Genomic DNA, 57,671 nt, shown 5'->3' with positions numbered 1-57,671 from the left:
TGGCTATTCATTCACACGATAAGTGATGAACCGAATAACCTTACGGAAGAATTTACGATGTAAATTCATGTTTGGTGGCGATAGCGGAGGGGTTCCACACGTACCCATCCCGAACACGACCGTTAAGCCCTCCAGCGCCGATGGTACTTGGACCGCAGGGTCCTGGGAGAGTAGGACGTCGCCAAGCAACAAACAAAAGAGACCATGATCTTCTGAAGATCATGGTCTCTTTTTTGCGTTAAAAGGCAGAGGGATTTTATTTAAAGTGAGTTTGTTATAAGTTCAACTGGATAAGTGGATATTAACTAGTAAATAAGAAGACGTTTTTAAAATAATTTAGTACCAGGTATTAGTATCTGGTGTTATAATGTGAATAAGGATTACAAAGGAGAGTGATCAGATTGTTGAATTCAAAAGCTAAGCTTACGGCCTTTGGCACTTATGTGCCTGAACGCATTTTGACAAACACCGATTTGGAGAAGCTTGTGGACACTAGTGACGAGTGGATTGTACAAAGAACGGGTATGCGTGAAAGACGAATTGCGGCTGAAGATCAATATGTATCTGATTTATGTATACAAGCTATTACACGTATGATTAACCTATACGACGTAAATATAAACGATGTTGAGATGATCATTGTAGCGACTAGTACACCTGATTACTACTTTCCAAGCACGGCTTCACGTATTCAGGCTCATTTTGATATTCCGAACACGGGGTCAATGGATATTAGTGCAGCATGTGCAGGTTTTTCCTATGGACTTCATTTGGCAAATGGCCTTATTACGAGTGGTCTGCATCGTAAGGTGCTAGTAGTGGGAGCCGAAACGTTGTCCAAAATTACAGATTATACGGATCGGACGACGTGTATACTTTTTGGAGATGGTGCAGGAGTTGCCCTTGTTGAATATGACGAGGATGAAGGATCATTTTTAACTTCTGATATAGGTACTTATGGGCAAGGAGGAGCACATCTTTACCGTGTGGGATTATCTGATCATTTGGATGGAGAGAAGCTGCAAGACCATGGATTTATTGCTCAAAATGGACGTGAGGTTTATAAATGGGCTGTTCGCTCTGTTCCAACGGGAATCGAACGATTATTGGATAAGGCAAATATGAAGAAGGAGGATCTTGACTGGTTTGTCCCTCATAGCGCTAATTTGAGAATGATCGAGTCCATATGTGAAAGAAGTACAGTACCTTTGGAAAAAACGCTGACCAGCGTAGAGTTGTATGGTAATACATCGGCGGCATCCATCCCGTTGGCTTTGCAGTGTGGTTTGGATGATGGACGTTTACGGTATGGACAACATGTGTTGTTATATGGATTTGGGGGAGGCCTCACCTATGCGGGTCTGCTATTAAAATGGAGTGTGCCTGATTTGTAAGTTATCCTAACCGATGTAGAAGCAATAGCAATAGTATGTACGATCATGTTAATAAGAGCCGTTGGCATTAGAATTTATCGTAAGATGGCAGGATGGTATAATTAACACTATGAGAGAAAGGAGCGTAACATGAAGGTATTGGTATTGGCAGAAAAACCGTCCGTGGCCAGAGAGATTGCACGTGTGATGGGTAGCCGCGAGAAGCATAAAAGCTATATAGAAGGACCCCAGTACGTGGTGACGTGGGCACTGGGACATTTGGTCGGCTTAGCAGAGCCGGAGGATTACGATTCTAAGTATGCGACCTGGAATTTGGAGGACCTGCCTATTCTTCCGAAGAGTTCAAAGTTAAAGGTGCTGCGCGAAAGTAATCATCAGTTCAAAGCTGTGCAGCAGCTCATGAAGCGGCAGGACATTGGAGAGCTTATCGTGGCAACAGATGCTGCTCGTGAAGGAGAATTGTTGGCACGCTGGATCATCCAAATGGCAAACTGGAAAAAGCCCTTCCGGCGCTTATGGATCTCCTCGCAGACGGACAAGGCGATTAAGGCAGGTTTTGCAAAGCTATTGCCTGGTCAGCAGTTTGATCGTTTATATGAATCGGCTCGCTGTAGAGCTGAAGCAGACTGGATGATTGGTCTCAATGTAACTCGCGCGTTGACTTGTCGTTATAACGCCCAACTTTCGGCTGGAAGAGTGCAGACGCCAACGCTGGGGATGATTATGGAGCGTGAGAAAGAAATTACCGAATTCCGTTCTCAGGAATATGATACTTTGACGGCGGATTTCGGCGATTTTCAGGCAACTTGGCGGGCAGAGAGCGGGGATTCACGCATGTTTGACCGCACTCAAGCAGAGGCTTTGCGCCGCAGGCTTGAGGGGGCCAAAGGCACAGTTGCGAGTGTTAAAAAGAGCGAAAAGAACGAGCCTCACCCGCTAGCGTATGATTTAACGGAGCTGCAAAGAGATGCTAATCAGCGCTATGGCTTTTCGGCTAAACAGACGTCTAATCTGCTTCAGCGTCTGTATGAACAGCATAAGCTGGTGACCTATCCACGTACGGACAGCCGTTATCTGACATCCGATATGGTGGACACACTTAAGGAAAGGCTCAGTAGTGTAGCAGTAGGTCCATATGCTTCCTTGGCACGTCCGCTATTGCGTAACAACCTACCAATCACAAAGCGAATTGTGGATGACAGTAAAGTCACGGATCATCATGCGATTATTCCTACTGAGCAGACATTATTGCTTAATCAGTTGAGCCCAGAGGAACGTAAACTGTATGATCTGATTGCACGACGTTTTATCAGTCTATTCTATCCACCTGCACGTTATGATGCTGTAGCCGTATCAGTAACGGTGGAGCAGGAGACGTTTCAGGTAAAAGGCACAACGGTAAAAGATAGCGGATGGCGTGCTGTATATGACGCGAACCATTATGATATGGATGATGAAGAAGCAGAGGATCGGGAAAACAATGGACAAGGCGTTATTTTACCTGAGCTGCAAAAAGGAGATTCAGTCCGGTTACAACGTTGTCTTGTACGAGCTGGGCGAACGATGCCGCCGAAGCGGTATACAGAAGCAGCCCTGCTCGCTCAGATGGAAAAGCATGGACTGGGTACTCCTGCTACCCGTGCCGATCTGATTGAGAAGCTTGTCAGCTCGGATACGATTGAGCGTCAGGGGAACGTGATGCATCCCACAGGGAAAGGTAAGCAACTGATTGAACTGGCGGCTCCACAGCTAAGAACGCCCGAACTGACGGCACGTTGGGAAGCGGAGCTGGAACGGATTGCTCGTGGTCAAGGACAACCGGAACCGTTTTTGAATTCTATTCGTGCTATGGCGAAAGAGTTGGTTTCCACTGTAAAAAATAGCAGTGCGGAGTACAAGCCCCACAACGTGACGAATAGTCATTGTCCTGATTGTGGTACAAAGCTGTTGGAGAAGAAGGGGAAGAAAGGAAAGTTCCTTGTATGTCCAAGTGCGGATTGCGGTTACCGTCGTTCAGGGGAAAAACGTTTGTCCAATCGACGTTGTCCGCAGTGTCATAAGAAAATGGAAATGAAAGAGGGCAAGGCAGGGCTATATGTAAGATGCCTGCCCTGCGGCATTACTGAGACGTTGGATAATGACAAGCAGCGGGTAAACAAACGGGAACAGCAAAAGCTAGTAAGACAATTTGAAAAGCAGGAATCTTTTGGCTCCAGTTTGGGTGATTTGCTAAAAGCAGCGATGGAACAAAAGCAGGGCAAATAACGGATGACCAAAAGTGCTGTAGTCAACATAATCAGCAGGTATACGTCGGTATAAAAACGATCACTCCTTGGCATGGTAATCCGAGGAGGTGAGTATTTATGCCCAAGCATAAGTCGCTTAAAATCAATAATCAGCAAAATAAATCAAGTATTCTGGAGGAAGAAATCGCTCCTCATCCAGAGAAGCAAGCGAAATATCCTCCAAGCTTGAATGGGATTCCCAAACAGCAGTCTTGATGCTACATGGGAGGAACAACGAATTACTGTTTAAGACCAAGACGATTGGATATCAGATGAAATAGTTACTAATGCTAGAATTGTCTCGCAAAAAAAAGAAGCAGCAGTTACGGTGGTCAACCGTAATCGCTGCTTCTTTTTCATAATAAAGATGATCTATTTATTTGATTTGGGATGACTGCTTTTAGTATTCATTAAAAAAGGATTGAATTTGGTTAACATCGTGTGTTTGGGTCAAAGCAAGCATGAGCAAAATCCGTGCTTTTTGCGGATTAAGCGAATCGGTCGACACAAAGTTCGATGCCGCGTCTTTTGTTGACGGGGACACAACTCCACTTCCCACGCGGCTGGAGCGGGCAATAATCACTCCTTTTTTACCTGCGGCCTCTGCGCCTTCTGAGGAGGTCTTGGACAAGGAACCATTACCGGAACCAGCTACGACAATACCCTTGGCACCAGCTGCTACGGCTGCATCATACAGATAGCGACCATTGTTTTGATACTCGTATAAAATATCTACTTGCGGCAGTTGAGTCAGGTTAGAGATGTCGAATACAGAAGAAGTCGTATGCTTGTGTGTGGATTTGTTGTAGTAGTACACTTGATCACCCACAACAGCTCCAAGGTATCCCTGCTCCACAGACTTGAACGTATCGACTGCTGTTGTGTTTGTTTTAGTAATATATCTTGCTGCACCGATACGGTCGTTCAGCAGGACGAGTACACCCTGACCTTTAGAGGCCGAAGCCCCGGCGACTTTCACTGCATTATACAGGTTGAAGGGACCATCGGCACTGATGGCAGTAGCTGGACGCATAGAGCCAACGACAACTACTGGCTTATCGCTTTTGATAACAAGATTGAGGAAATAAGCGGTTTCTTCTAATGTATCTGTGCCATGTGTAATGACAATGCCGTCTACATCGTCTCTGGCAAGCAGTTCATTGGTACGTTTGGCAAGTTTTAAGAGGATTTCATTATTAACGTCGGGGCTACCTACATTAACAACTTGCTCACCACTGACATTTGCAATACTTTTCATCTCAGGGACGGCATTGATCAGAGTTTCCACACCTAACGCTCCTGCTTTGTAGCCGGTCGTATCAGTATTGACGGAAGATGATCCTGCAATGGTTCCTCCCGTGGCAAGTATTTTAATATTGGGTAAATGATTGGTTTGAGGATTTTCGGATTTGTCCGACGTTGTAGTGGCAGAAGTAGGTGCAGTTGTGCTGGTTGTAGCTGCTGCCGCAGCGTTGGCGGTAAATCCACTACTCCACAAGGTACTACCGAGAATAAAGCTAGCCAACAGGGGAATCATCGTCATTTTTTTCATGTTAGTCATATAAAGCTCCTCTCCAATCTTAAACCTCAAATATTAATGATAGATTAACTGACAAAAATTTTGTCGAATTACGTTAATATCACGAATTATAGGGTGTAAAATTGTTTTTAGTCAACACTTATGTTAGAAAATATGACTTTAGAACTTGTTTATTATAAATGTAATCGATTTCAAAAAAATATTTGCAAAAACAACAAGCAGAAATCTTATAAGAAGTCTGCTTGCTGTTATTGTGGAAGCTAAACAACGGAGTTTACCTTGTACTCAATTCTCAGGAAAAGCTGCAAGGTTAAGTTGATACTATACGTTAATAACGTGGCTATACAGCTTAACACAGATTCCTTGATCAAGGATTGTTGGTATGCTGTTTTGTCGGTAAGCTGGCGCTGGGAGTTCCTTTTCCTCGTTTACGGTTGCGTTCTGCCTTTTTTGCATTTTCTCGCAGCTTTTCAACGTATTCATGGGTGCTTTCCATCGCAGTTCCTCCTTTAAGACGAAATAGATGCACTCGGGGATCGCCCTTATGCCACCTTACTATTTCCGCAAAAGCACTATCCAAGTCAGGGGAGGCGTTGTTTCTGTAAAAGGGGTGGGGTTATAATGAGGGAGGAGCGCTATATAAGGCCTAATCCTGAACTTGGTAGGTGTGCAAAAGGAGGAGAGACATTGCAGACAGGCTTGTTGGTATGGCTGCTGTTTATCAATGCAGTAGGCTATCTGGTAATGTCGGAAGATAAAAAGAGAGCACGTAAACATCGCGATCGTGTACCTGAACGGACGTTGTTTTTCCTGGCCCTGATCGGGGGAGCATTAGGCGTGCTAATTGCCATGTACCGCAAACGCCATAAAACACGGCATATGAGCTTCAGACTAGGTATTCCTGCGTTGCTATTCATGAACGCATTGCTGTATGGGTATTTTTTACGGTAAAGGGGAGGAGTTTAGGTTCTCATAGGGAAGTTTAATGATGAGTGAGAAGACTACTCCAGCCATCCAGTGATGACATGGCATGAACAACAGGACTACATATTTCAGGCTTTGGAATCAACAAACTGAATGAGGAAGAGGTGCGTATTATGCTATTTTCAAAAATATTGCTTGCTTATGACGGTTCGGATGCATCCAACAAGGCTTTGTTGAAGGCGACTGAATTGGTCAAGGCATCACCGTCCTCGCAGCTTGAGGTGGTAACAGCATTTGATTTTCCACGGATTTTTATGGGCGAAGGTTTGGCTCCAATTCCAGCTTCGGTGAATAAAGAATATTACGATTTGGCCGAACAAACTACGGATGAAGTTAAAAAGCGGCTTGCTGAGCAAGGCGTAGATGCCAAGGTGGAGCTCATTCAAGGTTCGCCAGCCGAAGTCATTTTGGATTATGCCAATGAGAATGACTTCGATGTGATTGTGATCGGTAGCCGCGGTTTAGGTGGTATCCGTGAATTCGTATTGGGTAGCGTAAGCCACAATGTGGTACAGCATGCGCGTATTCCTGTGCTGGTCGTAAAATAACTGAATAAAAAAGTAAAAGTCGGTTTACTGCCTGTATAGGGAGTGCCGACTTTTATTTTTGTCAGTGAAATGCGGTGCGCCCGCCGTTATCAGGATAGGTGAGAGATAGCTAAATGTAATACAATAGTCCTGACCTATGGGTATATAAGGGTGTTGATTTTGTTAAACACGAACATTCTATTGTATGATTATTCTAATGTTCGTTTTCAAGTTGACATAAGGTGTAGGGAATTGTTAAACTAGGAAGTGTATTGTCGATAAAAAATGAACTTAAGGTGCAATTTAATAAGGTACACATGTTTGAGCCGAAACTGACCACGATCATACTTGTAAAGAATATCGTTGGGTATGGAATAGGCACAATGCTAACTCGTATAATGCCGGGGATATGGCCCGGAAGTTTCTACCTGGAAACCTTAAATTTCCGGACTACGGGAGACATACGGCTGAAGCCGCATTGGATGCGGTGGAAGAGGCTTGCTTTTGGCATGCCTTTAAGAGGCTCTGTCGTTTGTTTTTTCGTAGTCCGGTGTCTTGAAAATAACGTTATTTTCGAGTGCCGGATTTTTGGCGCTTATTGATAAACAGGGAGTGAAGGACATGTCAGTGCAGGTCGCTGTCATTATGGGCAGCACATCAGACTGGGACACCATGCAGCATGCATGTGCTGTGCTGGACGAGCTTGAAATCGGATATGAGAAAAAAGTAGTTTCAGCCCATCGTACACCGGATTTAATGTTTCGTTTTGCAGAAGAGGCCGCCGGGCGTGGACTAAAGGTCATTATTGCTGGAGCGGGTGGGGCTGCGCATCTGCCAGGGATGGTGGCTGCGAAGACATCCTTGCCGGTCATTGGTGTGCCTGTTCAGTCGAAGGCTCTGAACGGTCTGGACTCCCTGCTCTCCATTGTGCAGATGCCGGGTGGTATTCCGGTTGCCACTGTGGCAATCGGTAAGGCAGGTGCTACGAATGCAGGGCTGCTGGCAGCACAAATATTAGGCGCTTTTGACGAAAAGATAAGCCAGCGGGTTTTGGCGAGACGCGACCGTATCCGTGATGAGGTGCTGGAAGGCAGTGACTCGCTATGAATGGGGCATGTGAACCCACAGGCCGTATCCGACCTCCTGGTACAACGATTGGACTTTTGGGAGGCGGGCAATTAGGAAGAATGCTTGTACTGGCGGGAACCAATCTAGGATATCGCTTTGTGACACTGGACCCTACACCGGATAGCCCATGTGGACAGGTGTCAGAACAAATCCGCGCTGCCTATGATGATGAGCATGCAGCCAGAGAGCTGGCTGAGCGGTGCGATGTGATCACGTATGAGTTTGAAAATGTGGACGCGGGTGTGGCTGCACTTTTGGAACAGGAATCCAGCGTTCCGCAAGGCAGCAGTCTTTTGTACACAACCCAGCATCGTCTGAGAGAAAAGCGTTCTATTGAAGCTGCTGGTGTCCCTGTCGCTCCGTATCGTGAAATCAGCAGTCTTGCGGATATGGTTCAAGCGGTAGCTGAACTGGGTGTACCGTGTGTGCTCAAGACAGCAGTCGGTGGTTATGATGGCAAGGGACAAGTGGTCATTCGCCAACCGGAGGAAGCCACGGCTGCCTACGAACAACTGGCAGGAGGCGGTGCGGAACTGGTATTGGAACAGTTCATCCGTTTTCGCTGCGAAATCTCGGTGATTGTAGCTCGCAGCACGAACGGTGAAGCCAAAGCCTTTCCACCTGCCGAAAACATTCACGTGAACAATATTTTGCACACGTCGATTGTGCCTGCGCGTGTGCCAGAACCTGTCCGGGAGGAAGCACGCAAGTTGGCGCTGGCTGTGGCAGAGTCGCTGGGTGCGGTGGGACTGCTCGCTGTGGAGATGTTTGTCACCGAAGATGGACAATTGTACGTTAATGAGTTGGCACCACGACCGCATAACTCCGGCCATTACACGATGGAGGGATGCGCGACGTCGCAATTCGAGCAGCACATACGTGCGATTTGCGGTTTACCCTTGGGCAGCACGAAGCTGCTGACTTCCGTCGTGATGGTCAATGTGTTAGGTGAGCATTTGGAGGACGTGGTTCGGCGGTTTGCGCAATCGGATGTTGAAGCTGAAAGATTGGATGTTGTACCCAAGCTGCATTTGTATGGAAAAAGTGAAGCCAAGCCAGGCCGAAAGATGGGACATATTAATCTATTGTGCCAGGATGCGGAACAAGCGCTGGAATGGATTGAACAAACCAATATTTGGGGGAATAAATAGTCATGATCGAACGCTATAGCAGACCGGAAATGAGAGCGATTTGGACGGAAGAAAATAAATTTAAAGCGTGGCTGGAAGTAGAGCTGTGTGCCTGTGAAGCTTGGGCGGAATTAGGGGTTATTCCAAAAGAGGATACTGTGGCTCTGCGTAAGAATGCAAGTTTTGATATTGAACGGATCTATGAAATTGAGCAGGAGACAAGACATGATGTCATTGCTTTTACCCGCACGGTGTCCGAAAGTCTTGGAGACGAGCGCAAATGGGTACATTATGGTTTGACTTCCACAGACGTAGTTGATACGGCACTGGGCTACCTGTTAAAGCAGGCGAATGAAATCCTGGAACGTGATATCTTGAATTTTATTGAAATTTTGAAGGAAAAGGCATTGGCTTACAAGCATACACCGATGATGGGACGTACACACGGAGTACATGCTGAGCCAACAACGTTTGGACTGAAGATGGGATTGTGGTACGAGGAAATGAAGCGCAATCTGGAACGCTTTCGTTTTGCGGCTGACCAAGTACAATACGGTAAAATGTCCGGTGCAGTGGGAACATATGCCAACATTGACCCGGCTGTAGAAGAATTTGTATGCCGCAAGCTGGGCACTAAGCCTGCACCGATTTCTACACAGACGCTACAGCGCGACCGTCATGCCGAATACATGGCAACATTGGCGTTGATCGCCACATCGTTGGACAAATTTGCTACAGAAGTCCGTGCTCTGCAAAAGAGTGAGTTCCGTGAGGTGGAAGAAGCCTTTGCCAAGGGTCAAAAAGGATCTTCCGCGATGCCGCATAAACGCAATCCGATCGGAAGTGAAAACATCTCCGGTCTGGCACGCGTGATTCGTGGGCATATGGTATCGGCGTATGAGAACGTAACCCTGTGGCATGAACGCGACATTTCGCATTCTTCCGTAGAACGCATCATTCTGCCGGATGCAACGATGCTGTTGAACTACATGCTGAACCGTTTTGGTAATATCGTAAAAAATCTGACGGTCTTCCCTGAAAATATGAAGCGCAATATGGCCCGTACGTACGGCGTACCGTTCTCCGGTCGTATTATGACCAAGCTGATCGACAAAGGCTTTAGTCGTGAAAAAGCTTACGATACTGTGCAGCCGCGTGCTATGCAGGCGTGGGAAGAGCAACGCCAATTCCGCGAAATCGTCGAGGCGACCCCGGAAATTACTGCCGTGCTCAGCGCAGACGAAATCGAGGACGCGTTCAACCCAGCCTGGCATCTGAAGAACGTGGATACGATCTTCAAAAAGCTGGGATTAGGGGAGTAGGAGGGAATGTTGGTGCGTGGTGAGGCCGCTGCGCGAACGGATCATTCTTCCGATTGCTGTTGCCACTGGATTCCTGTGATTGTATAAGACCAGATATTGGTTGGAATCCAGAGGCAAAGGCAAGCGCTACGCTTCTCCAGAACGATTCCGTCCGCTCCGCTGCACCCAGCACCAACCTTCGTGTGGAAGCAGAACTAGGAGAGGGTGCGGCACATAAGATGCCGCACCACCCCGAAGAACGATAGAAAAGCGTGTTCCACTGCTTTTCTATCGCAAAGCAACGTGCTCGTGAGGGCTGCCGAATTTGCGTAGCAAACAGCCCGCGGCCCTCACGAGCACGCGCAGGCTCAAGAAGCGAAGCCTTGAGCCACCGTATCCGTGCGCAGCGTAGCACATGCCGCACAATAGGCGAAGCCCAATGCTCGCTGCACGGCTTGCCGTGCTACGGCCACGGGCCGAATGGTTTGGCGGTATGTAGACGCTGAACCACGGTTGAGCTGTAAGCGGCATAAAACTTGTCGCTTAGAGTCGGAAGCGTTAATACATTGTTAATACGTAAAAACGTCGATCTGTACTAACGTAAAAGCGTTGCTGGATGAGGGCTTGTGCCGACAAGCCTTCATCCAGCGGAACGCGCTCACTCCACCGTAGCTCCAGTAACCCGCCATCCCCTGCTCACTAGCCAACCCTTGCGGGAGTCCCGAGGGCAGCAGCCCTGGGGGTCCTCCCTGAGGGGAGGATTTAGGAGGGGCAAGGTTGATTTAGGAGGGGGAATACTCTTTTGAAAGAGGTGTAATGAAATGTCATTGTCTACTGCCGAAGGTCTGATCCATGCGCCGCTCTTGTACAAAGGCAAGGTGCGTGAACTGTATGATCTCGGAGAGCATTTTCTGATTGTCGTGACGGACCGAATTTCGGCTTTTGATTATGTGTTAGAGCCGCCCGTGCCCGAAAAGGGGAACGTGCTGAATAAGCTCAGCGCTTTCTGGTTTGAGCAGACGAAAGACTTGTTGGAAAACCATGTCGTGCACACCGATGTGAACAAGCTCGGGCATGTGATCGACGAACAGAATAAAGAGTTGCTGAAGGACCGTATCATGGTCACGCTGAAGGCTGAACGCATCGACATTGAGTGTGTGGTGCGCGGATATATTACCGGAGGCGGCTGGCGTCAGTATGAGCAGAACGGTGAGGTGAACGGCATTCCATTGCCAGAGGGACTGCGTAAAAATGAGCGCTTTCCCAAGCCTTTATTTACACCGGCTGCAAAAAATGATGTTGGACACGACGAGGACATTTCTCTCCATCAGATGAAAGAGCTGGTCGGGGTTGAATTGACAGGCGAGCTTGAAGAAAAAAGCCTGGCGTTGTACGAATTTGCACGTGCTTTCTGTGAGAAGCGGGGGATTATTTTAGCCGATTGCAAGTTTGAGTTTGGTCTTGTTAACGGTAAGGTGATTTTGATTGACGAAATTTTCACTCCAGATTCATCCCGTTTTTGGGCGCAGGAAAAGTATGAGCTGGATGTTGAGATTGACAGCATGGACAAGGAGCCGGTACGAAGCTATTTGGCATCATCCGGTTGGGACAAGAATAGCAAGCCCGATCCGTTGCCTGCTGAGGTCGTAGAAGAAACAACTGCAAGATATACGGATATTTGGCGGCGTCTGACGGCACAGTAAATAGTAATCATAATTCAACCAAAAGGATTCACTCATTCGGAGGAGGAACTGAAGGAACATGATGAAAGCAACAGTCTATGTCACGATTAAGCAAAGCGTTTTGGACCCGCAGGGGGTTGCGGTGCAAGGCGCACTGCATTCTATGGGTTTCGGAGAAGTGGACAGCGTCAGAATTGGTAAGTATATGGAATTGAATCTGGATACAACAGACCGCGAGAGTGCTGAAAAGCGCATCATTGAGATGTGCGAAAAGCTGTTGGCCAACACGGTCATTGAAGACTACCGCTACGAACTGGAGGGCTGATTCCATGAAATTTGCAGTTCTGGTTTTTCCGGGCTCCAACTGTGATATTGACTGCTATAAGGCGGTAGAGGACACGGTCGGTGAACCTGTCGATTATGTTTGGCATACTGCGACGGATCTGTCGCCTTATGATTGTATTCTTGTTCCAGGAGGCTTCTCCTACGGGGATTACCTGCGTTGCGGCGCGATTTCCCGGTTTGCTCCGGTGATGAAGGAAGTAGCCAAAGCGGCTGCTGAGGGGAAATACATTTTAGGTATCTGTAACGGTTTTCAAATTCTGACTGAAGCTGGGTTGTTGCCAGGCGCTTTGCGCCGTAATCTGTCGATGAAGTTCCGTTGCCATGATACGGTGTTGAAGATTGCGAATAACCAAACACCTTTTACAAAAGATTACGCTGCTGGTGAAGAGATCGTCATTCCGATCGCCCACGGCGAAGGCAACTATTACTGTGATGATGAGACGCTGGCTCGCTTGCAGGCGAATAACCAGATCGTATTTACGTATAAAGATAATCCTAATGGTTCCGTGACGGATATTGCAGGGATTTGTAATGAGCAAGGTAATGTGTTGGGCATGATGCCCCACCCGGAACGCGCGGTGGATGCATTGCTCGGAACGGATGACGGCAAACGTATGTTTACATCTATTTTGAATGCTTGGAGGGATCGACATGGCGCAGCAAGTGTCCGCTAAGGAACCGACGGCAGAGCAGGTTGCCGAACATAAACTGTATCAGCAGATGGGTGTATCGGACAGTGAATATGCGTTGATCTGTGAATTCATGGGACGTCAGCCGAATTATACGGAGATTGGCGTATTCAGTGTCATGTGGTCAGAGCATTGTGCTTACAAAAACTCTAAGCCGTTGCTGCGTCGTTTTCCAACGAGCGGTCCGCGAGTTCTGATGGGACCCGGCGAGGGCGCAGGCATTGTAGATATCGGTGACAATCAAGCGGTTGTATTTAAAATCGAAAGTCATAACCATCCGTCGGCTGTGGAGCCTTTTCAAGGGGCAGCGACTGGGGTAGGCGGTATCATCCGTGATATTTTCTCCATGGGTGCAAGACCTGTCGCGGTGTTGAACTCTCTGCGTTTTGGGAAGCTGGAGAGCGACCGTGTGAAATATTTGTTCGAGCATGTGGTATCTGGTATTGCGGGATATGGGAACTGTATCGGTATTCCGACTGTAGGTGGCGAGGTTGTATTTGATGAAAGCTACGAAGGCAATCCGCTCGTTAATGCAATGTGTGTCGGACTGATTGACCATGATAAAATCCAGCGTGGTGTTGCTAAAGGGGTCGGTAACCCGGTGTTCTATGTGGGCCCGCCGACAGGTCGTGATGGGATTCACGGAGCGACATTCGCATCGGTTGAGCTGACAGAGGAATCTGAAGCGAACCGGACTGCGGTTCAAGTAGGCGATCCTTTTATGGAGAAGCTGGTTATGGAATCATGTCTGGAACTGATCGACAGCGGTATTGTGCTGGGTATTCAGGATATGGGTGCCGCAGGACTTACCTGCTCCAGCGCGGAGATGGCGAGCAAGGCTGGCAACGGCCTGGAGCTGTATCTGGATCAGGTACCGCAGCGTGAAGAGGGCATGACACCTTATGAAATGATGCTGTCCGAATCACAGGAACGGATGCTGTTCGTAGTAGAGCCTAAGGATGAAGCACAGGCACTGGAAATTTTCGAGCGTTGGGGTGTTATTTGTGCCAAGGTCGGTAAAGTGACGGATGACGGTCGTTTGCGTTTGTTCCATCACAATGAAGTGGTCGGAGATATGCCAGTGACGGCGCTGGTTGACGAGTGTCCGATTTATGACAAGCCTTCCGAAGTCCCTGCTTATTATGAGCAAAATGCTGCTATTGACACACTGCGTTACGCTGAAGTGACGGATTTGAACGGTGCGTTGAAAAAGGTGCTGTCTTCACCAAGTGTAGCCAGTAAGAAATGGGTATACGAGCAGTATGACTACATGGTTCGCACGAGTACAGCCGTTCGTCCGGGATCGGATGCAGCTGTAGTGACTGTGCGCGGAACTCGTAAGGGACTCGCCATGACGACAGATTGTAACGGACGTTATGTATACCTTGATCCAGAGGTAGGTGGACGGATTGCAGTCAGCGAAGCAGCGCGTAACATTGTATGCTCCGGCGGCGAGCCATTGGCGATTACGGATAACCTGAACTTCGGTAACCCTGAAAAGCCGGATATTTTCTGGCAAATGGAAAAAGCCGTGGACGGTATGGCAGAGGCTTGCCGTGTACTGGATACACCTGTTATCGGGGGCAATGTCAGCTTGTACAATGAAAATGCTAAAGGCTCCATCTATCCGACGCCTGTTGTCGGTATGGTAGGTCTGGTACATGATACAGATCACATTACGACACAAGGCTTCAAAGCCGAAGGTGATGTAATTTTCCTAGTGGGGGAAACGAAGGCCGAGCTGGGAGGCAGTGAGTTCCAAGCTGTCGTACACGGTGTATCCGAGGGACGCCCACCTGAGCTGGATTTGAACGTAGAGAAAAAACTGCTGACTGCGGTACTGGGAGCGATTCAGACCGGATTGGTACAATCTGCGCATGATTTGGCAGAGGGCGGATTGGCTGTAGCGCTTGCAGAATCCGGGATTAGCGGCGGATTGGGAGCACAGGTCAACGTAGAAACGAGCTTGCGTCCTGACCATGCGTTGTTTAGCGAAACTCAATCCCGTATTTTGTTATCTGCATCGCCGGATAAAGCGTCTGCTCTGGAAGCACATCTGCATGGTTTGGAAGTGCCAGTTACCGTATTAGGAAAAGTTGAAGGATCACAATTGACAGTTGAGGTGAACGGACAACCCGCTTTGAACGAGGCAGTCGCCAGTTTGAAGCAAATCTGGGAGGATGTCATTCCATGTCTGATGAAATAACAGCACGGACGTTGTGGACTGGAGATTATTATAATGAAGGCTCTGGTAAAGAGGGGCTGTTTGATAAATTAAAAGAGGAATGCGGCGTGTTTGGAGTATATAGACACTCCGATGCCGCTTCCCTAGCATATTACGGATTGCATGCACTCCAGCATCGCGGGGAGGAAAGTGCGGGCATCTGTGTGAGCAGTGGCGACGAGTTCCATTATCATCGTGGAATGGGGCTTGTAAAAGAAGTATTCAATAAAGATTTGATGGCTTCGCTGACAGGCGATATTGCCATAGGACATGTGCGCTACTCGACAAGTGGAGACAGTAAGCTAACGAATGCACAGCCTTTGGTGTTTAAGTATCGTGATGGGGATCTAGCGGTAGCTACGAACGGGAATATCGTGAATGCTTTGCAAATCCGGCATGAGCTGGAGCAGGGCGGGTCTATTTTTCAAACGACCAGCGATACAGAAGTAGTGGCGCATTTGATCGCACGATCGTCCAAGGATTTGGTGGAGGCTGCCAAAGATGCATTGAAGCGTATTGTCGGCGGATTTGCTTTTCTTATTATGACCAACGATAAACTGCTGGTCGCTTCTGATCCCAATGGCTTGCGTCCGTTGACGATGGGCAGATTAGGTGATGCATATTTGTTTGCCTCCGAAACCTGTGCTTTGGAAACGATTGGAGCAGAGCTGTTGCGCGATATCGAGCCGGGTGAACTGTTGGTGTTGGACAAAAATGGTCTGCACGAAGACCGTTACAGTGAAGGCAAGCATCGTAAAGCACTGTGCGCGATGGAATATATTTATTTTGCCCGTCCTGACAGTGATTTGAATGGTTCTAATCTTCATGCTGCACGCAAAAGAATGGGAAGCCAGATGGCGCTGGAAGCTTTTGTCGATGCGGATCTGGTGACAGGAGTGCCGGATTCCAGTATTTCGGCTGCGATTGGTTATGCAGAGCAGACAGGTATTCCTTATGAGCTGGGTATGATTAAAAATAAATACACTGGACGTACCTTCATTCAGCCGAGCCAGGAGCTGCGCGAGCAGGGTGTGAAAATGAAGCTGAGCGCTGTACGCCGTGTTGTTGAAGGTAAACGGGTCATTATGATCGACGATTCTATCGTCCGGGGTACTACGTCCCGTCGAATCGTAAATATGCTGCGGGATGCGGGGGCGTTGGAGGTACATGTTCGTATTACCTCACCGCCTTTCAAAAACCCGTGCTTCTATGGCATCGACACGCCGGATCGCCGGGAACTGATCGCTTCGTCCAAAACCGTCGAGGAAATTCGTGAGGAAATTAACGCCGATTCGCTCTACTTTATGAGCGCTGAGGGTTTGATTGCCGCTGTAGGCGGATATAACGAACAGGATTACAAAGGCGGCTTGTGCCTAGCCTGTTTCGATAATGATTACCCGACTCAGGTAGATTTCAAAGGTGAAGAAAAGTTCGGATGTAGTTGTTGAGAAAAGGGAACAAAAGAGATACAGAATGGTGTATGGTACTAGTACGAATTGAAGGCGGTTCTGAGGGGGCCACTCCGCGTGTGGAAGGTTCTTCCGATCGCTGTTGCCGCTGGATTCTTGGATTGGAATAACCCTTAGAGGGTTAGAATCCAGCGGCAAAGGCGAACGCTTCGCTTCTCCAGAATCCTTCCACCCGCTCCGTTCCTCAGGTGTGCAGCATTTTGCAGCAGTGACTGTACCTCTTCTGTTCTCACGGGGAAGAGGATAGGTAAGGCAGTTAAAAACTCATGGCATAACTATTTCATGCCATGAGTTTTTAAAGGGGCAGGTGGCTCAAGAAAGTCACCTGTTCACTTAGCAGTTTAGCAGCCAGTGCGCGCTAAGCGACAAGCCGTACAGCAGGCTGGGCGAAGCTGCCTGCCTCAAACCTGAGGGCTAGAAAGTAAGCGAGCCTCTGGCGCTGCTTACTTCCCAGCCCTGGCACGTCCCCGCCTTTGCGAAGCAAACAGGCCGGGACGTGCCCCGCCGCCACTGCATAGGCGGCCTTGCACTAAAGCGTGTCCTTTGTATTCGCGGGTATAGCCCACGAATACAAAGGACAACACGCGACTCACAGCACGAACCAACCACCAAGCAGCACCCAACCTTACACATCTGACCGACTCTTGAGGGGTCCAGGGGGAGCAGCCCCATGGAATCCTCCCTGCTAGGGAGGACTTAGGAGGGTCAATCATTTGAAGGAGTGTTCATGAATGTCCGAAGCATACAAAAACGCAGGGGTAGATATCGCTGCCGGTAATGAAGCAGTAGAACGGATGAAAAAGCACGTTAAACGTACCTTCCGTCCCGAAGTGCTGACGGACTTGGGCGGATTCGGTGCGTTGTTCGGCCTGAATAAGGATAAGTACGATGAGCCTGTACTCGTTTCCGGTACCGATGGTGTCGGCACGAAGCTGAAGCTTGCTTTCGCAATGGATCGTCATGACACCATTGGTATTGACGCGGTTGCGATGTGTGTAAACGACATTATCGTCGGGGGCGCGGAGCCACTCTTTTTTCTGGATTACCTCGCTTGTGACAAGGTTGTACCCGAGAAAATTGAAGCTATAGTCGCTGGAATCGCAGAGGGTTGCCATCAATCGGGCTGTGCGCTGGTCGGCGGTGAAACCGCAGAAATGCCAGGGATGTACAGCGAGGGTGAATATGATATTGCCGGATTCACGGTAGGGATTGTAGATAAAAGCAAAATCATCAACGGTAGCTCCATTGCTTCCGGAGATACAGTGATCGGACTGGCCTCCAGCGGAGTACACAGCAATGGCTTCTCACTGGTTCGCAAGCTGTTATTGGAACAGCAGGGGTATGATTTGCATGATGAAATCGAAGGCTTGAACGGCAAACTGGGCGATGTACTGCTGGAGCCGACGAAAATTTACGTGAAATCCGTTTTGGCATTGCTGGACAAGGTAAAAGTAAAAGGCATGGCGCATATCACAGGTGGCGGTTTTATTGAAAATATCCCTAGAGTGTTACCGGATCACGTCAATGTGGATATAGAATACGGCACTTGGCCGATTTTGCCAATCTTCCAGCTCATGCAGGAAAAAGGCGCAATCTCCAACAGAGACATGTTCACAACCTTTAATATGGGAATTGGAATGGTAATCGTTGTAGGCGAAGAGCATGCACAGACTGCACTGGAAGTTCTGAAGGAACAGGGCGAAGCTGCGTATGTGATCGGAAAAGTAACGGAAGGCAGTTCTATCGTGACCTTTACGGGAGCCGAGGTGTAATGAACGAGTACCGGATTGCTGTTTTTGCATCAGGCGAGGGGACGAATTTTCAGTCATTGGTGGATGCGGCTGCACGAGGAGAACTGGGCGGCGCCTCGGTAGAACTGCTCATCTGTGACAAGCCTGCGGCTCCTGCCGTAGCTAGAGCACAGAAAGCTGGAATTGCGTGCCATACTTTTCGACCCAAGGAATATCCTTCTCGAGAAGACTATGAGCGTGAACTGGTGACTTTACTGGATCAGAAATCAATTGATCTCATCGTGTTAGCTGGCTATATGCGTTTGCTATCCAGTGTCATGGTTGATGCCTACGCAGGAAAAATCATTAATATTCATCCGTCACTACTCCCGGCATTTCCAGGGAAAGATGCTGTTGGACAGGCATTGACCTATGGGGTCAAGGTAAGTGGCGTCACCGTTCATTTTGTGGACGGGGGCATGGATACGGGTGCCATTATTGCCCAGCGTGTCGTGGAAGTTGACGACCATGATACAGCGGAATCCTTATCCGCAGCCATCCAATCCGTGGAACGTCAGCTATATCCAGAAGTAGTTGGCAAATTGGCCCAAGGTAAAATCCAATTAAATGGTCGCAAAGTGATTTCACTTCTCTAAGAATGATTGTAATTTGTCATATCATTGTCATATCAAGGATGCTGTACAGGCATTTTCCGATATTTCTCGGGAAATAAAATGATAAAAGAGAATTTTGCAAAATTCTGAAAGAGCTAAAGGAGGAGACAGGGTGAGTATTAAAAGAGCGCTCGTCAGCGTATCGGATAAGCGGGGGATCGTGGAATTTTGCCGCGAGTTGTCCAAATTGGGTGTGGAGATCGTTTCGACAGGGGGAACGAGCAGCTTGTTGTCGAAGGAGGGCATTCCCGTCATCGGCATTTCCGAGGTAACGGGTTTTCCTGAAATTATGGATGGACGTGTTAAAACACTCCACCCTGCGGTACACAGCGGCTTGCTGGCTGTTCGGGATAATGAAGAGCATCAGCGTCAGATGAAAGAACTTGAATTGGGTTATATAGATCTGGTCGTTGTGAATCTGTATCCTTTTGCGGAAACGATTGCCAAACCCGGTGTAACTTATGAGGACGCGATTGAAAATATCGACATCGGCGGTCCAACGATGCTGCGTTCTGCGGCAAAAAATCATGCTTTTGTCAGTGTGGTGGTCGATGCTGATGACTATAGCACAGTGTTGGAGGAAATCCGTAAGGATGGCGATACGGAACTGAATACCCGTAAGCGTCTGGCCGCAAAAGTTTTCCGTCATACGGCGTCATACGACGCTTTGATATCCGATTATTTGTCGAATGTGACAGGCGAGCCGTTGCCTGAGCGATACACCGTAACCTATGAAAAAATTCAGGATTTGCGTTATGGCGAAAATCCGCATCAGCAGGCGGCATTTTACCGTGAGCCATTGGCGGCAAAGGGTACACTGACAACAGCGAAACAACTTCACGGCAAAGAGCTGTCTTACAATAACATCAATGATGCTAATGCTGCTTTGCAAATCGTTAAAGAATTCAGCGAACCTACAGTAGTAGCAGTTAAGCATATGAATCCTTGCGGTGTGGGAATCGGCGGCAGTATTTATGAAGCGTACAGCAAGGCGTATGCAGCTGATCCAACCTCGATTTTTGGTGGCATCGTAGCGGCTAACCGGATTATTGATGGTGATACAGCGAATAAGCTGAGTGAGATCTTTTTGGAAATTGTACTGGCACCGGGATTTACGAAAGAAGCATTGGAGATTTTAACGAAAAAGAAAAATATTCGTTTGCTTGATCTGGGTGAGCTTTCCCGGTCTGAACAGGCAGAGAGCCGTTTCGTCGTGACTTCCATTGAAGGCGGCATGGTAGTTCAGCAAAATGACATTCACGCTGTAGACTCGGATGCACTTACAGTTGTAACGGAGCGGGCACCATCCGAGGAAGAACTGAAACAGCTTTTGTTTAGCTGGAAAGTGGTTAAGCATGTGAAATCCAACGCCATCGTACTGGCGGCAGATAATATGACCATTGGCGTAGGCGCAGGACAAATGAACCGTGTCGGTGCGGCCAAGATTGCTATCGAGCAGGCCGGTGACAAAGCAAAAGGTGCCGTACTGGCATCCGATGCATTTTTCCCGATGGGCGATACGTTGGAGCTGGCAGCTAAAGTAGGCATCACAGCAGTTATTCAGCCGGGCGGCTCCATCAAAGACGAAGAGTCCATCAAGGTTGCTAACGAATACGGCATTGCCATGGTCTTTACAGGCGTACGTCATTTCAAGCACTAACTTGTATGAGTTGAGGATGCAGCAGCATTTTCACCTGAACAATCTAATGGGAGCGGGAGGAAACACCTGAATGGATATTTTGGTTATCGGAGGGGGCGGCCGCGAACATGCAATTGTGTGGGCGCTGAAGAAAAGCCCCAAGGCCGGGCAAATCTATTGCGCACCAGGCAATGCTGGTATCGGACAGTTAGCGGAGTGCGTGCCGATTCCGGTGAGTGACTTTGACGCGCTGACAGAGCTGGCGGAATCCAAAAAGGTAGGACTTGTCGTGGTTGGTCCCGATGATCCGCTGGCAGATGGCATTGTGGATGCATTTGAAGCGAAAGGCATTCCAGTATTCGGACCGCGTAAAAATGCAGCGGAAATTGAAGGTAGCAAAATCTTCATGAAGGATTTGCTGCACAAATATCATATTCCGACAGCAACCTATCGTAAGTTTTATACTTACGAGGAAGCACATGCATACTTGAAGGAGCAACCGATCCCAGTCGTCATCAAGGCAGACGGACTGGCGGCAGGCAAAGGGGTAACGGTCGCGTACTCGATGGAGGAAGCGGAAAAGGCTCTCTCTGACATTATGGTGACCAAGGTGTTTGGTGAAGCCGGGGCACAAGTCGTGATCGAGGAGTTTCTGGCTGGTCAGGAAATGTCGATTCTCTCCTTTGTCGACGGTGAAACGGTTCGTCCGATGGCTGCGGCGCAAGACCACAAGCCAATTTTTGATGGTGACAAAGGGCCGAATACAGGTGGCATGGGTACGTATTCTCCGTTGCCTCACATAGCCAATTCCATTATTGAGGAAGCTATTGAGACGATTATTAAGCCGACGGCCAAGGCCATGGTTGCTGAAGGGCGTCCGTTCCGAGGTGTATTATTTGCTGGATTGATGATTTCGCCGGACGGCAAGCCAAAGACCATTGAGTTTAATGCACGTTTCGGTGATCCGGAAACTCAAGTGGTTCTGCCTCGTTTAAAATCCGATCTGCTCGATATATTTCTTGCTGCTGTAAATGGCACGCTGGATCAGGTGGAGATTGAGTGGAAGGATGAAGCGGCGGTGTGCGTGGTGCTGGCATCCGGAGGTTATCCTGCAGCTTACGCCAAAGGCGTACCTATCCACGGATTGGAACAGGTAGACGAAGCCATTGTGTTCCATGCTGGAACAGGCATCAACGAACAGGGTGAGTGGGTAACGAACGGCGGACGTGTATTAGGTGTGGTCGGCTTGGGACGTGATATTGCCGGAGCACGGAACAAAGCTTACGAACAGGCGGATCGTATTACCTTTGAAGGTAAACAAAACCGTACGGATATTGCGGCAAAAGCATTGCTGTAGCAGTAATATATAGGATAAAGAGGACCTCTGTGGAGGTTCTCTTTTTTCGTTTGACAAAAGTATACTTATCCTATAGGATTAAAAATACAAAACTGACTGACTGATCAATCGGGAGGAGGAAACCCATGCAGCCACGGAAGGCGAAGCAGTCCAAGACCGTCTCAAATGACCAACCTGCTGAGCACGCGGGAGAAGAAACAGACCGCAGAACACAGCTTCTTCACATTGCATTGAAGCGGTTCGCCGAGCAGGGTTACCATCAAACGAAGATTTCAGATATCGTGGTAGAGGCGGGAGTAGCCCAAGGCACGTTTTATTGGCATTTTAAAAGTAAAGAGGCACTGGCGCTGGAGATTATCGCTACTGGTCGTGAACAACTACTGTCAGCGATCGGACAGGGATATCGCCGTGACGCGGGAACGCTGGCTGATATGGTTAAGGCATCAGAGGCGCTGTTTGTTCGGTTATTTGATTTTGCATTGGAGAACCGCTATCTGATGGGTTTGCTGCTGATCGGCAGCGGTGTCGATGAACCGGTGCGCCAGAGTATCCGAGAGACAAGGGCCGCGATGGAGCAGGCATTCCGGCGCAATATGGAAAGAGCGATCGAGCTGAACATGTTGCCTGCTGAATTGGATGTCGAATTAAGGGCGGCACTACTCATGAGTATGATCGAAGGTGTCATTACACGCTGGCTATTCGGTTCAGAGGGAACACATGACCACATCACGCGGATAACTGCTAAAAGATTGGCAGCAGAGGCGGCTAATTTTGAGTTTTATGGACTATTAGGTCAAAGCTAGATGTGCAACATCGCATGAATGGGGCGTTGGCAACAAATAATATAGCCAAATCACATAGAAGAACTCAATCATTTACATCCAGACAGGAGAGAACGATACATGAAAACACGTAAAAAAGGGTTCTTGGTAACTACACTCATGGCTCTGGCATTGTTCAGCCTTGTGCTGAGCGCTTGCGGTACTAAGCCAGAAGCTTCTAATACTAGCAATGGAGCGGGTAGCAGTAATGTGGCAGCGAGTAACCAGCTCGAAGCAATCAAGAAGGCTGGTGTAATTAAGGTAGGCATGATGGGCACCTATCCGCCGTACAATTTTTTGAACGACAACAAGGAATTGGACGGATTTGATGTGGATATCGCCAAAGAATTGGCGAAGCGGATTGGAGTGAAACCGGAGTTCACGGCACAAGAATTCTCGGGACTGGTTCCAAGTTTGCAAAAGAAAAAATTCGATGCAGTGATTAGCCAGGTTACGATCACAGAGGATCGTAAGAAGGCCATTGACTTCACTGAGCCTTATATCACAAACAATGTAAACATTATCGTAAACAGCAAAACAAATGATATTACCAAGCTGGAGGACTTTAAAGGCAAAACTATTGGTGTCGGCTTGGGAACGAATGATGAATCTTATCTGCGGAATGAAGTACTGCCGAAGGTAGGCGATTTTGAGATTAAAACGTATGATGATGTCATTACTTCCTTAAAGGATTTAAACTCTGGCCGTATTGACGCAACCATTAACAATCTGTATGCTCTCAAGCCCATTATTGATAAAAACGGGTTCCAAATTAAAGCCGTAGGCGAGCCGATTAAATCGGACCAAGCGGGTGTAGCTATTAACCAGAAAACTCCTGAGCTCAAAGAAGCCTTGAACAAGGCTTTGAAGGAAATGAAGGAAGACGGCACTTACAAAACAATTTTCAAAAAATGGTTTGGCGAGGAGCCAAAAGAATAACGTAAGCCTGTTAGAGGCGTCTGGCTCCAGTCTTGGCTTTTATGCTGACATGGGGCCACTCGTCTGAAAGAAGGGAATATAACCGATGCTTGAATTAATGTGGGAGAACGTCCCTTTTTTATTAAAGGGTGCTTATTATACGCTTTATATCACGATTGTCTCTATGTTTTTTGGCCTAATCATTGGTTTGGTTGTTGCTGTGGCCCGGTTGAAGGGGAATCGACCCGTTCGATGGCTGGCGCGCATGTATGTATCGATCATTCGGGGGACGCCGGTTTTGGTGCAGATTGCGGTCATTTATTATGGACTGGATGATTATGGAATATCATTCGGATCGCTGACGGCTGCCTGTCTGGCACTCAGTATTAATACAGGGGCGTACTTATCGGAGACGTTCCGTGGAGCTATTTTAGCCGTACCCCAGGGACAGACCGAGGCAGCTTATGCGACGGGAATGTCGCCCGGTCAAACGATGTGGCGCATTATTCTTCCTCAGGCGGTACGCATTGCAATTGCACCGATGGGGAATACATTTGTAGGTATGCTTAAAGAAACGTCGCTGGTGTCGGTTATCGGGGTCAGTGAATTGATGCGACAGGCACAGCTTTTACAGGCACAGTATTTGCTCTACATGCCGTTTCTGCTCGAAATTGGCCTGATGTACTGGATTATGAGCATTGGATTCTCCGCTATACTGGAGCGGGTGGAAAAGCGTCTGGCTCGAGCTTATTAAGGTGGAGATGATAGATGATGATAACAACAAACGGATTAGGTAAACGATTCGGACAGGTAGAGGTTCTGAAAAGCATTGATTTTCAGGTTGCCGCTCGTGAAATCGTCGTATTACTCGGCCCGAGCGGCTCAGGTAAAAGTACCTTGCTGCGCTGCCTGAACGGTCTGGAAGAGCTGTCTTCCGGCAAGTTTGAGGTGAATGGGATTGAGGTAGATGCTACGGCTCCCGTTCGTGTCCGCCAAGCAGCCATTCGTGATATTCGCAAACAGACGGGGATGGTGTTTCAGCAATTCAATCTGTATCCGCACAAAACCGCAATCGGCAATGTCATTGAAGGACTGCTGACAGTAAAAAAAATGCCGCGCGACAAGGCTATGTCCATCGGACAACGGTTGTTGGAGCGGGTGGGGTTATCGGATAAGCAGGATGTACATCCTTCACGTCTGTCCGGTGGACAGCAGCAGCGGGTAGCCATTGCACGTGCGCTGGCGATGGACCCGGCGATTATGCTGTTCGACGAGCCGACATCGGCGCTTGATCCCGAGCTGGTAGGGGAAGTGCTGGGTGTTATGCGAGAGTTGGCTCAAGACGGAATGACGATGGTCGTCGTTACTCATGAGATGAAATTTGCTCGCGAGGTGGCAGACAAGGTTATATTTATGGCAGATGGTATCATTTTGGAGGAGGCAGCGCCACAGGCGTTTTTTGACACTCCCCAGCATGAGAGAACACAGAAATTTTTACGCCAAATCAGCGAATTTTAAAGTAAGATCGAGGATAAATCATAGATTATTAAGATGGAAAGAAGGCCTTTGAACATGAAAGTATCTACAACTTGGCACGGCAAACGCGCGTTTACTTCGGAGGGACCATCCGGTTATTCTGTAGGGATGGATGCTACGTCGGCTTATGGCGGTGATGGTAAAGGGATGACACCCATGGAACTGCTGTTGGCAGGTCTGGCAGGATGTATGGGGATCGATATCACAATGATTTTGGATCGTTTCTTGTCGGACATTACTCGTATTGATATTGACGCAGAAGGTACGCGCAAGGAAGAAATGCCGACAGGCTTTACAGCGATTGATCTGACATTCCATGTAGATGGAGATATTCCAGATTACCGCGTATGGAAAGCGATTCAGATGGGTAAGGAAAAATATTGTGCAGTATCCGACTCCTTAAAAGCGGAAATTCGGATGCACCTCATATTGAATGGAACCGAAGTACCCTATCCAGCATAAGTGTCGAAGGGTAATGAAAGAGAGTCAGCCTGTGTTATGTACAGGAGGCTCTCTTTTTTATGTTATTTGAAAATATGACACGTAATGAAACTTTTTGTACTGTGTTTTCGTTTAAAATAGAAATTGAAATATAAAAATGGGAAAATAAACCTGTGTATGAAATGTATACAGGGGGAGGTTATAGTGAAACGAAAGCGCCTTATGATAGTAGCAACTATTTTGGCTACAGTGCTCATCGTTATGGGTGTAGCGGCAGGCTTACTATCTTTCATGCAGAATCAAGTGGCTAATCCCCCGAATACCGTCCGGCCCACAACTGCGATTGCAGCTGACGTTAAGGAAGAAACGAAGGAACAGGATGCTGCCACGCGTTTACTTCATTTTGTGGAGGCGAATGCAGAAAAAGTTTCGATTACGATTCTGAGAGATGGAAAAAAGCTGGCAGGCCAAGAGGAAAACCGGATGATGCCTTTGGCGAGCACCGTCAAAACAACCATTGCGATCGAATATGCCAAGCAAGCGGCGGTGGATCAGATCAACCCGGATGACAGAGTGAAGCTGATTTCGCTGGAAAGGTTTTATTTGCCGGGTTTGGATGGTGGTGCTCATACGGCGTGGCTACAGAATATGGAGGCTAAAGGGCGGATACAGAATGAAACTGTATCTGTACGAGACGTCGCCAAGGGGATGATTCAATTTAGTTCCAACGCCAATGCGGAGTATTTAATGGACAAACTGGGGGTGGATGCGATCAATCGGACGAGAGCCAAAATGGGGCTGCAAAATCATGATCCCATTTATCCGTTTGTATCCTCCATTTTGATTCCCTACGAATGGATGAAGGAGAGACAAGGTGAGAATTGGAATAATACAAAGAATAAAATTTCTGCCAAAGAAGCCATTCAGGCGATGTCGGACACGGAGTTTCGCCGATATGCCCGAGTGATTCATAACAAGCTGCGCCGTGATGTGAGTGGTTCTTACAAGAAAAACGCAGATATTGAGACCTGGTATGATCAGGATTATGACCGTATTAATACGGATCGTTTTATAGCTTCAACGACAGCCGATTATGCCTCTTTAATGAGTAAGCTGAACCGCCGTCAAGGGTTCACAAAAGCTGAGCAAAAGTTATTGTCCGAGGTCATGGAGGAACCATTTATGGTTCTTCCTGAAAACCAGCAATTCCTGAAACATACTGGGCAAAAAGGAGGCTCCACGGCTTACGTTTTGACACTGGCAATGTATGCGACAGATAAGGAAGGGCATTCGACAGAGCTAGCTGTCTTTTTTAACGATTTGGACCCTAGCACAAATGCCAGCTTTCCTGAAATGATAAATGTTTTTAAAAAGAGGTTACTGCATGATGAATCGTTTAGAGAAGAAGTTAATCGGCGTATCGGTGTACAGGTAGCGCTGCTAAACGCTAGAGTATAGTACTGCGTTTAGCAGCGCTGCGCAACTTCTTATCCTAATCCTATCCGCTGCCTTTTTGTTTGCGTTCCCGCAGCAATAGATACAGAAAATATGGCGCGCCAATGACGGCTGTCACGATGCCAGCGGGAATTTCGAGCGGCGGCTTCAGACCTCGTCCCAGCGCGTCAGCAAGGACGAGAATCAGGGCGCCGATCATCGCCGAGCCGGGCAATAGATAGCGGTGGCGATTCCCAAATAACCGCCGTGCCAGATGCGGTGCCAGCAGTCCGATAAAGCCGATGGAGCCGATGGCAGCAACACAGGAGGCAGCCAAGGCGACTGACACGGCTAGCAGTCCTGTACGCACGCGTTTCACGCTAAGTCCCAGCCCAGCAGAGCTTTCTTCATCTAGGCTCATAATGTCGAGCTTACGCTGTAGGGTATAGGCGAGAGGCAGCAACACGATTAACCACGGCAGTAGCCCATACACTTCGTCCCAGCCTTTTCCCCACAGACTTCCAGCTAGCCAAGTGAGCGTGTCGCTGGCTTCGAGTGGATACTTGACCAGTATATAATCGGTCGCAGCCTGAAAAATAGCGCCCACCGCCAGTCCGGTCAAGGCTAGCATATTGGGACGCATGCCTCCCTTCATCGAAAGCTGTACGAGCAACAGTGCAGCTAGTCCGGCACCGACAAAGGCCGCTACAGGCAACAGCGCCACTGGGGATGAGGGTAGCAGTACGATGACGAGAACCGCCGCAAAGCCGGCCCCCTTGGATACACCTACCACATCTGGCGAGGCTAGCGGGTTGCGGATCATGCCTTGTAGCAGAACACCGGCTACTGCCAGCCCAGCTCCGGCCATGATGGCCAGCAGACCACGTGGCAGCCGATAGTGGTGAACGATGAACCAGGAAGAGGCATTCTGGTCAGTCAGAGCTGTGATCAGCTCAGAGGGCGTAATGTAGGTGCTGCCCACGCCTATAGCTATAAAAGCAACACCCAGCATGAGTGCGAGTAAAATCCACAGTTTTTTCATCGTGAAGTCCTCCCGTTCTTATGCGCCAGATATAAAAAGAAGGGCGCACCCACCAGCGCCGTTACAATACCAACGGGCGACTCATAAGGAAATGCAATAAATCGTCCAAGCACGTCTGCATATGTCAGCAGCAGAGCTCCGCAGATTGCAGACAGGGGAATGACCCGCTTGTAATTGTCGCCTGTAAACATCTTGATGATATTCGGCACCATCAGGCCTACAAAGCCGATGGACCCGGCTACCGCTATGGCAGAGCCTGCCAGCATAATCACTGAGGCCGAGGCCAGTAGACGGACAAGACGTACGTTTTGTCCCAATCCCTGTGCGACTTCCGTCCCGAGGCTCAGCACAGAGAGCGAGGGGGCCAACGCCAGCGCGAGGATCATACCCACGGCGAACCATGGCAGCACCAGACGCGTGTCGGCCCAAGTGGAACCATCGATGGCTCCGGCGAGCCAATACAGCACATCGGATATTTGCTCGTTGAACACGAGCAGTCCCTGGGTGATGGAGGCCAGCAACAGATGCACGGCCATCCCGGCAAGGGCCAGCTTGACCGGCGTCATGCCCGCCGTTCCGGCCAGCGCATATACGAAGGAGCCGCCTGCGATGGCCCCGGCAAAAGCAAAATAAATGCTGCCGGACGATCCGATATTCGGCAGCAGCACGACGGACAGCACGACAGCCAGCGAAGCGCCTGAGCTGACCCCGAATACCTGCGGCGAGGCCAGCGGGTTGCGTGTGATGGCCTGCATCAGGGCTCCAGCCACGGCGAGCCCCGCCCCGACGATTAGGCCAATAACGGCACGCGGTAGGCGTACCGTCAAGACAATGAGCTGATCCTTGGACGGATGCTCGGTGAACAGCGCAGTCAGCATGGTGGGGATGTCCATCCTGACTGGGCCAATCGCCACGCTGAGCAGCAATCCAGCCAGCAACGCAGCGATAAGTGCAAAGAAGACCGGCTTATTCAGCCGGTCGCGTGAGACTTGTCCGATCAACGGGAGCCGTCTCCTTTACTTTGCGCGGGATACAGAAGCGAAATGGCTTGCTCCAGTATTTTCTCGGCTGAGCCGAGTCCACGGTACCGGGTCCATAGTGCCCGGTTCACTTCGTAAACTTCCCCTTTTTTGACGGCCGTAATGTTTTGCCAAAGCGGATTTTGCTTCCATTCCGCAATCAGCTTCTCATCGGCTTCCACCAAAAAGATCACATCAGGATCCGCTTGTGCGATCTGTTCCAGCGTCAGCTTGACGGTAGGCTCGCTTGTATTTTGAAGGGCATTGTGAATACCCGCTTGCTCCAGCAATTGTCCATCAAAGGATGAAGCACCGTGAGCCGATAGTGAATCAGAGCGGAATACCCCTAGCAATACGCTACGTGACTCGCCAGCTTTGATGCCTTCTTTTAACTTTTCCATGGTAGCTTTATGCGCAGCGAGAATTTGCTCGCCTTTTTCCTTCTCACCCAACGCATCGGCGATGACACCGAAGGAAGCCAGGTTTTGTTCATAGGAGGAATTGCGGCTCTTTAGAACAATGGTCGGAGCAATCTCGCTTAGTTCTTTGTATATGCTTTTATGACGATTCAGATCGGCAATAATCAAATCCGGCTTCAGGGAGCTGATCGTTTCCAGGTTTGGCTGTTTGCGCGTGCCTACTGGTGTGAAGTTGATTTTCTTACCGAGCAGCCCATCAATATCATCGTCATTTTCCTGAGCTATGCCGACAGGAGTAACGCCCAGTTGGGTTGTGGCATCGACAAAAGAGAATTCCAGGGTTACGATTCTTTTGGGTGTACCTGTAACCTTGGTTTCTCCCATCTCATGTTTAATCATTCGAGTGTCGCCTGTTGCTTGAGGTGCTGCTGCGCTGTTATCTTGTGACTGGCTTCCACATCCCGCCATAATGACCGTCAGTAGTGCCAGGATCGCTGCAAGCAGCATGCCTGTGCGCAGTGGTTGTTTCGGTGTTGCCATACGTTATCCCCCGTTCCAGTATGATTATCAGAGAAACTGATAATCATTATCAATCAACTAACTGTTGATCATTCTAGCAATCGGGAAGGAGGACGTAAATAATGTGGTCATTTAAACCGTTTTGATCGATTAAGTGAATTAAATTCAATAAAATTATGAATAGGAGGAGGGGGAAGTAACAGGACATCTGAGTTGGGCGGTTTATGCATCCCTCCGCTGTCGCCGATAGATACGCTCCGGTCTGCCGACGGTTCCGTACACCTGATCGTGGTGCGCGTCGCCACTTTCCACTAAATACTCCAGATACCTTCTGGCTGTAGAGCGGCTCATACCCAGCTCAATTCCCACTGTACCTGTAGTCACCTCACCCCGTCGATTCAGGAGATCTAGCACTTTGTCGCAAGTTACTTTATCGATGCCTTTGGCCCATAATTCTCCGACTCCGTTCCCCGCCATCCGACCGGTGCCCGCGCTTTGAAGCAAACTGTCAATTTCAGATTGTTCGACTGTGGATTGTTCCTCTTGCCATGTTGTGATTTGTCGCCGAAATCGGGCATATTCCTCCAAGGTCGCACGCAATCTCTCGAATATAAGCGGCTTTACGATAAAATCAAACACGCCTGCTCGAACGGCTTGTACCACTGTTTCAGCTTCTTTGGCGGCAGTCAGCATAATAACATCTGTACCCGGATAGTGTTGCTTGATGAACGATAGCAGGGTTAGACCATCTGTGTCGGGAAAATAAACATCCAGCACGACTAGAGGAGGACGGAGCACGTCCAGTTGAAGTTTTGCCTCAAATTCGTTCGTGGCGATTGCACATACGGTGAACCCGTCTACCTTTTCAATAAATCGGCGGTTAATCTCCGCAATTCGCGGATCGTCTTCAATAATAAGAACCTCAATGTCCGATAAAACCCGCTCATTCATGGGCATAACCTCCTTTTGCATCATTACTCATATCTGTCCTATGTAAAGGAATGTATACCTCAAAAATACTTCCACCACCAGGCCGTTCATGCACTTCAATAGAGCCGCCCATTCGTTCAGTGTACTCCAGCACGAGAGCAAGGCCATATCCATGTCCTGCATCTGCTTTGGTCGAAGCTCCCCTGACAAACAGCTTTTCTTGGATATCGTCCGAAATTCCCGATCCGTTATCCGCAACTTCGACGATGATGGCTTCAGTCGTTTCTTCAAGCCGGAACCAGACCTGTCCGTCAGAGATGGAGGACATCGCAACAGCTTCCATGGCATTGTCCAGCAGGTTTCCGGCTATGGAAGCGAGAAAGGACCACTCCAACGTAGGAGACTGGGTTGAGAATGCTCCTTTAATATCAAAATGGAGTAAAACCCCTTTTTCCAGCGCCTGTTTCTTCTTACCGATCAGTAGGCTGGCGATGATTGAATCGGTTAGGAGAGCTGTGCCAATCGGCCTGTGTACACGATATTCCTCTGATTCCTGGGTGATAAAGTCCACCGCTTCGTCATAACACTCCAACTGAATCAGGCCGGATATGAGATACAGCCGATTGGCGTATTCGTGTGTTTGTGATCGAAGTACTTCCGCGTAATCTTTGACCTCTGTCAACTGTTGTGTCATGTGGAGCAGTTCGGTCTTGTCACGCAGACTGGCAACTGTGCCCATGATGCGACCGGAACGATCCTGGATCGGCACACGGCTGACGACTACAATTCGCTGCTGGACCTCAATTTCCTTATTCCATATGTCCTGTCCCTGATCTGGCCCCATCGTTGAATGCTCTACTGTGTAATCGGCAACAAGCATATCAACCAGTACATCTGGAACACCTGTCAAGTGACGAAGGTCGCATCCGTAGATAGAGGTTTCCGCGGGGAGTCCGATTAAGCGAGCTGCCTGTGGATTGGCAAGTGTGATTTGTCCGTTACTATTAACCGCGATAATTCCTTCGCCGATGGACTCAATAATGGCTTGCTTTTCCTGGTACAACCGTCCGATCTCCACTGGCTCCAGTCCATGCAGTGCGCGTCGAACCCGTTGCGCTATAACCAGGCTTCCCAATATGCCGATCATCAGCGCGCCCACCATAAACCAGAGCCATGCATATGTGTATGTACGAATATTTTGCTGCACATCTGTCATTAAAAAACCTACAGAGACGAGCCCGATGGCCTTACCTTGCGTATCATAAACGGCTGTTTTGGCGCGTATTGACGGTCCGAGAGAACCCGTCGATTCAGTGATAAAGGACTGCCCTTGCAGTACCTTATCATTCATGGGGTCTATCATAGGCGTGCCGATGCGCTCCGGGTTTACATGCCACTGTCGAATGAGATGACGATCAGCAATAGTAATAAAATCAGCGCCGCTGCTGGCTTGGACAGGCTTTATGACCTCGTTGATACGCGAACGCAATTGCGTCGTCTCAGTCTGCTCCAGAGCGTCTCTGACCTGCGCATCTACGGCGAGGGTATTGGCGACGGTGAGCGCCCTTTCTCCGATTTCATCATATAGAGCGGAGGTGATCATATATCGAAAGGATAATCCCAACAGCCCGGTAACTACCAGTACTAAAAGAGATATAAATACCATTAGTTTTGTCTGAAAACGCACATGCCTTCACCGCCGTTAAACAAAATATAGGAGGAACGGATCAGCTGATCTTCTCCCCCATACGATCCATTTTACTGTATTACAGAAACGCCCGCACTTTTATTCTGTCGAAAGAATGGTCTATAATAGAAATAGTTACATAATACGAGGAGGAACATAATATGATTATTATTCATGCCGATATGAAAGTTTTACCTGAAAAAAGAGAGACTTTTCTGCAACAAACCCAAGGGCTGATCAGCGCATCCCAAGCTGAAGAAGGCAATGTACGTTACACGTTAATGCAGGATCTGAATGATCCCAACGCATTTACGATGGTTGAAGAGTGGAAAGATGCTGCTGCTGTAGATTTCCATAATAATTCTGCCCATTTCCAGGCATTTGTTGCCGCGGCTAAAGAATTGTTGGCTGCTCCACTTCAAGTGAATGCTTTTCAGGATGCAACTAAACTGTAATCATCCCGTTGAATAATTCATAATCAGGAACAGGAGGAATAGACATGGGGAACATTGCGGATACAACTGTACTGAATAACGGAGTTCAGATGCCTTGGCTCGGTTTCGGTACTTACAAGGCGGAAGGCAATGAGGTCTACGAAGCGGTCAAAACAGCTATTGAGGTCGGTTACCGTCACATTGATACAGCGGCGATCTACGGCAACGAGGAACTGGTTGGACAAGCCATTCGTGATAGTGGAGCGGCTAGAGAAAACCTGTTTGTAACTACCAAGCTATGGAATCAGGATCAAGGCTACGATTCAACACTGCGTGCCTTTGAGGAAAGCCGTAAGCGGCTGGGTCTGGATATCATTGATCTGTATCTCATTCATTGGCCTGGCAAGGATAAGTACAAGGAAACCTGGAAGGCATTCGAACGACTGTATGAAGAAGGAAGCGTACGCGCTATCGGAGTTAGTAACTTCCAAGTTCACCATCTCGAAGACCTCCTCAAAGACAGCAACATGGTTCCTGTCATCAACCAAGTGGAGCTTCACCCTCGTCTGACTCAACAAGAGTTGCATCAATACTGCCGGGAGCACCAGATTCAGCTTGAATCGTGGAGTCCGCTGATGAAGGGGAAATTAACCGAGCAAGCGGACATCGTTGAGATTGCTGCCAAATACGGTAAAACCTCTTCGCAGGTTATTTTGCGTTGGCATCTGGATCGGGGGATTGTGACGATTCCCAAATCTGTAACCGCGCATCGTATTCGCGAAAATGCTGATTTATTCGATTTTGAATTGACGACTGAGGATATTGAACGAATCAATGGTCTTCATCTTGATGAGCGTGTAGGCACGCATCCCGATAAGCTGCTGTTCTAATATTAAGATTAAATGTACAAAGAACCTCCTAATTCTACGTTTACGTGGATTGGGAGGTTCCTTTTTTAGGTTCAGGTTTGGCTTTGTCTGCTTACTGGTTTAGCTTACGATACAACAAGAGAGAATAGAGTATGGGAGAGATGACGGATATGATCAGCATGGATAGAAAAATGACCGTTCCCGCCACTCCATCGACCCATGCCGCCACCAAACCCGAAGCACCACCGAGCATCATCATAGGTCCACCGAAACGGTGCGTTTTACGCCATACCTCCGGGTTGGACAGAGTCCACGGCGTGCGGATACCGAAAGTATAGTTCGGCTGCACCTGAGTCATATAATTACCCATCACCAGCAGCAGCAGGCCTATTACCCCCAAAATTATAGTATTCATTTGCAGTCGTATGTTCAGGTTATACAGCAGCATCCCCCATCCAGCTACAGCGAGAACCAAAGAAATACCTGCACGCGTAACTTCATAGGCTTTTGAAAATTTCTCATAATTAGCTCTGTTGGGGTCCATGTAGCGTGCCAATCGAATGACCAGCGGTACTAGACCCAACAGCACGAGCATGATAATAGAACCACTTTTGCTCATATACCCGTCTGCTGTATTGTCAAAGCCAAAATGCGAGGCTAGAACATTGGGAAGTCGGTCGTACAGCAATATAGCTCCTATCGCAGGTGATAAGGCAATCAAAGTCGTCAAAACATCTGTAAAGCTCCAATGTATTCGAAATTTCATTCAGATCCCTCCGTATCCTTGATATGATTCACATTTTTCTGGGCAGGGGTATCGGAGTGGGCGATGCTGAACATCCAACCGATGACATCCGCCACAACCGTTGTATGCAGGGTGTAGATAATGTTTTGCCCCTGTCGTTCATCCAGCACCAGCCCAGCCTGCTTCAGGATATTGAGATGGTGGGAGATGCTGGGCTTACTAATTTGAAAATGTTCAGCCACTTCACCTGCGCTCATACTTTTCTCCTTTAAAAGCTGTAAGATTGTACGCCGGGTCGGATCAGCCAAAGCTTTGAAGGCATCGTTCAAAATACATTTCCTCCTTTAGATATTTAGATAATATTCTAAATATCTAACATCATAGTAAAATAGAGCTATACTGCATGTCAATGGAACAAGACATCATTTTAGAAAAAAGATTTAGATCAGACTAATTAGGTTTGTAAAAGGCAGCGAAGTTGGCTATAATTAATTTATACTAAAAATAAGAATCTTAATTTAAAGAAAAAATGAGGAGGAAATATAAATGAAACACGTATTTCGTAAAGGAAATCATCCGCAAGCCCCGGTTATTTTGCTGTTGCATGGTACAGGCGGGAACGAACAAGACCTGATACCTTTGGCTGAGATGGTAGCACCGGGAGCTTCTGTATTAGGCGTGAGAGGAAATGTGCTGGAAAATGGGATGCCGCGTTTCTTTCGCCGTTTGGCAGAAGGAGTGTTCGACATTGAGGATCTCGTATTTCGCACCAAAGAACTGAGCGAATTTGTGGACACAGCTGCAGAGCAATACGATTTTGATCGTAATAACGTGGTGGCTCTTGGCTATTCCAATGGTGCAAACATAGCCGCCAGCATGCTCTTTCACGATGCAAAAGCGTTACGTGGAGCTATTTTGCACCATGCAATGGTGCCGTTGCGTGGCCTAGATTTGCCAGCTTTGAATGGTATCCCTGTATTTTTGTCTTCCGGTGAGAATGATCCAATTGTTCCGATTTCGGAATCTCAGGAGCTGCAAGCATTATTGGAAGGGGCCGGAGCGCAGGTGGAAGCATATTGGGAACGCAATGGTCATCAATTGACTCGGACTGAAGCCGAAGCCGCAGGAAAGTGGTTTGGGGAGCATTTTAATGCATAAAATGATCCGATAGCGATCAAGCTACGGATTAGCGCTCTACTGAGCGACCCCATAATTAGGAGGCGACAAACGAATGGCAAAACCAGATAATCGAGCCGATAATGTTGAACATTTGCAACAAAGTATTCAGAACACACAGCAGAACCTGCATGAAGCTGAAGGATATCTAAACGAATTTTCCTCTGAAATCAGCAACGAGGAGCGTAAGCAGATCGAAGAAAAAAATAATCGTCGTAAAGAAAGTATTAGATCATTTCGGGAAGAAGTAAAGGACGAAGCAGCCCATTCCCAAGAGTAGTTAAAAAAGTGAGGCCCAACTTCGAGTTTCAATTCGAGTGGGGCCTCTTTTTTATGCAAAAATCATCATAGCCTCATTCAATTCATTTTCCCCCTATAATGCAAAGGAGACGCTAATCTGCGTTGAAAATAAATATTTTATAAATAATGTTGTTGTAAACTAATTTGTGTTGATGTTAAATAATAAAAGAAAGCGCAATCATTTACGAATTAGGATTTCATCATGCGAAGGGGGAAGGATATGCTGCTGCGAAGAAAACGCATGGCTTTGATGCTTATGGCGGTGGTTTTGATGGCTGGACTGCTGCAAGGCTGTTCTTTCAAGACCGATGAAAAGGATGGGCCGGGAACAGAACTTGTATTATGGACGTTCAATGAACTGCATGAGAAGTTTTTTCTGCAAATGGCTGACCAATGGAACCAACAGCACCCTGATGAATTGATTAATTTGAAAGCGAATACATTTCCTTATGATAACCATCACAGTAAGCTGTCGATTGCGCTGCAATCGGGGGTGGGAGCGCCGGATATCGCGGATATCGAGGTGAACAAGATCGGTAATTTCCTCAAAGGCATACCGCAGCTGGTCCCGCTCAATCCGGTGATTGACCCCGAGATCAATAACATTGTGCCTTCCAGAGTACAGATTTACGGCAAAGACGGTAAATATTACGGCATTGACTTCCACGTTGGGGCCGAAGTGATGTACTACAATAAAGAGATTATGGACCAGGCGGGGGTAAACCCGGATTCCATCGTCACCTGGGCAGACTATGCTGCTGCAGGCAAGCAAGTACTGGCGAAAACAGGCAAGCCCATGGCGACCTTAGAAACGAATGACCTATGGAGCTATTGGCCGATGATCTCCCAGCAAAATTCAGATTTTCTGGATGACAAGGGCGAGTTGACGTTGGATAACGAAACCAATATTAAAACACTCGAGTTTCTTCAACAGATGATAAAAGACAAAATCGCTATTCCCGCACCGGGCGGCGGGCATCACATGGAGGAATACTACGGATTTATGAACAAAGGTGGGGCCGCTTCGGTATGGATGCCGATGTGGTATATGGGACGTTTTACGGATTACATGCCTGACCTAAAAGGTAAAATTATCATCAGACCCATGCCAGCGTGGGAAAAAGGTGGTTTTCGCTCAGCGGGTATGGGTGGAACCGGAACAGTAGTCACGAACCAATCAGAGCACCAGGATCTGGCGATGCGCTTTCTGGCCTTTGCCAAGCTATCCAAGCAAGGGAATGTGGAGATCTGGAAGCAGCTTGGTTTTGATCCCATCCGTAGTGAAGTGTGGACCATGCCGGAAGCCAAAGCCAAGAATAAATTTACGGAGTATTTCGGAACGAATATTTTTGACACGCTCATCGAAGTCAAAGATGAAATCAATGCGGTGCATATCGGTCCGAAAACGCCTGATATCGCCAGTGCTGTGCGTAATAAAATACTTTATCGGACACTACAGAATGGCGAAGATCCAGCCACGGTGCTACATGAGCTGGCAGATGAACTGAGATAGACCCCAACAGGAAAGGGAGTGAGATTCATGGCAACGCCCGTTCATACGAACGCTAATGTACCGACAGGTCAGCCGCCACAGCCTCAGCGTCCGACCAGAAGCCGATGGAGTCGCTTTATTCATTCCAGCCGTACGGCACCGTATGTGTTTGTCCTTCCATTTTTACTGTCCTTTGCGCTATTTTTTGCCTATCCGGTCATATCGACGGTCATTATGAGCTTTCAGGAAGTCCTGCCAGGGATAACAACTTATGTTGGACTGGAAAATTATAAGGACTTAATCAATCCTACGTTTGGAAAGGCGATATTGAATAGCGTCCTGTACACGCTCCTTACCCTGGTCGTGCTGATTCCTCTGCCGCTGGTATTGGCGGTATTGCTGAATTCGCCTAAAATGCCGGGCAGAGGGTTGTTTCGCTCCGTGATGTTTATCCCTGCACTAACCTCAGTGGTGGTAGCAGGAACGATCTTCCGCCTCATGTTCGGGGAATTGGATGGTTCGCTGATGAACTCCCTGTTGGGGGTATTCGGTCTGGAGCCTTACAAATGGCTAATGAACGCGAACACCGGCTTTTTAGCGTTGATCGTGCTGGCCTTGTGGAGATGGTTGGGCGTAAATATGTTGTACTACATGTCGGGACTCCAGAACATTCCTCCTGAGTTGTATGAGGCTGCGCAGATTGATGGAGCCAGTCGTTTCGATTCATTTTGGCGGATTACGATTCCTATGCTGAAACCAGTAACGATCTACGTATTTACGATTAGCATTTATGCGGGGTTATCCATGTTCACGGAGAGCTACATGCTGTGGAACGGAAATAACTCCCCGAACGATATTGGTTTAACGATTGTTGGCTATCTCTATCGCCAAGGTCTGGAGCAGAACAGTATGGGCTTTGGAGCTGCGGTAGGCATTGTATTGCTTGTATTTACACTCGTGCTGAACCTGATCCAGCTCAAATTTTTCGGTATGTTCCGGAAGGAGGATTAAGCGATGGCTCAGAAACAAAAAGGCTCGTTATCCGCATTGCTCGTTGTCCTGTTCATTCTGTTTGCCGGGTTTGCCTTGTTTCCGCTATTTGCCGTGACGCTTGCCTCGTTCAAGCCATCGACGGAGCTGCTGCGCTACGGCTTGAATCTTAAGCTGGAGTGGGGCATCATGTCCTTGAAAAACTATGCGTTCATCTTTCAGGGGACGACGGATTATTTTCAATGGTACTGGAACAGTATTGTCATTACCGTCTTGTTTACGGTGTTATGTCTGATATTGTCCGCGATGGTTGGCTACGGTCTGGAGATGTACCGTTTTAGATTGAAAAATGTGATTTTCACACTGGTGCTGGTCGTGATGATGATCCCGGTAGAAATTATCATGCTGCCGCTCTACAAGCTAATGATTGGCATGAAGCTAATTAATACAGTATGGGGCGTAATTCTACCCTTCGTCGTCGCGCCGATCCCGATCTTTTTCTTCCGTCAATATTTGAGTGGTGTTCCCAAGGACTTTATGGATGCTGCGCGGGTTGACGGCTGTTCAGAATATGGCATTTTCGTGCGGATTATGATGCCTCTGATGGCGCCTGCATTTGCGGCAATGGCTATTTTGCAGGCGATGAACAGTTGGAATAACTTCCTGTGGCCGATGATTGTATTGCGTACCAATGACATGCTGACACTACCGATTGGTTTGTCCAGTCTGCTGACGCCGTATGGAAACAATTATGATGTGCTGATCGCGGGATCCGTTTTGGCTATTTTACCGATTCTCGTCGTGTTCCTGTTCTTCCAGCGTTACTTTATTGAAGGGATGACGGCAGGCGGAGTAAAAGGATAATCGGAAAGGTATTAAATAGAGCAATGGAATACAAGAAATGTGCAACGTCAGAAAAGGCTGATCGGGCATTGTCCCGGTCTGCCTTTTTTTAGATTCGATTGATTTTCATTCTCATTTTCATGACTATCATCTGCACAAGCTATGGGTAAACGTGGTATGATATTTGAAAGATTTCAAATACAGTACTTTGCATAATTCGATTCCTAACGCTCAAAAGTACAATATATAGACGAACTAAACCGTTTCGATCTGTATATTGCTGATTTGAAATCGCTCTTGGGATTTATGCAAAATGCTCAAATACAGAAATATTCAGGCGGAGCGTGGAGAACCTATGGAACCAACAGAAACCCAGAAAACTGACCCGACCATGGCGTCAACCGTTGGCATGGAGGATATTGTACGGGCGCATCATATGCTGCGTGAGGTGATTGTACGTACACCTTTACAGAGGGATGCCGTCCTATCGGCCAAATATAACTGTAATGTGTATCTGAAAAGAGAGGATCTCCAAGTCGTGCGGTCCTTTAAAATCCGTGGAGCTTACAACATGATCCGTAGCTTGACCCCTGAGCAAATGGAAAAAGGAATCGTGTGTGCGAGTGCAGGGAATCATGCGCAAGGTGTGGCTTTTTCATGTAATGCTCTTGGTATCCACGGTAAAATATTTATGCCGAGTACAACGCCCAATCAGAAGGTCAAGCAGGTTCGTCGCTTTGGCGGTAACAGTGTAGAGGTCATTCTGACCGGAGACACGTTTGACGATGCCTATGACGAGGCCATGAAGGTGTGCAGCGAGCAGGCAATGACCTTCATCCATCCGTTCGATCAGCCGAAAATTATTGCGGGCAATGGTACGATTGCGATGGAAGTGATGGAGAGCCTAGATACACCTATGGACTATGTGTTCGTAACGATTGGCGGCGGCGGTTTGGCGGCAGGCGTAGGTACGTATGTTAAAACCGTGAGTCCGTCCACCAAGGTAATTGGCGTGGAACCCCTCGGCGCGGCGTCGATGACGGAAGCGATGCGTGTGCACAAGGTGGTTACACTGGATCAAATAGACAAGTTTGTTGACGGAGCTGCAGTGAAGCGTGTGGGTCAGCTGACATACGATATTTGTAAGCATACCTTGGACGATATTGTGAAGGTACCGGAAGGTAAAGCATGTACCGCGATTCTGGAGCTGTATAATGAAAATGCGATTGTTGTGGAGCCTGCGGGCTCACTGCCTGTTGCAGCACTTGATCTGTATCGCGAGCAGATTCAAGGCAAAACGGTTGTCTGTATCGTCAGCGGTGGTAACAACGATATAGATCGTATGCAGGAGATTAAGGAACGGTCCCTCATTTACGAAGGACTGAAGCATTATTTTATGGTGAATTTCCCGCAAAGAGCTGGGGCACTGCGTGAGTTTCTACAGGATGTGCTTGGACCAGACGACGATATTACTAGGTTTGAATATACGAAAAAGAATGATAAGGAAAATGGACCAGCTCTGGTCGGCATTGAGCTGTTCCACAAGGATGACTATCTTCCTTTAATTGAACGAATGAACCGCAAGGGGCTTAAATATACGGAACTGAACAAAAACGAAAATCTATTTAATATGTTAATTTGAAAAGGAGCCTACGGGCTCCTTTTTTGTATCAGGATTTTGCAAAATCCTCGTATGTATAGTGTTATGCGTAGTTTATGAATTTCTTTTTATTTGAAATAAAGCGTTTACAAAACTGAAGTTGATAGGTTAATATATGGGTAACTTCATAAGTATAAACACTAATGTAATAGGTGTGTCACCTGAATTTCATTATAAGATACTCATTCGGAGGTGCGAAAGAATGTTGAAAGCATGGAAAAAATCAGTACAGAGTAAATTGACCCGAACGGCGTTTGCTGCCGTAACCTCGGCTGCTTTAATGCTGTCAGTGATGCCATCTGCATCCGCAGAGCATTGGGCGTTAACTGGCGATGTGGCAGTGCATGATCCGTCCATTACGAAGGAAGGCAACGCATGGTATATTTTCTCCACAGGGCAGGGGATACAGGTTCAAAGATCGGATGACGGACGCAATTTTTACAGATTGCCGCAAATATTCCTGTCACCGCCATCATGGTGGAAATCGTATGTACCTAAGCAAAAGACTAACGATGTATGGGCACCGGATGCTCAAAAGTATAATGGACGGGTATGGCTGTACTATTCCATTTCTACTTTTGGTGCCCGGACCTCGGCTATCGGACTAGCTTCCGCAACGAGCATTGGCGCGGGGAGCTGGAGAGATGATGGACTAGTGCTGCGTACGACGGATGCTAACGATTATAATGCTATTGACCCAAATCTCGTCATTGACGCTTCCGGTAACCCTTGGCTTTCCTTTGGTTCATGGAATTCAGGCTTGAAAGTGACTCGATTGGACAAGAATACGATGAAGCCTACGGGCCAGATCTATTCTATCGCCAAGCGTACGGCTGGTGGTTTGGAAGCGCCACATGTTACATACCGCGACGGCTATTATTATCTGTTTGCTTCCATTGATAACTGCTGCAAAGGCGTAGACAGTAATTATAAGATTATTTACGGTCGCTCTACTAGTATTACCGGACCGTATGTGGACAAGAGCGGCAAAAGCCTGATGGATGGCGGTGGAACGATACTGGATGCAGGGAATGACCGTTGGAAGGGACCGGGTGGACAATCTGTCTATAACAACAGTGTGATTGCACGTCATGCCTATGATGCCACTGATGGTGGAAATCCAAAGCTTCTGATTAGTGATTTGAAATGGGATTCGGCAGGCTGGCCTACGTACTAAAGAGAGGACCGTTTGGAGTCATTTGTGCAGTAAAATCATATAGATATATTCAAAAACTGTTCCTCCTAAGGGGGAACAGTTTTTGGCTTGCAATGTCATAGAAACATGCTATTATGTATCAAGTTGATAATAATTATCATTATCGTTATAAGAGACGTGATGATTTTCAGGTATGGAGGGAGTGACCTCACCAAATGCAGTCCAAAGACAGCATGGACAAACATACAGCTCTGACAGAGAGGGAAGTTCCTAAAGTAGTCATAACAGCACCTCCAGTGCTTCGAGCGGGTAGGATTCGGCAGGCGTTGTTGTTCACAGCTTCGGCTGTATTGTTGGCTTTGGCCATATTCGCCGCCATTTCTTTTGGAGCCAAGCACTTGACCGTAAGCACCGTGTGGTCGGCAGTATTTCACTATGATCGTTCGCTAATGACACATCAGATCATTCACGAGCTGAGATTACCGCGTGTACTCGGTGCAGCTGTTATTGGAGCTGCGCTGGCGGTGGCAGGCTCTCTGATTCAGGGTATTACACACAACCCGCTGGGAGATACAGGTGTGCTGGGCATTAACGCAGGAGCGATGTTTGTAGTTGCAGTGAGTTTTGCCTTTTTCCCCAATCTACCTTATGGGGCGTTAATAGTATTGTCGTTCCTAGGGGCGCTGATGAGTACCTTACTAGTATTTGGTCTGGGAGCATCTGCACCGGGAGGATTGACACCTATGAGATTGACGGTGTCTGGAGCTGTCACGGCTGCCTTGTTAGGTTCCATGACTTCGGGGATTGCGATTTATTTTGATCTAAGTCAGGATTTAGCCTTCTGGTATGCGGGTGGTGTAGCCGGGATTAAATGGTCGCAGCTTGAGATTCTTGCACCGATTTTGCTTATTGTGATCGTCTGGTCTATGGGGCTGGCACGTTCCATTTCGCTGATTTCGATGGGCGATGAGGTGGCGTTAAACCTTGGGTTGAATCTCAGGCGTATCCAACTTTTGGGTCTGCTGACTGTAGTGGTACTGGCCGGCCTATCTGTATCGGCTGCCGGAGCCATCGGCTTTGTAGGTTTGGTTATCCCACATATCGCTCGCAAGCTAATCGGTGTGGATTATCGCCAGATCGTGCCGCTGTCTGCGTTATTGGGAGCCGTATTACTGGTGCTGGCAGATTTGGGAGCGAGAATGGCAAATCCGCCAGAGGAGCTAGCTATTGGGATTATGGTGTCTTTTATCGGAGTACCCTTTTTCCTCTTTCTCGCCCGTAAGGAAAGGAGGGATTTATAGTGAGTCGCTCTTTAGGGATTGGGGACACAAGAACGAAAAAGGCTTGGCTCGTTTGTTTGGTATTGGCGGGGATCAGCTTTGCTGTCCTTGTTTTGGGTTTGAATACCGGAACGATTCGTATTCCACCGCTACGCGTGCTGGATACGTTGTTTGGCGGTGGCAACGGACGTGATCATATCGTTCTGTTCGAATATCGTCTGCCTCGTATTGTTGTAACGGTGCTAGCTGGAGCGGGACTAGGCGCAGCCGGGGCGGTCATGCAAGGCTTGTCACGGAACGCACTTGCTGATCCGGGAGTGCTCGGTCTTCATGCGGGGGCTGCGTTGGGACTGGTGATGTTCGTTAGCTTTTTTCGCGACCTGGACGGATCGGCCGCCGTTCTGATCCCCTTGTTTACCTTTGCAGGAGGTGTCATTGCGGCGGTGCTAATTGTTTTGTTGTCCTATAACCGCAGCAGAGGAATCGTGCCGGTGCGTCTGATTTTGTCCGGCATCGGTGTAGCCTCGGGTCTTAGCGCCATAACGCTGTATTGGTCGTTGCGGCTGGATGAGGATACGTACGCATTTACTGCACGTTGGTTGGCTGGCAGCGTTTGGGGCCGGGATTGGATACACGCAGCGGCTTTGTTGCCTTGGATAGTCATTGTATTACCCTACGTTCTGTCGCAGACGCGCAGTCTGAACAATCTGTCGTTGGGCGACGAGACCGCAGCTGGAATCGGCACAAATGTGAAGCGCCAGCGTCTATTACTGCTGGGCGCAGCCGTGGCTCTATCCAGTGCCAGCGTATCCATGGCTGGAGGCATCGGTTTTATTGGGCTGATTGCGCCTCATCTGGCTCGCCGTCTGGTTGGGCCGATGTACCAGCATTTGCTGCCAGTAGCCTGTTTGGTCGGGGTCGTTATTCTGGTCACCGCAGACACGATTGGGCGCTCGGTGTTTCAGCCGAATGCGATTCCCGCAGGTGTGGTGGTTGCTGTGGTAGGAGCTCCGTATTTTTTATTCCTGTTGTCCCGAACAAAATGACAGAAGGAATAGGTACATATGAAATCATATGATGCAAATGATGCAACCCGCTGAAATTAATAACTAAGCAGAAGCCTTCTATATTGATCATTATAATGTAGAGTTTCTGTAGCATAGGAGAGAGTAATCATGAGAAAGCACAAATTTGAGGGTTCAGATTTTAAACGTTCATGGGTAGTCACAACTCTTGTTGTATGCATGATCATGCTGTCCGCTTGCGGACAAGCAGCCGACAAACAGGCTACCGATACAAAAGCGGCTGGCAGTGCGCAGACAACCATTAGTGCGGATTCGCGTATTGCTTCGATGTCTATTCATTTGACGAACAACCTGCTGGCATTGGGCATTACTCCGGCTGGTTCGGTCATTGGTGGAGATGTGAAGGATTTTCTGCCCCATGTAAAAGATCGTCTTCAAACTACACGTAAGCTAGGTGTTGTCACAGACCCGGATATGGAAGCGGTATTGGAACTTCAACCTGATCATATTTTTTTGGACAAAAAATATTCGGGAACCGATGTGGCCAAGTTTGAAAAAATTGCGCCGACCGAAGTTTTTGATCTGGATGAAGGCACATGGAAGGATCAATTGAAAAAAATAGCTGCTATGGTCAAACATGAAGCACAGGCAGACGCATTTCTAAAAGATTATGATACACAGAAGGAACGAGTCAAAAAGCTGATTCATTCAAAAATTGGGGACGGAACGGTTATGGCTGTACGTGTGACGGCGAAAGAGGTTCGTGTTATGGGGATGAAGCGTCCCGTAGGACCGCTGTTGTATCAGGACTTGGGTTTAAAGCCAGCCAAGGGTGTAGAAAAGATCAACAAGGCTTATCAAGTTGTTTCCCAAGAGGTTTTACCGGATTATGATGCCGATGCGATCCTTGTTATCATCAGTAAAGGCGTTGATGCCCAAAAGGTATACAAACAGCTGGAAGGAAATACAGTATGGCAAGGTCTCAAAGCGGTGAAGCAAGGGCATGTCTACATGTTGGACGGACAGCCTTGGCTGGACTATTCCGCGATGGGACATAAAATTGCTCTGGATAATGCAGAACAACTATTTTCCAAATAAGTTTTAAAGTATATCAAGCCGTATTCCCCCATGCAGCTTCTTGCAGGCCAGGAATACGGCTTTTTGGCGCACGCTCAAGCTGTAAGTCGGTTGCCTGATCGAAATGAAAAGGAGCTGCTATGATCCAAAATGAGGCAGCTCCATATAATGAGAATTGCGGGCTATGAACGCTTTTTACGCAGAAAAATCGGTTTGAGTCCAATAAAGCCGATGGCGGCGAGAATTAAATTTACCCAAGGTGAGATCCTGAATACCGGCAGTACACTGCGCAGCGCCAGTCCGGCGACAAGAATCACGACAACTAACACAACATACATCAAGATGGATTTGAGATTCATCTGGGGCTTTACAGGGGCATGGTCTGGCTGTTGTGTCTCCTCGCCTTCTTCGGGACGGTCCATAAAATTCATCAGGGCTTCAACGAGTAGAATGGCTCCTGCGGCGATGATGATAAGGGTGGATAGGCTGATTTTTTCAAAGGGTTTGATATCCCCACCTGTAAAGGTGACAAACCATCCGATAATTGCCTGTGTCAAAAAAAACATAGACAAGGCAATCCATGCAATAAGCGTATAATTTTTTGCTTTATTCATTTCTTCCTCCTGCTTTATGAGCGTATCCCGAGCTGATGGAACCGCCATTTCGTAACAAAGACAGTATACGTGAGGAAGCGTCGGATGGCAAAAGACTTTATCTATAAAATGTATATTACCGCTGCATTCTCCTCAAACTGGATACAGGGTGAGCACATAGAGCAACCTGAATATAAACGTTAAGAGGGTGTGGCATCATGAAACTGGAGAACCAGGCAGATTATTCAGTCCAAAAACGATTAGCAAACGCTTCGAACAGGAATAGCGGGGTGGCCTCGTCTACAAATGTGAGTCACCGGAGTGTTCAAGGAACTTCTCCAACCTACCGTATACTGGACGATATTGAAGTGGCTGAGGATACAGAATTTGCAGGTGAACTAGGTGCACAGAACTACCGCAGCCTGTGGCATGAGGATGAACATAACGGCGCCTCTTGTAAGCTGGAGTGGGAGGGACGAACGGAGACCCACCAAATGTTTAGGAACAGCTACGAATAACGAATGTCTACTTTAATGTAGTGGATTCACTCTAATAAGTGTAGTATAGCGTTCTCCGGAATCGCACCGGGGAGCGCTATTTGTTTACTTTTTTAACGATGTGAACTGACAGGTTGACAAGGAAGCAGGGCGATGATAGACTGACTTTACTATAAAACTTATTAAACTTATCGGAATTAAAGTGAATGAATATCCTGGATGGATATTCCACGTTACTATATGAGCTTGAATTCATAAATGTGTAGTGAAGCTTGAAACAGGGGGAATCAGGATGGAACGGCAAATTGGAATTCGCTTTGAACATGAAGAGCTGGCCGCAACAATTCATTATCCAAACCGTACAAATGAGGGAGAGCGTCAGAGACGAGTTCCCCTCGTTGTTATATGTCACGGTTTTGTGGGCAATCGTATCGGAGTAGATCGATTATTCGTCAAGACTGCGCGTGAACTGGCCGAAGGGGGATACTTTGTCCTGCGCTTTGATTTTGCCGGTTGTGGGGAAAGCACAGGTGAATACGGCAAGCAGGGGCTCGAATCCATGATTAATCAGACACGTACCGTGTTGGATTACGCCGTCAATTGCGCGGACATTGACCCGACCAAGGTGACGCTGATCGGTCACAGTCTGGGGGGCGCAGTTGCCCTTCTCACAGCCGTACGGGATAAGAGAGTACAAAATCTGGTTCTTTGGTCAGCAGTGGGCTATCCATTCAACGACATCGTCAAAATTACGGAGCGAAGCGTGTACGATGAGTCTGTTAAATCCGGTCATGCCGACTATTTGGGCTATAAATTTACGCCTGCTTATTTTGAGTCGTTAGCTCAATTTCAGCCGTTCCAGGAGGCCGTTAAATTTAACGGAGATGTGCTCGTTGTTCATGGCACCTCGGATGATATTATTCCTGTGGATTATGCATTTCTGTTTCAAAAGATATTCTGGATGCGTCCAGAGGGACGCTGTGATAAAGAGATTATTTTCCAGGGGGATCACACTTTCTCGTCAGGTAAGGAGCGGCAACGGCTCATTGATCGGACACTTGAATGGCTGGATGAACAGGAAAATATTCAACGGGATTGGCAGCACTGGATGATCTGATTTCAGTGTGTAACGGATTGTATTGGAAATTGCGCCTGCGCCGGAGTAAAATGGAAGAGTAACACTATACTGGCGTGTGGAGGTTGGCAGCGATGACATTACCCTCAATTTTTGTTGCGCATGGTTCACCGACACTGGCTGTAGAAAATAACGCATATACCAGCTTTCTTGCAAAGCTGGGCGCGAGCCTGCCCCGACCCAAAGGAATTGTCATTTTTTCCGCGCATTGGGATAGCCCCGATCAATGTATTGGCGCGGATGATCAGCATGCAGCGTTGCACGATTTCTATGGCTTTCCCGAAGAAATGTACTCAATCGATTACCCTGCACCAGGCGATCCGAAGCTGTATGAGGAGATAGAGCATCTGTTCAGTCAGCATAACCTGTTCCACCAGCCGGTTCGGAACCGAGGACTGGATCATGGAGCATGGGTGGTTTTGCGGCATATATATCCTGATGCGGACATACCGGTCGTACCCTTATCCATTGATTCTCGGCGCGCTCCCCAGGAGCAATACGAGATTGGACGGATGCTGGCGCCTTTGCGAGAACAAGGGATTTTGATTATCGGTAGCGGCGGATTGGTCCACAACTTGCGGACACTCAAGCAGACGAGTGAGCCAGCCGATTGGGCCGTTCAATATGATGACTGGATTGCACAGCAGCTCCAAGACTGGAATTTGCGTCACCTATTCCAATATGACAAGAAGGCTCCATATGCCAAACAGGCGGTACCTTCTTATGGAATAGAGCATTTTTCACCTTTGTTTTATGCGATGGGGGCTGCGGATCATGAGCGCTCTGCGCATAAGCTTTTTCAGTCGTATGTCCTTGGCTCGTTGAGTCTCAATTGTTGGGCTTTTGGTCAAGAAAGTGATACGTAAATGTAAAAAAAGAACTTCCGAATCCACATGGTGTGTGGGAATGGAAGTTCTTTTGTGTATTTTGCGTCTTTGATTAATTAGAAGGCACGTTCTTTTTTAGCCAAGTGGATACCTGCGTAGTACGCTGATCTCCATTTTGATCCAATAGTGTCATAAATGCTTTCAGCTTTTGAATGTAGGTACTCTTCGAATCCATATTAAGTTGAACGACGAATTGATACCCTTTTTTGGCATTCGGATGAATCTTTCCGGTATCATAATCGAATAATGGCGTATTGTTCGTGCCATAGAAAGTATAGAAGAAGTACAGATCGTGCAATTTTTTTATAGCTTGTGTACGGTTGGAATGAGGATATTGGTTTAAAAATGCCTCCTGTGCCAGCACTCGTCCGGCTAACTGTTGATAGCCGATACGGAGCGCGGCATCCTTGGTAGCCGCCTGTCCGGATTCCATCGCCATGATGTCAATATAGCTGCGGATATCTGTCGTGGTGTGCTTCCCGAAGACTTTATATTTTTCATAGTTGATGACTGGGTAGTACATGCCTTCTGCAGTTTCAAGTTTGTAGCCGGCATCTCTTGTTTGAGTTAGCAACTTTTTCAGGTTCACATCGCTTGAACGGCTGATTACATTTGTGAACGAATCACCGGGTTTATAGATTTGATTTATTTTGGTTTGAACAGAGGCCGGGTATAAGGTCTTTGCATAGGAATCCAATTGCTGGTTCTGTGCATTTTCCAGATGAAGCACCATGATGGTAGCTTGAGAGGCTGGAATGGTTTGAATATGCTTTTGCAAATAAGTGAATGCCTGAGGTAGCTTGCCGGGTTGGCGTAGTAGCTGCTCGAAGGTCTTGGAGATATGTTGTACACTTTCTGCCTGAGATGTCATAGTAGACGTCGCCGCTTTGGCTGATGTCGTATATCCCAATCCCATAGTTTGCACTGTGAAAGTTACGGCTGCGAGCATGAGATAGGCTTTGGTAATTTTTTTCATGATATAACCCTCCATTACGTTCTTTGATGTAACTGTAGTGTATAGGGTAAATGTATCGTGAGCATTCCATGTTGTATCCAACTTGTAAACGTTTGGGGGGATGATGAATCCGATAAAAGAGTTCGAGTTAGAAGGAGCTGAAAGACCCCTTGTGAGCATAACAGCGCAAAAAAATAACCATTACCCCGGAGGATAACGGTTATTTTGGGATGTTTAAGCTATTTTTCGACTAGGGTCCGCTGGAAAGGTATCTTTATTTTTACGAAACAGTCCACGCAGGAAGGGCAGTACCCAATGGTCAAAGCCAATTCTTCCGGCATTTGCACCAGCAACTACAAGGAAGATTTCAAACAGCAGGTAGATTGCATTGGTGCTTACTGTACCCGAGAACAGGAACGAGAAGTTCATAACCATAGCCATCAAAGCAGCCAGTGTAGTCAATGTACCGAGAAGCAGGCCAACCCCTACCAAGAACTCACCCAATGGGATCAGGACGTTGAACAAACCTACATTCGGCAGGGCAAAGGCTTCCAGGAACGATCCCCACCAGCCTTGTACAGCGGGATGGTCTCCACCTGTTTTAGCAATGGCCCCCGAGATAAATCCGCCTGCATCAAATCCACCTGTCAGCTTCTCAAGTCCGTGGGTCATCCATTCATACCCTAGATAAACCCGTACTACAGTCAGCAACCACATTGCGACTTTGTTCTCACGTAACCAGCTGTTAAACATTCAAACCACTCCTCTTTCTTAATCTATAATGTTGGTTGTATTTCATTTTGTTGGGATGATCATCTTTGCTACACCTTTATTGTAGTAGGTTCAGTTACAGTTATTTGTGATAAAAATCACAAAGTCTAAATATTTTTTTAAATTTTAATGTCTTCAGATAAGTATTCTATAGATTGGTCATGCTTCAATCAAGACAAAAACAGGAAATAAAGCTTATAATGAGAAAAATAACTAAGTGGAGGGATGAACTTGTCCGGGCCCATTTCCCAACGAAATCATTGGTTGCGTGTGATGGCCTCAGCTCTGTTATGCATGACGCTGATGTCTTGTTCTGCTATGTCCAATACGGGTGAATCTGAATCCGTACCCCAACTGACCAAGCAAGAAACAGAGAAGGAGGCACTTGAACCGCCGAAGGAGCAGTCTATTCCGGCATTTACAGCTCCGCTCACCGGTCTTCCGGTGGAGCAGCCAGTTTTGGAGCGACCGCTCGCTGTCATGATCAACAATGCTCCGGCTGCACGTCCACAGGCAGGACTTAGCCAGGCAGACATGGTATATGAAGTTCTTGCAGAAGGTGGGATTACCCGTCTGGTCGCTTTTTTCCAAAGTCATGGCGGAGATGTAAAGATCGGACCGGTCCGTAGCATTCGACCGTATTTGATTGAGCTGGGCGAAACCTATGGTGCGTTGCCGATACACGCAGGGGGAAGCACAGATGCCTATGCGATTTTACAGCAGCAGCGGAAGGAACATCTGGATGAGATTTCAAATGGAGGGGCTTACTTCTGGCGAAGCAAAGATCGTCGTCCTCCACATAATTTATACACAGACGTGAACAGACTGCGCAAAGGAAGCGATAGTAAAGGGTATGCCAAGCAGACGGACGTTCCAGTATATTCTTACCTCAAATCCGGTGAAACCCCAGTTATGGTGGACGAGACTGCATCATCTTTACAAATCCGGTTTTTGCTTAAAAGCTATCGGGTATCTTATACCTATGATCCAGCGGATCAACAATATAAGCGTTTTGTGAACGAAAAGTCACATGTGGATCAAAATAATAACCAACAGCTCTCAGCAGCCAATGTCATTGTGATGAGCGCTAGACATCGAACGTTGGATGATGTAGGCAGATTAAGTGTTGAGTTGGACGGTAGCGGAGAGGCCATGGTGTTTCAACAAGGACGGTTAATACAGGCTGAGTGGCAACATACACCAGGCGATGCGATTCGTTTTATGAAAAATGGGGTTGAAATCCCGTTAACACCAGGTACATCCTATATACATGTGGTACCTGCAGATACTTCACTAAAGGAACATGTAACCATAGAAGCAAATTAGAAAACGAAATACACCTTTTTAGGGAAAAAATGTCGGATAATGACCTTCCATGTCGGGCAATGTATACGTATATCATGAAATTTGCTTTTACAAACATTACAAAAACATTGATGAGTGTGATAAGATAGCAAAGGTTGTCTATTGCAGTCGAAACAGGTTGCGGATATTTTCGTAAAGGGGTAATCGTTATGAGATTGAAGAAAAAGGATATATTCTTCGAGACGTTGGAAAATATGGCAGATACGATCGTGCAAGCAGCCGATTATTTTGCCCAACATACTTCAAATCTTCAGGATGTAACTTTGTTTACAAATGAAATGAAGAAGTATGAAAATAAGTGTGATGATTACACACACACGATTATTACTGAACTGAACAAGACCTTCATTACGCCGTTGGAACGCGACGACATCATGGAACTGACAACAACCATGGATGATGTGTTGGACGGTCTTGAAGCGACGGCTTCTCGTTTTTATATGTACAATATTACGGAGCCGGACGAGTATATTGTGCAGTTCGCTGATATTTTGCGTCAATCAGCTTACGAAATTCAGAAAGCTGTGCATTTGCTTTCACAGAAAAAATTGCTGGCCATTCGTGAATACACTATTCGCCTGAATGATTTGGAAAATCAGGGGGATGAATTGTTGCGTATTTGCATTAAAAACCTGTTTGCAACTGTAACTGACCCTATTGAACTGATTAAACGCAAAGAATTGTACGAACGCCTTGAAACGACAACGGATTCATGCGAGGATGTTGCAAATATGCTGGAATCCATCATTATGCGTAACTCGTAAGGGAGTCCTTTTACATGGATACAAGTTTATTGGTATTGGGTATTGTTATTTTTCTTGCTCTGGCATTTGATTTTATTAATGGTTTTCATGATACGGCGAACGCGATTGCAACTTCGGTATCGACCCGTGCATTGACCCCGCGACGTGCGATTATTATGGCTGCGGTCATGAACTTTCTCGGGGCAATATTGTTTACAGGGGTTGCGAAGACCATTGGTGGAAGTGTCGCTGATCCAACCAAGCTTACGAATGGAATTGATATCGTCATTGCGACGCTGATCGCTGCGATTATCTGGAACCTCTTAACCTGGTGGTTCGGTATTCCTTCATCCTCTTCTCATGCATTGATTGGTGCATTGGCTGGAGCGGTGTATGTAGGTGCGGGATCGGATAAATTAAACTGGAGCGGCTTCATCGGGATTGTCGAAGGACTTATTTTCTCCCCGTTGATTGCTTTTGTTGTCGGTTACATCGTGATGATGATTTTAAAATATATCTTCGCTCATCGTAGTCCGCATACGGTGAACAAAGGGTTTCGTACAATGCAGGTCATTACAGCAGCGCTTCAGTCGTTCACGCATGGTACGAATGATGCTCAAAAGGCGATGGGGATTATTACATTCGCACTCGTTTCGGCGGGGTATCAGGACCATTTGGAAGTACCCATGTGGGTAAAAATTTCAGCCGCAACAGCCATGGCGCTGGGTACGTCTATCGGGGGCTGGAAAATCATCAAGACGATGGGAACCAAGATTTTTAAAATCGAGCCAATTAACGGATTCGCAGCTGACATTTCGGGAGCCTCTGTTATTTTCACAGCTACATTGCTTCATTTGCCCGTAAGTACTACTCATGCCATTACTTCGGCTATTTTGGGTGTGGGTTCTGCGAAGCGCTTTTCCGCTGTGCGTTGGTCGCTGGCCGGTCGAATTATTATTACTTGGGTGATAACCATACCGATTGCTGCACTGTTATCTGGATTGATTTTCAAAATTCTTTTTTAGTTCATTATTATTTCTTGAAAAAAAGGTACACACTATAGAATACACAATAAGCTTCCGTCCGCTTTTTGCGGCAGGGGCTTATTGGCGTTCTGGGATAAAACTGCTTCTTCAAAGTTCACACATCCAGATAGTTCCATGAAACGTTTTTCAAAAAATACCTGACATCAAAGTAGTCAATTTTTAATAACTCCTGTAGAATAAACAGAAAACTTTGAACCGTTCAACTGACTGGAGGAAATTATGCAAAAATCTAGAAAACTAATAGCACTCATGATTTGTTTGTTTTTTGTGGTTGCCCTGGCCGGTAATTTCGGTGTAGTGGCACATGCAGAAAATAAAACAAAGTATGATATCGGCACGGATACAACGTTCGCGCCTTTTGAGTTTGAAGATGTAGATGGTAAATTTGTCGGTATCGACATGGATTTGCTGGCAGCTATTGCCAAGGATCAGAATTTTGAATATACCATTAAGCCCCTTGGCTTTAACGCGGCAGTGCAGGCTCTTGAAACGAATCAAGTGGATGGTGTCATTGCCGGGATGAGTATTACCGATGAACGTAAGCGGAAATTTGATTTTTCCGAGCCTTATTTTGATTCAGGCGTCGTCATGGCGGTCCGCAAGGATAATGATACGGTTAAACGCTATGAGGACTTGAAAGGACAGCGTGTCGCTGTCAAAACAGGAACGGAAGGTTACACATTCGCAGAATCCATTAAGGCCAAATACGGCTTTACTACAGTACCGTTCGACGATTCTTCTCAAATGTATGATGAAGTTAAAACAGGTAATTCGGTTGCCTGCTTTGATGACTATCCGGTACTGGCATACGGTGTAAACCAGAATAACGGCCTTAAGCTGGTAACAGATAAGGAAAAAGGTGCTTCTTACGGGTTTGCTGTTAACCAAGGCAAGAACCAAGAGTTGCTGGAGAAATTTAATGCAGGGCTTGTTAATCTGCGCAATAGCGGGGAATACGATAAAATTTTGGCTAAATACCTTGGCGAATCGGGCAAAGGTGTGGCGCCTGTAGAAACCAGCCGCTGGGGCCTGATTTCCGCTTCGCTGCCTTCGCTGATTAAGGGCATGGGAAATACGTTGCTGTACACACTTGTATCTTTACTCGTAGCCTTTATCCTAGGGTTGGTGTTTGGCTTTATGAAAGTAAGCCATAACAAGGTGTTCCGTGGTATTGCAACTGTATTCGTCGATATATTCCGCGGTATTCCGCTGATCGTGCTTGCTTTCTTTATTTACTTTGGTATTCCACAGGCACTGGATTTCAAAATGCCGCTTTTTGTTGCGGCTGTATTGACGTTATCCCTGAATGCGGGTGCGTATGTAACTGAGATTATCCGTGGTGGTATTCAGTCCATTGATCCGGGACAAATGGAAGCAGCTCGTTCGCTTGGTCTACCCTATCGGACGGCTATGCTTAAAATCATTTTGCCACAAGCTGTGAAAATCATGATCCCGTCGTTTATCAATCAGTTGGTTATTACGTTGAAGGATACGTCCATTTTGTCTGTTATCGGTTTGGTCGAATTGACCCAATCGGGTAAGATCATTATTGCGCGGACATTCCAATCCTTTGATATTTGGCTGGTAGTAGCGGTGATGTATCTTATCGTCATTACAGTCCTGACCAAAATTTCCAACCGTCTTGAAGGGAGAGTTCGCCGTGGGTAAAATAATCGTTAAAAACCTGAAAAAAAGCTATGGTAGTAATCAAGTGCTAAAGGGCATCGACATGCAAGTACGTGAAGGCGAAGTTGTGTGTGTCATTGGCCCGTCTGGTTCGGGGAAAAGTACGTTTTTGCGTTGTATGAACATGCTTGAAGAAATTACCGCAGGTGAGGTCATTGTCGATGACTACAACTTGAGTGACAAAAACGTGGACATTAACAAAGTCCGTGAAAATATAGGTATGGTATTTCAACATTTCAATCTGTTTCCGCATATGACCGTGCTCAAGAACATTATGTTCGCGCCGACTGAACTGGGCAAACAGTCCAAGACAGAGGCCCGGGAAACGGCTATGAAGCTGCTGGATCGTGTAGGTTTGGTCGATAAGGCAGATGCATTGCCAGGACAGCTTTCCGGCGGTCAGAAGCAGCGTGTGGCGATTGCACGTGCGCTAGCAATGAATCCAGACATTATGCTGTTCGACGAGCCTACCTCGGCGCTCGATCCTGAAATGGTGGGCGAAGTGCTCGGCGTAATGAAAGATCTGGCGCGTGAAGGCATGACGATGATGATCGTAACGCATGAGATGGGTTTTGCACGCGAAGTAAGCGACCGTGTCGTGTTTATGGACGGTGGTTACATCGTAGAAGAAGGAACGCCACAAGAGGTATTTGGTAATCCGAAAAATGAGCGGACCATTAGTTTCTTGGAGAAGGTATTGTAAGAGGATTAAAAGTGAGGCAGGGTTTGTGTTTGTAGGCGGGGATCTCGTTGTAAGACGCTCCGCGATCCATTTGATCTTTCGATCGCTGTTGCCCCTGAATTTTTGGATTATATAAGACCTTATTAGGTGAAAATTCAGAGGCAAAGGCGAACGCTGCCGCTTCTACAGATTCAAATGGACCGCCACGCTACGACTCGCTGATTGCTCCTTTTCGTGCAAAGAGCCTGCCTCACTCTTGAATGAGTGGGTATAGGGGAAGAGAGCGAGATGAAGATTACGCGCGTATCGTCGTTTTTGTGATGGATTCAAAACATCGTAATAAAGGCATCGGCAAGGCGTTAAATCAGGAAGCGGAAGCTTGGGCTAAAGGAACGGTTTGGATATGAAGCGACAAGCACGGGGTTTGTGAAAAAGATTTAATTATAATGAATTGATTATTTTATAAGGATATCTTGGGAGGCATGTTGGCCCGGAGATATCCTTTTCTTTATTAAAAGGAATTTAGAACTTGAGATTTGTATAATGTTAATTGGCTTATATAAAATATAAATAACATATCAGACGGAAGTGTAAGCGAGGGGGACGTACGGTGATACGTACATTGGCTATAGGTCATGATCATCAGGTAACAGTGGGAAAACCATTGGATCAGATCGTCATGGAGGATTATATATGGATGTGGGTAGATTTTAGCGAGCCTACAGATCGCGAGACGGAGCTGCTGACGAGTTATTTTCATTTTCACCCATTGGCTGTGGAGGATTGTATGCATGTTCTGCAACGTCCCAAATTGGATTATTACGAGGATGTGCAGTTTCTGGTCGTGCATGCGCTTGATGTAGATACGTTAGCTGCGGAAGAAGTGGATATGTTTATTAGCAGTCGTTTTTTGGTTACATATCACCATCATGAGTTAGAGGAGCTGGATCAAGCCTGGGAGCGGATTGTCCAGCATGCGAATGAACGCAAAATATGGTCGCGAGGACCGCTGGCTGCAGCCTACACGGTGATGGACAAGCTGGTAGATAACTATTTTCCGAGCCTTTTTATGATTGAGGATGAATTAGCCGAGCTGGAGGGCTTGGGCGGTCGCGAATCCGTAGAGGAATTAATGAAGCAGGTGTTTGACCTGCGTGGCAGGCTGCTCAAGCTGCGCCGTACCATCGTACCCATGCGTGATCTGATGTACCGAGTTTTGAATTCGCAGCATGTGCAGGGCCAAGGAGATCATATGGCTTATTTTACCGATATATATGATCATTTATTGAAGCTGACAGACATGCTGGAGGCCGACCGCGAGATGACAGCCGACCTGAGGGACAGTTATATATCGCTCAATTCCAATCGCATGAATTCAATTATGAAGACACTGACCGTAA

At 47.4% G+C, this 57,671-nt stretch carries 59 protein-coding genes, 1 rRNA gene and 1 riboswitch (1 of these 61 only partly in view); of the genes, 47 read left to right on the top strand and 13 right to left on the bottom strand.

Annotation, left to right across the window (positions count from 1 at the left end; all coding sequences use genetic code 11):
• Positions 1-70 precede the first annotated feature (70 nt).
• The 4 genes from rrf to MHB54_RS09005 all read left to right on the top strand — a co-directional run bounded on the left by rrf (position 71) and on the right by MHB54_RS09005 (position 3,895).
• Positions 71-187 (top strand): 5S ribosomal RNA (gene rrf, locus MHB54_RS09020).
• Positions 188-401: 214 nt separating this feature from the next.
• The gene (locus MHB54_RS09015) at positions 402-1,394 is read left to right on the top strand and encodes a ketoacyl-ACP synthase III (RefSeq protein ID WP_075153732.1); all 993 of its coding nucleotides are present in this window, start codon (positions 402-404) and stop codon (positions 1,392-1,394) included.
• Positions 1,395-1,523: 129 nt separating this feature from the next.
• Entirely contained in the window at positions 1,524-3,659 is a 2,136-nt protein-coding gene (locus MHB54_RS09010) for a DNA topoisomerase III (protein WP_068938534.1), read from the top strand.
• A gap of 98 nt (positions 3,660-3,757) precedes the next feature.
• Complete coding sequence (locus MHB54_RS09005; protein WP_023987042.1) at positions 3,758-3,895, top strand: hypothetical protein; 138 nt, start codon at positions 3,758-3,760, stop codon at positions 3,893-3,895.
• 184 nt (positions 3,896-4,079) lie between these two features.
• Here the strand turns inward: MHB54_RS09005 and MHB54_RS09000 are convergent, their stop codons facing one another.
• Positions 4,080-5,240 (bottom strand): type II asparaginase, encoded by a 1,161-nt coding sequence (locus MHB54_RS09000; RefSeq protein ID WP_034094978.1) that lies wholly within the window; start codon positions 5,238-5,240, stop codon positions 4,080-4,082.
• A 346-nt stretch (positions 5,241-5,586) separates the two neighbouring features.
• Positions 5,587-5,715: a DUF4023 family protein gene (locus MHB54_RS08995; protein WP_023987044.1), complete on the bottom strand. Its 129-nt coding sequence runs from the start codon at positions 5,713-5,715 to the stop codon at positions 5,587-5,589.
• A 191-nt stretch (positions 5,716-5,906) separates the two neighbouring features.
• Between MHB54_RS08995 and MHB54_RS08990 the strand changes: the two genes are divergently transcribed.
• The 11 genes from MHB54_RS08990 to MHB54_RS08940 all read left to right on the top strand — a co-directional run bounded on the left by MHB54_RS08990 (position 5,907) and on the right by MHB54_RS08940 (position 16,808).
• Positions 5,907-6,170, top strand: coding sequence for a DUF1294 domain-containing protein (locus MHB54_RS08990; RefSeq protein ID WP_025719814.1), 264 nt, complete (start codon positions 5,907-5,909; stop codon positions 6,168-6,170).
• A gap of 146 nt (positions 6,171-6,316) precedes the next feature.
• A complete protein-coding gene (locus MHB54_RS08985) occupies positions 6,317-6,751 on the top strand; it encodes a universal stress protein (protein WP_023987046.1) in 435 nt (144 codons plus the stop codon).
• Between the two features lie 350 nt (positions 6,752-7,101).
• A riboswitch (purine riboswitch) is annotated at positions 7,102-7,203 on the top strand.
• A 148-nt stretch (positions 7,204-7,351) separates the two neighbouring features.
• Positions 7,352-7,837, top strand: a complete 486-nt coding sequence (gene purE / locus MHB54_RS08980) for a 5-(carboxyamino)imidazole ribonucleotide mutase (RefSeq protein ID WP_023987047.1) — start codon at positions 7,352-7,354, stop codon at positions 7,835-7,837.
• A complete protein-coding gene (gene purK / locus MHB54_RS08975; RefSeq protein WP_264454175.1) occupies positions 7,834-9,009 on the top strand; it encodes a 5-(carboxyamino)imidazole ribonucleotide synthase in 1,176 nt (391 codons plus the stop codon). Before purE ends, purK begins: the two co-directional genes overlap by 4 nt.
• A 2-nt stretch (positions 9,010-9,011) precedes the next feature.
• Positions 9,012-10,310 carry an adenylosuccinate lyase gene (gene purB / locus MHB54_RS08970; RefSeq protein WP_013308794.1) on the top strand — a complete coding sequence of 433 codons (1,299 nt, stop codon included), beginning with the start codon at positions 9,012-9,014 and terminating at the stop codon, positions 10,308-10,310.
• Between the two features lie 800 nt (positions 10,311-11,110).
• Positions 11,111-11,992, top strand: coding sequence for a phosphoribosylaminoimidazolesuccinocarboxamide synthase (locus tag MHB54_RS08965; protein ID WP_025719826.1), 882 nt, complete (start codon positions 11,111-11,113; stop codon positions 11,990-11,992).
• 58 nt (positions 11,993-12,050) lie between these two features.
• Positions 12,051-12,296, top strand: coding sequence for a phosphoribosylformylglycinamidine synthase subunit PurS (gene purS / locus MHB54_RS08960; protein ID WP_013308797.1), 246 nt, complete (start codon positions 12,051-12,053; stop codon positions 12,294-12,296).
• Positions 12,297-12,300: 4 nt separating this feature from the next.
• Entirely contained in the window at positions 12,301-12,990 is a 690-nt protein-coding gene (purQ, locus tag MHB54_RS08955) for a phosphoribosylformylglycinamidine synthase subunit PurQ (RefSeq protein WP_264454173.1), read from the top strand.
• Entirely contained in the window at positions 12,968-15,211 is a 2,244-nt protein-coding gene (gene purL, locus MHB54_RS08950; RefSeq protein WP_264454172.1) for a phosphoribosylformylglycinamidine synthase subunit PurL, read from the top strand. The genes purQ and purL overlap by 23 nt, the downstream gene beginning before the upstream one ends.
• Entirely contained in the window at positions 15,196-16,677 is a 1,482-nt protein-coding gene (gene purF, locus MHB54_RS08945) for an amidophosphoribosyltransferase (RefSeq protein ID WP_023987052.1), read from the top strand. The genes purL and purF overlap by 16 nt, the downstream gene beginning before the upstream one ends.
• Positions 16,674-16,808, top strand: coding sequence for a hypothetical protein (locus tag MHB54_RS08940; protein WP_256703298.1), 135 nt, complete (start codon positions 16,674-16,676; stop codon positions 16,806-16,808). The genes purF and MHB54_RS08940 overlap by 4 nt, the downstream gene beginning before the upstream one ends.
• Before the next feature lie 333 nt (positions 16,809-17,141).
• On the opposite strand, the gene MHB54_RS08935 is transcribed toward MHB54_RS08940, so the two are convergent.
• Positions 17,142-17,291 (bottom strand): hypothetical protein, encoded by a 150-nt coding sequence (locus MHB54_RS08935; RefSeq protein WP_264454171.1) that lies wholly within the window; start codon positions 17,289-17,291, stop codon positions 17,142-17,144.
• 138 nt (positions 17,292-17,429) lie between these two features.
• Here MHB54_RS08935 and purM point away from each other — a divergent pair, with 138 nt between their 5' ends.
• The 10 genes from purM to MHB54_RS08885 all read left to right on the top strand — a co-directional run bounded on the left by purM (position 17,430) and on the right by MHB54_RS08885 (position 27,272).
• Positions 17,430-18,470 carry a phosphoribosylformylglycinamidine cyclo-ligase gene (purM, locus tag MHB54_RS08930; RefSeq protein ID WP_076265185.1) on the top strand — a complete coding sequence of 347 codons (1,041 nt, stop codon included), beginning with the start codon at positions 17,430-17,432 and terminating at the stop codon, positions 18,468-18,470.
• Positions 18,470-19,084, top strand: a complete 615-nt coding sequence (purN, locus tag MHB54_RS08925; protein WP_076295798.1) for a phosphoribosylglycinamide formyltransferase — start codon at positions 18,470-18,472, stop codon at positions 19,082-19,084. Before purM ends, purN begins: the two co-directional genes overlap by 1 nt.
• A 130-nt stretch (positions 19,085-19,214) precedes the next feature.
• Positions 19,215-20,762, top strand: a complete 1,548-nt coding sequence (gene purH / locus MHB54_RS08920) for a bifunctional phosphoribosylaminoimidazolecarboxamide formyltransferase/IMP cyclohydrolase (RefSeq protein WP_264454170.1) — start codon at positions 19,215-19,217, stop codon at positions 20,760-20,762.
• 70 nt (positions 20,763-20,832) lie between these two features.
• A complete protein-coding gene (gene purD / locus MHB54_RS08915; RefSeq protein WP_075153735.1) occupies positions 20,833-22,098 on the top strand; it encodes a phosphoribosylamine--glycine ligase in 1,266 nt (421 codons plus the stop codon).
• A gap of 125 nt (positions 22,099-22,223) precedes the next feature.
• Positions 22,224-22,901, top strand: coding sequence for a TetR/AcrR family transcriptional regulator (locus MHB54_RS08910; RefSeq protein WP_071559288.1), 678 nt, complete (start codon positions 22,224-22,226; stop codon positions 22,899-22,901).
• Between the two features lie 99 nt (positions 22,902-23,000).
• The gene (locus MHB54_RS08905) at positions 23,001-23,858 is read left to right on the top strand and encodes a substrate-binding periplasmic protein (RefSeq protein WP_025723274.1); all 858 of its coding nucleotides are present in this window, start codon (positions 23,001-23,003) and stop codon (positions 23,856-23,858) included.
• Positions 23,859-23,943: 85 nt separating this feature from the next.
• The gene (locus MHB54_RS08900) at positions 23,944-24,591 is read left to right on the top strand and encodes an amino acid ABC transporter permease (protein WP_013308808.1); all 648 of its coding nucleotides are present in this window, start codon (positions 23,944-23,946) and stop codon (positions 24,589-24,591) included.
• 14 nt (positions 24,592-24,605) lie between these two features.
• Positions 24,606-25,355: an amino acid ABC transporter ATP-binding protein gene (locus MHB54_RS08895; protein WP_081366795.1), complete on the top strand. Its 750-nt coding sequence runs from the start codon at positions 24,606-24,608 to the stop codon at positions 25,353-25,355.
• A 54-nt stretch (positions 25,356-25,409) separates the two neighbouring features.
• On the top strand, positions 25,410-25,835 hold the full coding sequence (locus MHB54_RS08890; protein WP_071559287.1) for an OsmC family protein: 426 nt from the start codon (positions 25,410-25,412) through the stop codon (positions 25,833-25,835).
• 183 nt (positions 25,836-26,018) lie between these two features.
• Positions 26,019-27,272 carry a serine hydrolase gene (locus MHB54_RS08885; protein ID WP_340981560.1) on the top strand — a complete coding sequence of 418 codons (1,254 nt, stop codon included), beginning with the start codon at positions 26,019-26,021 and terminating at the stop codon, positions 27,270-27,272.
• Between the two features lie 40 nt (positions 27,273-27,312).
• On the opposite strand, the gene MHB54_RS08880 is transcribed toward MHB54_RS08885, so the two are convergent.
• From MHB54_RS08880 to MHB54_RS08860, 5 genes are all read right to left on the bottom strand, one after another.
• Positions 27,313-28,290: a FecCD family ABC transporter permease gene (locus MHB54_RS08880; RefSeq protein ID WP_071559285.1), complete on the bottom strand. Its 978-nt coding sequence runs from the start codon at positions 28,288-28,290 to the stop codon at positions 27,313-27,315.
• Complete coding sequence (locus MHB54_RS08875) at positions 28,287-29,291, bottom strand: FecCD family ABC transporter permease (protein ID WP_023987063.1); 1,005 nt, start codon at positions 29,289-29,291, stop codon at positions 28,287-28,289. The genes MHB54_RS08880 and MHB54_RS08875 overlap by 4 nt, the downstream gene beginning before the upstream one ends.
• Entirely contained in the window at positions 29,288-30,268 is a 981-nt protein-coding gene (locus MHB54_RS08870) for an ABC transporter substrate-binding protein (protein WP_023987064.1), read from the bottom strand. Before MHB54_RS08870 ends, MHB54_RS08875 begins: the two co-directional genes overlap by 4 nt.
• Positions 30,269-30,469: 201 nt before the next feature.
• Positions 30,470-31,198 carry a response regulator gene (locus MHB54_RS08865; protein WP_023987065.1) on the bottom strand — a complete coding sequence of 243 codons (729 nt, stop codon included), beginning with the start codon at positions 31,196-31,198 and terminating at the stop codon, positions 30,470-30,472.
• Positions 31,191-32,864: an ATP-binding protein gene (locus MHB54_RS08860; RefSeq protein ID WP_023987066.1), complete on the bottom strand. Its 1,674-nt coding sequence runs from the start codon at positions 32,862-32,864 to the stop codon at positions 31,191-31,193. Before MHB54_RS08860 ends, MHB54_RS08865 begins: the two co-directional genes overlap by 8 nt.
• 161 nt (positions 32,865-33,025) lie before the next feature.
• Between MHB54_RS08860 and MHB54_RS08855 the strand changes: the two genes are divergently transcribed.
• Positions 33,026-33,319: a putative quinol monooxygenase gene (locus MHB54_RS08855; RefSeq protein WP_013308817.1), complete on the top strand. Its 294-nt coding sequence runs from the start codon at positions 33,026-33,028 to the stop codon at positions 33,317-33,319.
• 44 nt (positions 33,320-33,363) lie between these two features.
• Entirely contained in the window at positions 33,364-34,188 is an 825-nt protein-coding gene (locus MHB54_RS08850) for an aldo/keto reductase (protein ID WP_025721170.1), read from the top strand.
• Positions 34,189-34,279: 91 nt separating this feature from the next.
• On the opposite strand, the gene MHB54_RS08845 is transcribed toward MHB54_RS08850, so the two are convergent.
• Positions 34,280-34,933 (bottom strand): SdpI family protein, encoded by a 654-nt coding sequence (locus MHB54_RS08845; RefSeq protein WP_053324658.1) that lies wholly within the window; start codon positions 34,931-34,933, stop codon positions 34,280-34,282.
• The gene (locus tag MHB54_RS08840) at positions 34,930-35,241 is read right to left on the bottom strand and encodes an autorepressor SdpR family transcription factor (RefSeq protein WP_013308820.1); all 312 of its coding nucleotides are present in this window, start codon (positions 35,239-35,241) and stop codon (positions 34,930-34,932) included. The genes MHB54_RS08845 and MHB54_RS08840 overlap by 4 nt, the downstream gene beginning before the upstream one ends.
• Positions 35,242-35,458: 217 nt before the next feature.
• On the opposite strand from MHB54_RS08840, the gene MHB54_RS08835 reads away from it, so the two are divergent.
• From MHB54_RS08835 to MHB54_RS08790, 10 genes are all read left to right on the top strand, one after another.
• Positions 35,459-36,070 carry an alpha/beta hydrolase gene (locus MHB54_RS08835; RefSeq protein ID WP_053324659.1) on the top strand — a complete coding sequence of 204 codons (612 nt, stop codon included), beginning with the start codon at positions 35,459-35,461 and terminating at the stop codon, positions 36,068-36,070.
• Positions 36,071-36,143: 73 nt separating this feature from the next.
• Complete coding sequence (gene tlp, locus MHB54_RS08830) at positions 36,144-36,368, top strand: small acid-soluble spore protein Tlp (RefSeq protein ID WP_013308822.1); 225 nt, start codon at positions 36,144-36,146, stop codon at positions 36,366-36,368.
• 240 nt (positions 36,369-36,608) lie between these two features.
• Positions 36,609-37,901 (top strand): ABC transporter substrate-binding protein, encoded by a 1,293-nt coding sequence (locus MHB54_RS08825; RefSeq protein ID WP_023987070.1) that lies wholly within the window; start codon positions 36,609-36,611, stop codon positions 37,899-37,901.
• Positions 37,902-37,928: 27 nt separating this feature from the next.
• Positions 37,929-38,891, top strand: a complete 963-nt coding sequence (locus tag MHB54_RS08820; protein WP_023987071.1) for a carbohydrate ABC transporter permease — start codon at positions 37,929-37,931, stop codon at positions 38,889-38,891.
• Between the two features lie 3 nt (positions 38,892-38,894).
• The gene (locus tag MHB54_RS08815; protein ID WP_023987072.1) at positions 38,895-39,734 is read left to right on the top strand and encodes a carbohydrate ABC transporter permease; all 840 of its coding nucleotides are present in this window, start codon (positions 38,895-38,897) and stop codon (positions 39,732-39,734) included.
• Between the two features lie 334 nt (positions 39,735-40,068).
• Entirely contained in the window at positions 40,069-41,355 is a 1,287-nt protein-coding gene (gene ilvA / locus MHB54_RS08810; RefSeq protein WP_053326531.1) for a threonine ammonia-lyase IlvA, read from the top strand.
• 220 nt (positions 41,356-41,575) lie between these two features.
• Positions 41,576-42,550 carry a glycoside hydrolase family 43 protein gene (locus MHB54_RS08805; RefSeq protein ID WP_023987074.1) on the top strand — a complete coding sequence of 325 codons (975 nt, stop codon included), beginning with the start codon at positions 41,576-41,578 and terminating at the stop codon, positions 42,548-42,550.
• Between the two features lie 194 nt (positions 42,551-42,744).
• Entirely contained in the window at positions 42,745-43,830 is a 1,086-nt protein-coding gene (locus MHB54_RS08800; RefSeq protein WP_340981558.1) for a FecCD family ABC transporter permease, read from the top strand.
• Complete coding sequence (locus tag MHB54_RS08795; protein ID WP_049828453.1) at positions 43,830-44,855, top strand: FecCD family ABC transporter permease; 1,026 nt, start codon at positions 43,830-43,832, stop codon at positions 44,853-44,855. The genes MHB54_RS08800 and MHB54_RS08795 overlap by 1 nt, the downstream gene beginning before the upstream one ends.
• A gap of 129 nt (positions 44,856-44,984) precedes the next feature.
• Positions 44,985-45,932, top strand: a complete 948-nt coding sequence (locus MHB54_RS08790; protein WP_340981557.1) for an ABC transporter substrate-binding protein — start codon at positions 44,985-44,987, stop codon at positions 45,930-45,932.
• Between the two features lie 161 nt (positions 45,933-46,093).
• Here MHB54_RS08790 and MHB54_RS08785 read toward each other — a convergent pair whose 3' ends face one another.
• Positions 46,094-46,525, bottom strand: a complete 432-nt coding sequence (locus tag MHB54_RS08785; RefSeq protein WP_013308831.1) for a hypothetical protein — start codon at positions 46,523-46,525, stop codon at positions 46,094-46,096.
• 197 nt (positions 46,526-46,722) lie between these two features.
• Between MHB54_RS08785 and MHB54_RS08780 the strand changes: the two genes are divergently transcribed.
• From MHB54_RS08780 to MHB54_RS08770, 3 genes are all read left to right on the top strand, one after another.
• On the top strand, positions 46,723-47,022 hold the full coding sequence (locus MHB54_RS08780) for a hypothetical protein (protein WP_023987079.1): 300 nt from the start codon (positions 46,723-46,725) through the stop codon (positions 47,020-47,022).
• A 271-nt stretch (positions 47,023-47,293) separates the two neighbouring features.
• A complete protein-coding gene (locus tag MHB54_RS08775; RefSeq protein ID WP_279835267.1) occupies positions 47,294-48,118 on the top strand; it encodes an alpha/beta hydrolase family protein in 825 nt (274 codons plus the stop codon).
• Between the two features lie 92 nt (positions 48,119-48,210).
• Positions 48,211-49,002: a dioxygenase family protein gene (locus MHB54_RS08770; RefSeq protein WP_023987081.1), complete on the top strand. Its 792-nt coding sequence runs from the start codon at positions 48,211-48,213 to the stop codon at positions 49,000-49,002.
• 73 nt (positions 49,003-49,075) lie between these two features.
• Here the strand turns inward: MHB54_RS08770 and MHB54_RS08765 are convergent, their stop codons facing one another.
• Together MHB54_RS08765 and MHB54_RS08760 are read right to left on the bottom strand one after the other, a co-directional pair.
• Positions 49,076-49,999 carry a hypothetical protein gene (locus MHB54_RS08765; RefSeq protein ID WP_340981556.1) on the bottom strand — a complete coding sequence of 308 codons (924 nt, stop codon included), beginning with the start codon at positions 49,997-49,999 and terminating at the stop codon, positions 49,076-49,078.
• 213 nt (positions 50,000-50,212) lie between these two features.
• Entirely contained in the window at positions 50,213-50,731 is a 519-nt protein-coding gene (locus MHB54_RS08760; protein WP_053324664.1) for a DoxX family membrane protein, read from the bottom strand.
• 249 nt (positions 50,732-50,980) lie between these two features.
• Here MHB54_RS08760 and MHB54_RS08755 point away from each other — a divergent pair, with 249 nt between their 5' ends.
• The 7 genes from MHB54_RS08755 to corA all read left to right on the top strand — a co-directional run.
• A complete protein-coding gene (locus MHB54_RS08755; RefSeq protein ID WP_023987084.1) occupies positions 50,981-52,075 on the top strand; it encodes a DUF3048 domain-containing protein in 1,095 nt (364 codons plus the stop codon).
• Between the two features lie 188 nt (positions 52,076-52,263).
• The gene (locus MHB54_RS08750) at positions 52,264-52,878 is read left to right on the top strand and encodes a DUF47 domain-containing protein (RefSeq protein WP_007428879.1); all 615 of its coding nucleotides are present in this window, start codon (positions 52,264-52,266) and stop codon (positions 52,876-52,878) included.
• Between the two features lie 14 nt (positions 52,879-52,892).
• Positions 52,893-53,882 carry an inorganic phosphate transporter gene (locus tag MHB54_RS08745; protein ID WP_023987085.1) on the top strand — a complete coding sequence of 330 codons (990 nt, stop codon included), beginning with the start codon at positions 52,893-52,895 and terminating at the stop codon, positions 53,880-53,882.
• Positions 53,883-54,122: 240 nt separating this feature from the next.
• A complete protein-coding gene (locus tag MHB54_RS08740) occupies positions 54,123-55,571 on the top strand; it encodes an amino acid ABC transporter substrate-binding protein/permease (RefSeq protein WP_023987086.1) in 1,449 nt (482 codons plus the stop codon).
• A complete protein-coding gene (locus tag MHB54_RS08735) occupies positions 55,564-56,292 on the top strand; it encodes an amino acid ABC transporter ATP-binding protein (RefSeq protein ID WP_339201463.1) in 729 nt (242 codons plus the stop codon). The genes MHB54_RS08740 and MHB54_RS08735 overlap by 8 nt, the downstream gene beginning before the upstream one ends.
• A gap of 239 nt (positions 56,293-56,531) precedes the next feature.
• Positions 56,532-56,678 carry a GNAT family N-acetyltransferase gene (locus MHB54_RS28710; protein ID WP_081047445.1) on the top strand — a complete coding sequence of 49 codons (147 nt, stop codon included), beginning with the start codon at positions 56,532-56,534 and terminating at the stop codon, positions 56,676-56,678.
• Positions 56,679-56,881: 203 nt separating this feature from the next.
• On the top strand, positions 56,882-57,671 hold the 5' portion of the coding sequence (corA, locus tag MHB54_RS08730) for a magnesium/cobalt transporter CorA (RefSeq protein WP_025721203.1). Its footprint extends 170 nt past the window's final position; 790 of the gene's 960 nt are visible here — the first part of the coding sequence; it begins with the start codon at positions 56,882-56,884; its stop codon lies beyond the right edge, outside the window.

The sequence above is a fragment of the Paenibacillus sp. FSL M7-0802 genome (genome assembly GCF_038004945.1).
GTDB lineage: Bacteria > Bacillota > Bacilli > Paenibacillales > Paenibacillaceae > Paenibacillus > Paenibacillus polymyxa_B.
Note: the sequence above shows the minus strand (reverse complement) of the source record. Positions and strands in the feature narration are given on the sequence as shown.

Excerpts from the sequence above, each read along its gene's own strand:
- MHB54_RS09010 (WP_068938534.1), top strand. The coding sequence starts at position 1,524 with ATGAAGGTATTGGTATTGGCAGAAAAACCGTCCGTGGCCAGAGAGATT.
- MHB54_RS09005 (WP_023987042.1), top strand. The coding sequence starts at position 3,758 with ATGCCCAAGCATAAGTCGCTTAAAATCAATAATCAGCAAAATAAATCA.
- MHB54_RS09000 (WP_034094978.1), bottom strand. The coding sequence starts at position 5,240 with ATGACTAACATGAAAAAAATGACGATGATTCCCCTGTTGGCTAGCTTT.
- MHB54_RS08995 (WP_023987044.1), bottom strand. The coding sequence starts at position 5,715 with ATGGAAAGCACCCATGAATACGTTGAAAAGCTGCGAGAAAATGCAAAA.
- MHB54_RS08985 (WP_023987046.1), top strand. The coding sequence starts at position 6,317 with ATGCTATTTTCAAAAATATTGCTTGCTTATGACGGTTCGGATGCATCC.
- purE (WP_023987047.1), top strand. The coding sequence starts at position 7,352 with ATGTCAGTGCAGGTCGCTGTCATTATGGGCAGCACATCAGACTGGGAC.
- purK (WP_264454175.1), top strand. The coding sequence starts at position 7,834 with ATGAATGGGGCATGTGAACCCACAGGCCGTATCCGACCTCCTGGTACA.
- purB (WP_013308794.1), top strand. The coding sequence starts at position 9,012 with ATGATCGAACGCTATAGCAGACCGGAAATGAGAGCGATTTGGACGGAA.
- MHB54_RS08965 (WP_025719826.1), top strand. The coding sequence starts at position 11,111 with ATGTCATTGTCTACTGCCGAAGGTCTGATCCATGCGCCGCTCTTGTAC.
- purS (WP_013308797.1), top strand. The coding sequence starts at position 12,051 with ATGATGAAAGCAACAGTCTATGTCACGATTAAGCAAAGCGTTTTGGAC.
- purQ (WP_264454173.1), top strand. The coding sequence starts at position 12,301 with ATGAAATTTGCAGTTCTGGTTTTTCCGGGCTCCAACTGTGATATTGAC.
- purL (WP_264454172.1), top strand. The coding sequence starts at position 12,968 with ATGGCGCAGCAAGTGTCCGCTAAGGAACCGACGGCAGAGCAGGTTGCC.
- purF (WP_023987052.1), top strand. The coding sequence starts at position 15,196 with ATGTCTGATGAAATAACAGCACGGACGTTGTGGACTGGAGATTATTAT.
- purM (WP_076265185.1), top strand. The coding sequence starts at position 17,430 with ATGTCCGAAGCATACAAAAACGCAGGGGTAGATATCGCTGCCGGTAAT.
- purN (WP_076295798.1), top strand. The coding sequence starts at position 18,470 with ATGAACGAGTACCGGATTGCTGTTTTTGCATCAGGCGAGGGGACGAAT.
- purD (WP_075153735.1), top strand. The coding sequence starts at position 20,833 with ATGGATATTTTGGTTATCGGAGGGGGCGGCCGCGAACATGCAATTGTG.
- MHB54_RS08910 (WP_071559288.1), top strand. The coding sequence starts at position 22,224 with ATGCAGCCACGGAAGGCGAAGCAGTCCAAGACCGTCTCAAATGACCAA.
- MHB54_RS08905 (WP_025723274.1), top strand. The coding sequence starts at position 23,001 with ATGAAAACACGTAAAAAAGGGTTCTTGGTAACTACACTCATGGCTCTG.
- MHB54_RS08900 (WP_013308808.1), top strand. The coding sequence starts at position 23,944 with ATGCTTGAATTAATGTGGGAGAACGTCCCTTTTTTATTAAAGGGTGCT.
- MHB54_RS08895 (WP_081366795.1), top strand. The coding sequence starts at position 24,606 with ATGATGATAACAACAAACGGATTAGGTAAACGATTCGGACAGGTAGAG.
- MHB54_RS08890 (WP_071559287.1), top strand. The coding sequence starts at position 25,410 with ATGAAAGTATCTACAACTTGGCACGGCAAACGCGCGTTTACTTCGGAG.
- MHB54_RS08880 (WP_071559285.1), bottom strand. The coding sequence starts at position 28,290 with ATGAAAAAACTGTGGATTTTACTCGCACTCATGCTGGGTGTTGCTTTT.
- MHB54_RS08870 (WP_023987064.1), bottom strand. The coding sequence starts at position 30,268 with ATGGCAACACCGAAACAACCACTGCGCACAGGCATGCTGCTTGCAGCG.
- MHB54_RS08865 (WP_023987065.1), bottom strand. The coding sequence starts at position 31,198 with ATGAATGAGCGGGTTTTATCGGACATTGAGGTTCTTATTATTGAAGAC.
- MHB54_RS08855 (WP_013308817.1), top strand. The coding sequence starts at position 33,026 with ATGATTATTATTCATGCCGATATGAAAGTTTTACCTGAAAAAAGAGAG.
- MHB54_RS08850 (WP_025721170.1), top strand. The coding sequence starts at position 33,364 with ATGGGGAACATTGCGGATACAACTGTACTGAATAACGGAGTTCAGATG.
- MHB54_RS08845 (WP_053324658.1), bottom strand. The coding sequence starts at position 34,933 with ATGAAATTTCGAATACATTGGAGCTTTACAGATGTTTTGACGACTTTG.
- MHB54_RS08835 (WP_053324659.1), top strand. The coding sequence starts at position 35,459 with ATGAAACACGTATTTCGTAAAGGAAATCATCCGCAAGCCCCGGTTATT.
- tlp (WP_013308822.1), top strand. The coding sequence starts at position 36,144 with ATGGCAAAACCAGATAATCGAGCCGATAATGTTGAACATTTGCAACAA.
- MHB54_RS08825 (WP_023987070.1), top strand. The coding sequence starts at position 36,609 with ATGCTGCTGCGAAGAAAACGCATGGCTTTGATGCTTATGGCGGTGGTT.
- MHB54_RS08820 (WP_023987071.1), top strand. The coding sequence starts at position 37,929 with ATGGCAACGCCCGTTCATACGAACGCTAATGTACCGACAGGTCAGCCG.
- MHB54_RS08815 (WP_023987072.1), top strand. The coding sequence starts at position 38,895 with ATGGCTCAGAAACAAAAAGGCTCGTTATCCGCATTGCTCGTTGTCCTG.
- ilvA (WP_053326531.1), top strand. The coding sequence starts at position 40,069 with ATGGAACCAACAGAAACCCAGAAAACTGACCCGACCATGGCGTCAACC.
- MHB54_RS08805 (WP_023987074.1), top strand. The coding sequence starts at position 41,576 with ATGTTGAAAGCATGGAAAAAATCAGTACAGAGTAAATTGACCCGAACG.
- MHB54_RS08800 (WP_340981558.1), top strand. The coding sequence starts at position 42,745 with ATGCAGTCCAAAGACAGCATGGACAAACATACAGCTCTGACAGAGAGG.
- MHB54_RS08790 (WP_340981557.1), top strand. The coding sequence starts at position 44,985 with ATGAGAAAGCACAAATTTGAGGGTTCAGATTTTAAACGTTCATGGGTA.
- MHB54_RS08785 (WP_013308831.1), bottom strand. The coding sequence starts at position 46,525 with ATGAATAAAGCAAAAAATTATACGCTTATTGCATGGATTGCCTTGTCT.
- MHB54_RS08780 (WP_023987079.1), top strand. The coding sequence starts at position 46,723 with ATGAAACTGGAGAACCAGGCAGATTATTCAGTCCAAAAACGATTAGCA.
- MHB54_RS08775 (WP_279835267.1), top strand. The coding sequence starts at position 47,294 with ATGGAACGGCAAATTGGAATTCGCTTTGAACATGAAGAGCTGGCCGCA.
- MHB54_RS08770 (WP_023987081.1), top strand. The coding sequence starts at position 48,211 with ATGACATTACCCTCAATTTTTGTTGCGCATGGTTCACCGACACTGGCT.
- MHB54_RS08765 (WP_340981556.1), bottom strand. The coding sequence starts at position 49,999 with ATGAAAAAAATTACCAAAGCCTATCTCATGCTCGCAGCCGTAACTTTC.
- MHB54_RS08760 (WP_053324664.1), bottom strand. The coding sequence starts at position 50,731 with ATGTTTAACAGCTGGTTACGTGAGAACAAAGTCGCAATGTGGTTGCTG.
- MHB54_RS08750 (WP_007428879.1), top strand. The coding sequence starts at position 52,264 with ATGAGATTGAAGAAAAAGGATATATTCTTCGAGACGTTGGAAAATATG.
- MHB54_RS08745 (WP_023987085.1), top strand. The coding sequence starts at position 52,893 with ATGGATACAAGTTTATTGGTATTGGGTATTGTTATTTTTCTTGCTCTG.
- MHB54_RS08740 (WP_023987086.1), top strand. The coding sequence starts at position 54,123 with ATGCAAAAATCTAGAAAACTAATAGCACTCATGATTTGTTTGTTTTTT.
- MHB54_RS28710 (WP_081047445.1), top strand. The coding sequence starts at position 56,532 with ATGAGTGGGTATAGGGGAAGAGAGCGAGATGAAGATTACGCGCGTATC.